Here is a 46,073-nt window from a genome sequence, read left to right as displayed (position 1 = left end):
AACCGATCCGGGCCGGAGCCGGCGACTGCGCGCCCGCCACCGACACGCCCACCCCCGTGATCATCACGAGGGCGGCGTCCGCCTCGTCGTGAAGTCGGAGTTCGAGCCCAAGGGCGACCAGCCGACCGCCATCGCCGACCTGGTCGAGGGCATCGGCCGCCACGACCGCACCCAGGTGCTGCTCGGCGTCACCGGCTCCGGCAAGACCTTCACGATGGCCAAGGTGATCGAGGCGACGCAGCGCCCGGCCATCATCCTGGCCCCCAACAAGACGCTGGCGGCGCAGCTCTACGGCGAGTTCAAGAGCTTCTTCCCGGACAACGCGGTCGAGTACTTCGTCAGCTACTACGACTACTACCAGCCCGAGGCCTACGTCCCGCGCACCGACACCTATATCGAGAAGGAATCCTCGATCAACGACCAGATCGACCGCATGCGCCACTCGGCGACGCGCGCCCTGCTGGAGCGCGACGACGTCGTGATCGTCGCCTCGGTGTCGTGCATCTACGGCATCGGCTCGGTCGAGACCTACTCGGCCATGACGTTCACGCTCAAGCGCGGCGACCGCATCGACCAGCGCCGGCTGATCGGCGACCTCGTCGCTTTGCATTACAAGCGCACGCCCGATTTTTCCCGCGGCACCTTCCGGGTGCGCGGCGACACCGTCGACGTCTTCCCGGCCCACTACGAGGACCGTGCCTGGCGCGTCAATCTGTTCGGCGACGAGGTGGAGAGCATCGAGGAGTTCGATCCCCTCACCGGCCACAAGACCGACGAGCTGGCCTTCGTGAAAATCTACGCCAACTCGCACTACGTGACGCCGCGCCCGACTCTTCTCCAGGCCATCGACGGCATCAAGAAGGAGCTGCGCTGGCGGCTCGGCCAGCTCACCGACGCCGGGCGCCTCCTGGAGGCGCAGCGGCTGGAGCAGCGCACCCTGTTCGATCTCGAGATGATGGAGGCGACCGGGAGCTGCGCCGGCATCGAGAACTACTCGCGCTACCTCACCGGCCGCCTGCCGGGCGAGCCGCCGCCGACGCTGTTCGAGTACGTGCCCGACAACGCGCTCGTCTTCGTCGACGAGAGTCACGTCACGGTGCCGCAGATCGGCGGCATGTATCGCGGCGACTTCCGGCGCAAGGCGACGCTCGCCGAGTACGGCTTCCGCCTGCCCTCCTGCATGGACAACCGGCCGCTGCGCTTCGAGGAGTGGGACGCCATGCGGCCGCAGACCGTCGCGGTGTCGGCGACGCCGGGCGGCTGGGAGATCGGCGAGGCCGGCGGCGTGTTCGCCGAGCAGGTGATCCGCCCGACCGGCCTGATCGATCCGCCCGTCGAGGTGCGCCCCGCCCGCACCCAGGTCGACGACCTGGTCGGCGAGGTGCGGGTCGTCGCGCAGGCCGGCTACCGCGCGCTCGTCACCGTGCTGACCAAGCGGATGGCCGAGGATCTCACCGAGTACCTGCACGAGCAGGGCATTCGCGTGCGCTACATGCACTCCGACATCGACACCATCGAGCGCATCGAGATCATTCGCGACCTTCGGCTCGGGGCCTTCGACGTGCTGGTCGGCATCAATCTGTTGCGCGAAGGCCTCGACATTCCGGAATGCGCCCTGGTCGCCATCCTGGACGCCGACAAGGAAGGCTTTCTGCGCAGCGAGACGTCGCTGATCCAGACCATCGGCCGCGCGGCGCGAAACGTCGACGGCAAGGTGCTGCTCTATGCCGACCACATCACCGGCTCGATGGAGCGGGCGATGGCGGAAACCAATCGGCGCCGCGAGAAGCAGCAGGCCTACAACGTCGAGAACGGCATCACGCCGGAGAGCGTCAAGAAGGGCATCGCCGACATTCTGGACAGCCCGTACGAACGTGATCACGTGCTGGTCGCGACCGGGCGCGGCGGTGGACTGTCGGCCGCCGGCGGCTTCGAGGACGCGGCGACCATCGGGCACAATTTCGAGACCGTCATCGCCGACCTCGAGGTGCGCATGCGCGAGGCCGCCGCCGACCTGAACTTCGAGGAGGCCGCGCGCCTGCGCGACGAGGTCAAGCGCCTACGCGCCACCGAGCTCGCCGTGACGGACGATCCGACCGCCAAGGTGGTGAGCCTGGCGAAGGCGCGGGCCGCCGCGGGACCGGCCCGCGCCCGTCCGCACAAGCCCGATCTCGACGAGATGGGCATCGCGCTGTGGCACGAGCGCGGCGTGCATCGTCCGGACAGCAAGCGCCCGCGAAAGCCGACGCTGGACGAGATGGGCCCCGGCGTCGAGTCGATCCCGTACGGCCGCGACGCGCCCGACGGCGAGCGCTCGGGCGACAAGCCCTCCGGCCCGCGCTCCACCATGGGCCGCCCCGGCCAGCGCGGCGGCTTCAAACCGAAGCGGCGGTGAGGCGCGCCCTTCGGCTCCTCACCGCACCGTCAGCACGGCGAGGGCCAGCAGCGAGACCATCGCGAGCTGGGTGAGCGTGTGGCGAAAGATCGTGGGATCGAGGTGCAGGCGCTCGAAGCGTTCGGACGGCGACAGCGCACGGTCGAAGCAGATGCGGCCGACGCCGACCGGGTAGAGCCATCGCCATCGCGATCCGGCCCAGGCCTCGAAGCCAGCCGACAAGATCACGAACAGGAGCGTGAAGACGATCGGTCCGACCGGGCCGTCCGAGTACGAGCCCGAGCCGGCCAGGCGGGTCAGCAGCACGATCGACACGGCCATGGGCAGACCGGACACCAGCGCGTGGAGCGCCAGCCCGGCGAGACGGTCGGTGAACGGACGGACGGCAACGTTCGTCGTCATGATGGGCTCCTGCGATACGACGTCGGCGACCCGGCGAGATGCCGGCATTCGCGACCGAGCCGCACTGTCCCGCGGCTCGCGGCGATCGCTCCGTGCGCGGCCTCACACAACCGCGCCACCGCCTGGGCCCGGCAACATCGGCCCGTTCATAATGACGCCGCGAATGGGCACGAGCATGGGGCCATGGTCGTTCAGTGTCTCCGGCCGCCCGGTATTCTCCAGAGAGATGCGGCCCGGCTCATCCAGTCTCCTGCCGCCGAAAATCGGCGGCATGTCGTGACGGCAGCACCGTACCACCCCATCGCGTGCCGCTCGTGCAAGGCTGCGTCGAAACGAGCCGCCCCACCGTCACGAGCCTCCTGGCCCGCGGTTCAACCGTGCTGCCCCACGATGGAAATCACAGAAAGTTTCGGTCGTTGACGTCGTCCGACGGAACCGAACGGGCCCCACGTCGTTCGCACAATCGGTATTCCTGCGCGGGCTTCCCGGCGGGCCGGTCTCGTGCGCGCGAGGTCCTCTGCCGTTCGATCCGAGTATCATCGAGGAGCAAGCCATGACGGTCAGGCGCGAAGGCCGGAGCAGCAAGGCGGAGGCCGACGCTCCGGTGGTGGCCGCTGCGCTGGCTCGTCAGGAGACCGAGGACGGTGCGCTGGGCCCCGGCGACGCCGGCCTGCGCGAGCTTCTCCATGCGCTCCAGGCCATGCGGGTCGGCGATTTCTCGGTGCGCATGAGCGGCGACCATGTCGGGCTCGCCGGCAAGATCGCCGATGCGTTCAACGACATCGCCGCCACCAACGAGCGCATGGCCAAGGAGCTGGAGCGCGTCGGCGAGGCGGTGGGGCGCGAGGGCAAGACCCGCCACCGGGTTCGCTTCGGCCCGGCGGTCGGCGCCTGGGCCGACATGGAGACCTCGGTCAACAACCTGATCGACGACCTGCTGTGGCCCACCAAGGAGGTGACGCGCGCCGTCGCCGCCGTGGCGCAGGGCGATCTGCTCAAGACCGTACGGCTCGAGGTCGACGGCCGGCCGCTGAAGGGCGAGTTCCTGGAATCGGCCACCATCGTCAACACGATGATCAAGCAGCTCGGCGTGTTCACGTCGGAGGTGACGCGGGTGGCCCGCGAGGTCGGCACCGAGGGCAAGCTCGGCGGCCAGGCGCAAGTGAGCGAGGTCACCGGCGTGTGGAAGGACCTCACCGAGAACGTCAATTCGATGGCGTCCAACCTCACGGCGCAGGTGCGCAACATCGCCGAGGTGACGATCGCGGTCGCCAACGGCGACCTCTCCAAGAAGATCACCGTGGACGTGCGCGGCGAGATCCTGCTGCTGAAGGAGGCCATCAACACGATGGTCGATCAGCTCCGGTCGTTCGCTTCGGAGGTGACGCGCGTCGCCCGCGAGGTCGGCACCGACGGCAAGCTCGGCGGTCAGGCGCTGGTGCCGGGCGTCGCCGGGACATGGAAGGATCTGACCGACTCGGTGAACGCCATGTGCGGCAACCTCACCGACCAGGTCCGCAACATCGCCGAGGTGACGACCGCGGTGGCCCGCGGCGATCTCTCGCGAAAAATCACCGTGGACGTGCGCGGCGAAATCCTGGAGCTGAAGGACACCATCAACACCATGGTGGACCAGCTCAACGGCTTCGCCTCGGAGGTGACGCGCGTCGCCCGCGAGGTCGGCACCGAGGGCAAGCTCGGCGGCCAGGCGCAAGTGCCGGGCGTCGCCGGCACCTGGAAGGACCTCACCGACAGCGTCAACTTCATGGCGTCGAACCTGACCGCGCAGGTGCGAAACATCGCCGAGGTGGCGACCGCCATCGCGGGCGGCGACCTCGGCAAGAAGATCACCGTCACGGTGTCGGGCGAGATCCTGCAGCTCAAGGAGACCATCAACACGATGGTCGACCGGCTCAACGCCTTCGCGGGCGAGGTGACGCGCGTGGCGCGCGAGGTCGGCACCGAGGGCGAGCTCGGCGGCCAGGCCGTGGTACCCGGCGTGGCGGGCACGTGGAAGGATCTGACCGACTCGGTGAACGCCATGTGCGGCAACCTCACCGACCAGGTCCGCAACATCGCCCAGGTCACCACAGCGGTCGCGCGCGGCGATCTTTCGCGAAAGATCACCGTGGACGTGCGCGGCGAAATCCTCGAGCTGAAAGACACCATCAACACCATGGTGGACCAGCTCAACGGCTTCGCCTCGGAGGTGACGCGCGTCGCCCGCGAGGTCGGCACCGAGGGCAAGCTCGGCGGCCAGGCGCAAGTTCCCGGTGTCGCCGGCACCTGGAAGGACCTCACCGACTCGGTCAACTCGATGGCGTCGAACCTGACGGCTCAGGTCCGCAACATCGCCGAGGTGGCGACCGCGGTCGCCAAGGGCGATCTCTCCAAGAAGATCACGGTGGACGTGCGTGGAGAAATTCTGGAGCTGAAGGACACGCTCAACACCATGGTCGACCAGCTCAACGGCTTCGCCTCGGAGGTGACGCGCGTCGCCCGCGAGGTCGGCACCGACGGCAAGCTGGGTGGCCAGGCCGAGGTCCGCGGAGTCGCCGGCACCTGGAAGGATCTCACCGATTCCGTGAACTCCATGGCCGGCAACCTGACGGCACAGGTGCGCAACATCGCCGAGGTGGCGACGGCCATCGCCTCGGGCGATCTGTCGCGAAAGATCACCGTGGACGTGCGCGGCGAGATCCTGGAGCTGAAGGAGACCCTCAACACGATGGTCGACCAGCTCAACCGCTTCGCCAACGAGGTCACGCGCGTGGCGCGCGAGGTCGGCACCGAAGGACGGCTCGGCGGCCAAGCCAACGTGCCGGGGGTCGCCGGCACCTGGAAGGATCTCACCGACAACGTGAACCTCTTGGCCGCGAATCTGACCACGCAGGTCCGCAACATCGCCGAGGTGACGACCGCCGTCGCGCGCGGCGACCTGTCGCGCAAGATCACGGTCGACGTGAAGGGCGAGATTCTGGAGCTGAAGAACACCATCAACACCATGGTGGACCAGCTCAACGCCTTCGCGGCCGAGGTGACGCGCGTCGCCCGCGAGGTCGGCACCGAGGGCAAGCTCGGCGGACAGGCGCAAGTTCCCGGTGTCGCGGGGACCTGGAAGGACCTCACCGACAACGTCAACTTCATGGCGTCGAACCTCACCGCACAGGTCCGCAACATCGCCGAAGTTGCGACCGCCATCGCGGGCGGCGATCTCTCCAAGAAGATCACCGTGGACGTGCGCGGCGAGATCCTGCTGCTGAAGGAGACGCTCAACACAATGGTGGAGCAGCTCCGCTCCTTCGCCTCCGAGGTGACGCGCGTCGCGCACGAGGTCGGCGTCGAGGGCCGCCTGGGTGGTCAGGCCCTGGTGCCGGGCGCCGCCGGCACCTGGAAGGACCTCACCGGAAACGTGAACCTGCTCGCCGCCAACCTGACCAACCAGGTCCGCGCCATCGCCGAGGTGGCGACCGCGGTGACCAAGGGCGACCTCACCCGCTCGATCCAGGTCGAGGCGCGCGGCGAGGTGGCGCAGCTCAAAGACAACATCAACACCATGATCGACAACCTGCGCCTGACCACCGAGCGCAACACCGAGCAGGACTGGCTGAAGACGAACCTCGCCCGCTTCACCAACATGCTGCAGGGCCAGCGCGACCTCGGCACGGTCGGCCGGCTGCTGCTCAACGAGCTGACGCCCCTCGTCAATGCACAACAGGGCGTGATCTATCAGATGGAGATCGAAGAGACGCCGCGACTGCGGCTGCTCTCGTCCTATGCCGACAGCCTGGAGGAGGGACACAAGGCGATCCTGGTCCCGGGCGAGGGCCTGGCCGGGCAGTGCGCCCTCGACAAGCGTCGCCAGCTCGTCGCCGACATCCCGCCGGACGCGCCGCCGATCGTCTCGTCGCTGTTCAAGGCGACGCCACGCAACATCGTCGTACTGCCGGTGCTGTTCGAGAACCAGGTCAAGGCCGTGATCGAGCTCGCTTCGATCGGCACCTTCAAGCCGCTGCAGATCGCCTTCCTGGAGCAGCTCACCGCCAGCATCGGCATCGTGCTGAACTCGATCGAGGCGACCATGCAGACGGAGGGCCTGCTGCAGCAGTCGCAGCAGCTCGCCGCCGAGCTGCAGGCCCAGCAGCGCGAGCTGCAGCAGACGAACGAGCAGCTCGAGCAGAAGGCCCAGCAGCTCGCCGAGCGGAACGTCGAGGTGGAACGCAAGAACCAGGAGATCGAGCACGCCCGCCGCGCGCTGGAAGAGCAGGCCGCCGAGCTGGCGCTGACCTCGAAGTACAAGTCCGAGTTCCTGGCCAACATGTCGCACGAGTTGCGCACGCCGCTGAACTCGATCCTGATCCTCGGCCAGCAGCTCGCCGACAACCCGGACGGCAATCTCTCGGACCGGCAAGTCGAGTTCGCCCGCACCATCCACGGCGCCGGCACCGACCTGCTCAACCTGATCAGCGATATTCTCGACCTCTCCAAGATCGAGTCCGGCACCGTGACGGTGGAGGCCGAGGAGCTTCTCTTCTCGGATCTGCTCGATGCGGTGGCGCGTCCGTTCCGGCACGAGGCGGAGACCCGCCAGCTCGCCTTCTCGGTCGACGCCGACGCCGATCTCGGCCGCAGCATCGTCACGGATCCGAAGCGCCTGCAGCAGGTGCTCAAGAACCTCCTCTCCAACGCCTTCAAGTTCACCGAGCGCGGCTCGGTGCGACTCGGCGTCACCCGGGCGCTCTCCGGCTGGACGCCGACCCATCCGGTGCTCAGCCGGGCCGCGAGCGTCGTCGCCTTCGAGGTGTCGGACACCGGCATCGGCATTCCGGCCGACAAGCAGAAGATCGTGTTCGAGGCGTTCCAGCAAGCCGATGCGTCGACCAGCCGCCGCTTCGGCGGCACCGGACTGGGCCTCGCCATCAGCCGCGAGCTCGCGGCCCTGCTCGGCGGCGAAATCCAGCTCCACAGCAGTCCCGGACTCGGCAGCACCTTCGTTCTGTATCTGCCGTCGCGCTACACCGGGCCGTCGACGGCGGCCTCGCCCGGCACGGCGCTGCCGCCACGCCGCCCGGCGCTGCCGGTCGGCGGCATCGCGCCCCTCGCACTGGAGGCCCCGGTCGTCGGCACCATGGAATCGGCGGCGGTGGTGGAGGCGATCCGTGACGACCGCCTCACCATCGCGCCCGGGGACTTCGTGCTCATGGTGGTGGAGGACGACGTGGCGTATGCGGGCGTGATCGCCGATCTCGCACGCCGCCGCGGCTTCAAGGTGGTGATCGCGACGCGTGGCGCCGAGGTGGTGGATCTCGCGCGCCGCCATCAGCCCTCCGCCATTTCGCTGGACGTGCATCTTCCCGACATGCTCGGCTGGAGCGTGCTCGGCCGTCTCAAGCTGGATCCGGTGACCCGGCACATCCCGGTTCAAGTCGTCACGGTCGACGACGACCGCCAGCACGGGCTGGCGCGAGGCGCCTTCGCGTTCATCCGCAAACCGACCACCAGCGAGGGCATCTCGGCGGCACTGGAGCGGATCGAGGCCTATGCGAAGCCGCGCCGCAAGCGGCTTCTGATCGTCGACGACGACCGGAGGGCGCGGGCCGCCGTATCGGAACTGCTCGGCGACGACGATATCGAGATCGCGACGGCGGAGAGCGGTCGCGACGCCCTGACGGCGATGCGCCACGCGCCGCACGACTGCGTGGTGCTCGACCTCCGTCTCCCGGACATGACGGGCTTCGAGGTTCTCGAAGCCATGCGCGACGACGCGATGCTGTGCGACGTTCCGGTGGTCGTCTATACGGGCCGCGAGCTCGGCGCCGAGGAGCACACCCGCCTGCGGGCCATCGCGCGCAGCATCGTGGTGAAGGGCGTCGAGTCGCCCGAACGCCTGCTCGACGAGACCGCCCTGGTGCTGCACCGCCAGGTCTCTCGCCTCGAGCCCGAGAAGCGGCGCATGCTGGAACGGCTGCACGAGTCGGACGACCATCTGGTCGGCCGCACCGTGCTGCTGGTCGACGACGATGCCCGCAACATCTTCGCGCTGTCGAGCGTGCTCGAGCGGCGCGGCATGCGGGTGCTCACCGCCACGACCGGCCGCGAGGCGATCGAGACCATCGAGACCACCGAGGACCTCGCCATCGTGCTGATGGACATCATGATGCCCGAGATGGACGGCTACGAGACCATGGAGACGATCCGCCGCGACGCGCGCTTCGGCCGCCTTCCGATCATCGCGCTCACCGCCAAGGCGATGAAGGGCGACCGGGAGAAGTGCCTGGAAGCCGGCGCGTCCGACTACCTGGCCAAGCCGGTGAACACCGAGCAGCTTCTCTCCGCGCTGCGCATGTGGCTCCATCGCTGAGACGATCCATGGACAGCATCGAGCCGGTCAACATCCTGCTGGTCGACGATCAGCCCGCGAAGCTCATGAGCTACGAGGTGATCCTACGCGAGCTGGGGGAGCGCCTGATCACCGCCACCTCGGCCCGCGACGCGCTGCGCCACCTGCTGCGCACCGACGTCGCCGTCGTGCTGGTCGACGTCTGCATGCCGGAGCTCGACGGCTTCGAGCTCGCCCGCATGATCCGCGACCATCCCCGGTTCGAGCAGACCGCCATCATCTTCATCTCGGCCGTGCACCTCTCCGACGAGGACCGGGTGCGCGGCTACGAGATGGGCGCGGTCGACTACGTGCCGGTGCCGGTCATTCCGGAAGTGCTGCGCGCCAAGGTCCGCGTCTTCGTCGATCTGTTCCGCAAGACGCGGCAGCTCGAGGCGCTGGCCCGCGGCCTGGAGCAGCGGGTGACGGAGCGCACGGCGGAGCTCGAGGCGTCGACGGAACGCCTGCGCGAGAGCGAGCGACGGCGCAGCGTCGCACTCGCCGCCGGACAGATGGGCTCCTGGGACTGGGACGTGCGGACCGGCGAGACGATCTGGGATCCCGGCCAGTTCCGCATCTTCGGCGTGGCGCCCGACACGTTCCGGCCGACCTTCGATGCGGTCCGGCCCATGATCGTGCCGGAGGATCTGGCGCGCCTCCGCGAGACTCTCCAGGCCGACGCCGATCGGCAGACGTTCCAGATGGAGGTCCGGATCGTCCGGCCGGACGGCGATCAGCGCTGGTGCATCTGCGCCGCCGCGGTGACACGCGACGAGACCGGCGCGGTGGCTCGCGTGAGCGGCGTCACCATCGACATCACCGACCGCAAGCAGGCCGAGGAGCGCCAGCTCCTGCTCGCCCGCGAGGTCGATCACCGGGCCCGCAATGCGCTCGCCATCGTGCAGGCGATCGTGCGCCTCACCGCGGCGAGCAATCCGCAGGCCTACGCGGCCGCCGTGGAAGGCCGCATCCGCGCGCTCGCCCAGGCCCACACGCTGCTCTCCGAATCACGCTGGGAGGGGGCCGACGTGCGCCGTCTCGTCGACGAGGAGCTCGAGGCCTATCGCAGCGGCGGCCCGCGTGTGGCGACCGAAGGACCCACCGTCTCGCTCCCGCCCGACCGGGCCCAGGTGCTGGCGCTGGCGCTACACGAGCTCGCCACCAACTCGGTGAAGTACGGCGCGCTGTCGGTCGAGACCGGGTCGCTGGACGTCGCCTGGCGGTTCGACGGCGAGCGCGTGACACTGCGCTGGATCGAGACGGGCGGCCCGCCGGTCCGCAAGCCGGAGTCGCGCGGCTTCGGCACCAAGATTCTCGAGGCCAGCATCAACCAGCAGATCGCCGGTCGCGTGACGCTCGACTGGCTCCCGAGCGGCCTCGATTGCACGTTGGAGATTCCGTGCGGTGAACGGCCGAAGTCCGCTCTCCGGGATTCCGACGACACGGACGAGGTCACAGACGCCGCGGATGCTCTGCCGGTGGCGCCGCGCGTTCCGCGCCTGGTCGCACGCAAGGCGGCCGCCGTCCACGGCGGCTGAGCGTCGCGCCGACCGCCGTCTGGCACGCCTGTTGCACCCACCTGCGCACCCGCCCTCGACCGCGCAGGCCCGACATGACCGACCGCCTTCTCGTCCGCGACGTGCTCGTGCTCGATGCCGCGTCCGCACCAGCCCGCAAGGACGTCCTGGTCGCCGGCACCCGCATCGCGGAGGTTCGTACGCCGGCCGCCACGGTCGAGCCGGACATGCGGGTGATCGACGGCCGTGACCGGCTGCTGATCCCGGGCCTCGTCAACGCGCACACGCATTCACCGCTCAACGTGCTGAAGGGCACGGGCGACGTGCTCAGCCACCCGGCCTTCATGTGGCTGAATCAGGCCGATACGGCAGGCCGCAGCGCCGACGAGATCCGTCTGTCTTGTCTGCTCGGCTGTATCGAGCATCTGCGCAACGGCACGACCGCCGTGGTCGACCATTTTCCCGAGCAGGGCTTTGCGGCCGCGGACGTGGATGCGGTCGTGGACGCCTACGACACGTCGGGGCTGCGAGCCCTGGTGGCGCTGCGGATCTTCGACGAGCCTTACTCCGACATCGATCCGCCGGGGGGCCTTCCGGACTCGGTCGCCGAGCACAACCCGCTGACGCCGCCGCCGCTCGCCGACAGCCTGGCCCTGATCGAGGACGCCATCGCGCGGCACGACGGCGCCGCTGGCGGACGCGTCCGCCTGTGTCCCGCGCCGTCCAATCCGAGCCGCTGCAGCGACGCGCTTCTCTCGGCGGTGCGCGACATCGCCGAGCGGCACGACACCGCCGTCCACATGCACCTGCTGGAGACGCGGGTGCAGGCCGAGATCGCGCAGGCGCGCTACGGCACCACCATGGTGGCCCATCTGGAGCGGCTCGGCCTCCTCACCGGACGGCTCTCCTGCGCACACACCATCTGGATCGGTGACGAGGACATCGCCCGCATGGCGGCGGGGGGCGCCATCGCGGTCCACAATCCGGAGAGCAACCTGAAGCTCGGCGCCGGAATTTCGCCGGTCGCTCGCATGCTGGCGGCCGGCATGCGGGTCGCGCTCGGAACCGACGGCGCGTCGACCAATGACAATCTGGACCTGCACGAGGTGATGCGGATCGCCGTGATGCTGCAGCGGCCGGGCGAGTCCGACCGCCGGCGCTGGCCGACCACGACAGATGCCCTGACCATGGCCACCCTGTGCGGAGCCGCCGTGATGCGCTGCGACGGCCTCGGCCGCATCATCCCCGGTGCACCGGCCGATTTCGTGCTGCACGATCTCACGGCCCCGTTCTGGACGCCGCTGAACGATCCGCTGACACAGCTCGTGTTCGGCGCGTCCGGCTCGACCGTGGACACGGTGGTGGTCGATGGTCGCGTCCTGGTCGAGGGCGGAAAAATCCTCGCCTTCGATCCCGAGCCGGTGTTGCGGGAGGCCCGCGACCTGGTGAAGCACCTGCGCGCCCGCAACGCCAGGCTGCACGGACTCGCGGCGACGATCGCGGCCGCCCTGCCCTGATCAGGCCGGCTCGGCCGCCGCGAAAGCGGCTTCGAGCGCCGCGCTGGTCGACACGAAGCCGAACACCTGCTCGATCAGGAGAAGCGCGGCGTCCGCACAGAAGACCGGGGCATGCGTGCCGGTGGCGTCGGCGAGCAGCACCGCGTCGTAGCCGGCGTGGCAGGCGTCCATCACGGTCGCGAGCACGCAGCGGTCGAGATTGATGCCGGCCACCAGCAGCGTGGTGACGTCGAGATTGCGCAGCACGCTGTCGAGCTCGTTGTCGAAGAAGCCCGTGTAACGATGCTTCTCGACATGGATGTCCGTGTCGACGACGGTCAGCTCGGGCACGATCGCCGCCCCCCAGCCGCCTCGCTCCAGCACCGGGCCGCGGCCGTTCTTCATGCGCGCGTCGTAGCCCGGATCGCCGATCGACGGGCGCGCCTTGCGGCGGTGCGAAGGGTGGATCTCCATCAGATCCGGACGTGTGCCCCAGTTCACCCAGATCACCGGAAGCCCTTCGCGACGCGCGAGAGCGGTCATCCGCTCGATCACTGGACACAACGGCTTCGCCCATGCGTCGTCGATGCCGCGCGCCGCGAACCAGCCGTCCGGGCTCAAGAAGTCGTTCTGCATGTCGACCACCACGAGCGCGGCGCGTGCCGCGTCGATGGCGATCGGCCGCCCGCGTGCTTCCAGCACCAGGCGCCGCAGCGGCTTGCGCGGACGGATCAGATCCATGGTCTCGGTCATGCGGGCCTCACGGAGTCGGGTGTGGCGCGAGGTCAGCAACCGCCGTGCCAGTCGCTCTCGTGGGAGATCGGCAGATAGAGCCGTGGGGACAGCGCTTCGTAAATTTCGAAATTCCGCCTGTTCGCATATAAAACGGCAGATTGCCTACGACGCTGCCCAATTTCCCGGCACTCGGCTCCGGGAGATGCGGACCTGTCATGCAAAGCCGCGTGGCCCGACGCTTGCTGAGAGGCCGGCGGAGGATCCGCCATGGACCAGCAGGATGCCGTTCGGACGATCGCCCAGGCCGTGCAGGGCCGGCTGAGCGCCGACATCCTGTTCGGCCGGCTCGCCCCCGACGACCGGCTGCGGCTGGAACCGCTGTGCGAAACATACGCAGTGGGCATGAGCCCCATCCGCGAGGCGCTCGCGCAGCTCGTCGGGCGCGGCCTCGTCATCCAGGACGGCCAGCGCGGGTTCAGGGTCGCGCCGATCTCGCGGCGCGAGCTCGAGGACATCGCGGCGACGCGAATCCGGCTCGAGACCATGGCGTTGCGCGACGCGATCGCCCATGGGGACGACGCGTGGGAGGCGCGGATTCTCGCGGCCCATCATCGCCTGGCGCGTCGCCCCCGAACGGCCGACAAGCTCCTCGACGAGGATTGGGAGACGCTGCATCGCGGCTTCCACCTCGCTCTCATCGACGCGTGCGGCTCGCCTTTGCTGCTCGCCTTCTGCCACGACCTGCACGACCGCTTCGACCGCTACCGCCGCATCGCCGTCCAGGCGGCGGGCCGCCACCCGAAGGTCACCAGCAGCGTGCACGGTGCGATCGTGGACGCTGCGCTGGTCCGCGACGCCGACCGCGCGGCCGCGCTTCTCGACCGCCACATCGCCGAAGCCGCAGCCGACATCGTCCGCATGGGCGCACCGCGCTTCCCCGATGCGGACGCGCCCCGCCCCAAGGGTGGCACGTCGCTTGCTGAGGCGACAGCTCGCGCTCCGGCGCACCGCCGGCCCACCCGGGACACTCGTCCACGCCTACCCAGCCAGAAAGGAAGACCGCGATGACCTCACGCGACCAGCGCTTCATCGACCGGCGCAGGTTCCTGGAGATCGGCGGGGCCTCCGCGCTCGGCGCCACCATGCTGTCGCTCGGCGATCGCGGCGGCTTCTCGCGAGCCTTCGCCGCGGAGACGCCGATCTCGTTCCAGCTCTCCTGGATCAAGAGCATCCAGTACGGCGGCTACTTCGCCGGCATCGACCAGGGCATCTACAAGAAGCACGGCATCGATCCGACCTTCGTGTCGGGCGGCCCGAACGTCGATCCGGTGGCGAACGTCGCCAGCGGCCGCTCGCCGCTCGGCGACCGTCCCATCGGTCCGCTCATCGTCGCGCGCGAGAAGGGCATCCCGATCAAGGTGATCGGCACGGTGTTCCAGAAGAGCCCGTACAGCATCATCAGCCTCGCCAAGAAGCCGATCCGCAACGTCAAGGAGCTCGCCGGCAAGACCATCGCCACCGCGACGTCGGGGCGGCCGATGATGCTCTACATGATCAAGGAAGCGGGTCTCGATCCGGCGTCCGTGAATCTGGTCCCGTCGGCACCCGATCCGTCGGCGCTGGTCAGCGGACAGATCGACGGCTACGCGGGCTACTCCACCAATCAGGGCGTGATGCTGCAGACCCGCGGGGTCGAGATCGTCACCCTCAATGCCCACGACCTCGGGCTGCCGGAGACCACCGGCACCATCTACGGACGCGAGGACTTCCTGAAGGACAACCGCGACCTGGTGGTGCGTTTCCTGCGCGCCTCCGCGGAGTCGTGGCGCTGGGGGCTCGACCATCCCGAGGCCACCGCCAAGATGATGGTGGAGAGGTACGGCAATCCCGGCCTCAACTACGAGGCCCAGCTCACCGAGATCAAGGAGAGCAAGCCGTACATCGAGGCCGGTCCGGCCGCGACCAAGGGCCTCCTCACGCTCGACCTGCCGCTCTACGGCAAGATCATCGAGCTCTACCGCAATGTCGGCCTGGTGAAGGGCGACATGAAGGTGGAGGAGCTCTGCGACGCGAGCTTCGCGGACGCGGCGGCGAAGAGCTGAGAAGAACGGGCGCGGACGTGTCACGGGACATCAAGGTCGAACAGGTCACGATGGTGTTCGAGGGTCGCGGCCAGCCGGTCGTCGCCCTCGACAAGGTCGACCTGCATGTTCCGACCGGCAGCTTCGGCTCGATCATCGGGCCGAGCGGCTGCGGAAAGTCGACGCTGCTGCGCCTCGTCGCCGACGTGATGCAGCCCTTCGCCGGCTCCGTCACGCTGTCCGGCGATACTCCGCGAACGGCGCGCCACGAGCACGCGATCGGCTTCGTGTTCCAGAGCCCGACGCTGCTGCCGTGGCGCACCGTACGGCAGAACGTCGAGCTGCCGCTCGACGTCGTCGGCCGCAAGAGCACGCGGCGCTCCAGCAAGACACCCGGCGAGCTGATCGAGCTCGTCGGCCTCAAGGGGTTCGAGAACGCGCTGCCCCACGAGCTGTCCGGCGGCATGCAGCAGCGCGTCGCCATCGCGCGCTCGCTGGTGCTACAGCCGGACGTGCTGCTGCTCGACGAGCCGTTCGGCGCGCTCGACGAGATCACGCGGCAGCGGATGAATCTCGAGCTGCTGCGCATCTGGGCCGAGTCCGGTACCACGGCGCTGCTCGTCACGCATTCGATCGCCGAGGCGGTGTTCATGTCGGACCAGGTGCACGTGATGAGCGCGCGGCCGGGCCGCATCGCTGGCGTCGTCGACGTGCCGCTGCCGCGGCCGCGCCGGCTCGACATGATGCGCACGCCGGAGTTCTACGACTGCGTCAACCGGGTGCGCGACGGCCTGTTCGGCCGCGACAGCGAGCCGACGCCGCACGGCGAGCCGGTCGAGGCCTATTGATGAGCGCCGCCGCCGTGCTGCACCGGACGCTGGCCGCCTCGTGGCGGCCGCTGGTCACGGCCACGGTGCTGCTGGTCGCGGCCGAGGCCGCGCAACGCGCCGGCCTGCTGCCGGTGTTCGTGCCGTCGCCGAGCCAGGTGATCGCCGAGGCCGTGCAGGATCCGCGGCTGATCTACGAGAATGTCGGCCAGACCGCGTGGCGCGCGGCGGTCGGCTATTCGATCGCCGCCGGCATCGCCATCGGCGCGGCCTCGCTCGCCGTGGTGGTGCGGCCCCTCTACGGGCCGGTCTACAATCTCGGGGTGATGCTGCACTCGATCCCGATCATCGCGCTCGCTCCCCTGCTCGCCACCTGGATCGGCACCGGCTCGCAGCTGCAGATCGCCATCGCGGCGCTGACCAGCCAGTTCGCCATGCTGGTCGGCACCATCCAGGGGCTGCGCGCCGCCGATGCGCGCCAGCGCGAGCTGCTGCATGTCCTCTCGGCGTCGCGGCTGCAGATGCTGCGCTATCTGCTGGTGCCGAGCGCGCTTCCCTATCTGTTCGCCGGCCTCAAGATCGCGGCGCCGTCGGCGGTGCTCGGCGCCATCACGGCCGAGTGGGCGGGCGCCGACCGCGGAGTCGGTGCCATGATGCTGTACGCCCTGTTCGCCTACGACACGCCGAAGGTGTGGCTCTCGGTGCTGCTCACCTGCCTGCTCGCGGCGAGCGGATATGCGATCTGGGCTGCGATCGAGCACGTCGCAATCTTCTGGGAGCCGGGCACCGACCTGGCCGAGGAGCCATGAGCGACACCACGCCTTCGGCCCGCCCGCGCACCGGTCTGCTCCTCGCCCGCCGGCTCGCCCTCATCGCGCTCACGGTCGGCGCCATGCTGCTGACCTGGCAGCTCCTGGTGACCGGCCTCAAGATCCCGCCCTATCTGGTGCCGGCGCCCGGCCCGGTCGCCCGGGCCTTCGTCGCCAATATCGGCGTGATCGGCACGCAGACCGCGTTCACGCTGACTGCCGCGGCGCTCGGCCTCACGGTCAGCACCGCGCTCGCGACCGGCATCGCGCTGGCCTTCTCGATGAGCCGCAATCTGGCACAGGCCTCGCTGCCCGTGGTGATCGCGTTCCGCTCCACGCCGGTCGCCGCGGTGGCGCCGCTCGCGATGCTGTTTCTCGGTCGCGGCATCAGCACCAGCATGGCGGTGGTCACCATCGTCTCGTTCTTCCCGCTGCTGGTGAACCTCATGCGCGGCCTCGCCGGCACCGACCGCAACGCCTCCGAGCTGATGCATGTCTACGGCGCCAGCCGCTGGCAGCAGATGCGCTACGTGCGGTTCCCCTACGCCCTTCCGTTCCTCTTCACGGGTATGCGAATCGCCGCGTCGAGTGCCATCCTGGGCGCCATGCTGTCCGAATGGATCACCGGCTCGAAGGGTCTCGGCAACCTCATCCTCGACTCCGGCGAGATGCGGGAGACCGAGCTCCTGTGGGCCGCCGTGGTCACGTCCATCACCATCGCGCTCTCGGTGTTCTGGCTGACATCGGCCGGCGAGAAGCGTTTCGTCCACTGGCGGGCCTGAGACCGCCGTCTCCCTTCCATCGTCGAGGCTGCCGCATGAGGCTTCTGTCCGAGCGGGACATCGAGCGTCTGATCGATCCTGCCGCCGCGATCGAGGCGGCCGCGGAGGCGTATCGGCGGCAATCCGCCGGGGACATCCCGACACCGGGCCGCCTCGACGTGCTCCGCACCAATCCGAAGGGCGGAGCGCTGGTGCTGGCCGGCCATTCCTTCGACCGCCGTTTCGTGGTGAAGACCAACATCCACGCCTATGCGGGCGACGCCGCGCTGTCGCGCAGCGCCGGCAGCGGGCTCGTCCTGTGGGACGGCGTCGCCTGCGTGCCGCTCGCCCACATGGCGACGACGTCGTTCAACGACCATCGCACGGCAGCCGGCTTCGCGGCGGCGGCCCGGCTGCTCGCGCCGGCCCAGGCGCGCACCTTGGCGGTATTCGGCGCCGGCAAGATCGCGCCCGCCACCGTGCTGTATCTCGCCGCAGTGCGGCGCTTCTCGCGCATCCTCCTGATCGGCCGCAACGAGGAGCGGCTGCGCGGCCTCGCGGCCCAGTTGCGGGCCCGGCGCGAGCTCGCCGGCGCCACCATCACGGCCGAGACCGATGCCGGCCGCGCCGCCTACGAGGCCGACGTGATCGTCACGATCAGCACGGCCGAGGAACCGGTGTTTCCGGGCGAGGCGGTGCGCCCCGGCACCTTCGTGGTGCTGGGCGGCGCCAACCGGCCCACCCATCGCGAGGCCGACGACACCTTCATCCGCCGCGCCCGCGTCTTCGCCGACCACCTCGAGGGCGCCACCACCCGGGCCGGCGATCTCGCCGTGCCGCTCGCCTCCGGCGTGCTGCGCGGGACGCAGATCTTCGGCGAGATCGGCACGTTTCTGACGGCCGGATCGGTCCCGCCCGCCACCGGGGAGCTGGACGTCACGGTGTTCAAGTCGATCGGCATCGCGGCCCAGGACGTGATCACGGCCGGCATGATCTACGACCTCGCGGTGAAGACCGGCGTCGGCCTCGAGTTCGACATGCGCGACGGTAGCTTCACCAGCGCGCCGCCGGCACCGACGGCCGAGCCATGACGACGCTGATCCGCGACGCGACCATCCTGACGCTGGACGCGGACGACCGGGTCATTTTGCGCGGGCACGTGCTGATCCGCGGCGGCGTGATCGCGGCGGTCGGGGACGGCGATTATGCCGGGGCGGAATCGCCGACCCGGACCATCGACGGCGCGGGTCGCCTCGTCGCGCCGGGCCTGATCAACGCCCACATGCATTCGCAGTCGAGCACGATGGCGGGCTTCGGCGACCGCCTCAGCCATCCGGCCTTCATGTGGCTGACCCAGGCGCACACGTCGCGCCGCACGGCGGAGGAGATTCGCCTCGCCGTGCTGCTCGCCGCCTGGGGCATGATGGTGAGCGGCACCACGGCGGCGATCGATCATTTTCCGGGCCAGCGCTTCACGGCCGCCGACATGGATGCCGTGCTGTCCGCCTGGGAGGAGACCGGCCTTCGCGTCGCCCTCGGCATGCGGTTCTTCGACGGCGCGTTCAGCGACATCTTTCCGGATGCGCCGCTGCCCGCGGATCTGCGGGCGCGCATGACGCAGGTCGAGATCCTCAAACCCCAAGGTGTCGACGAGCTGCGCGAGCTGATGGACGACACGCTTCGCCGCTGGCACGGCCATGCCGGACGGCTCTCGGTTTTCCCCGCCCCTTCCAATCCGGACCGCTGCACCGACGCGGCGCTGGCGCTCTGTGCCGAGCTCGCCGAAAAGCACGATACCGGCATCCACACGCATCTTCTCGAGACCCAGAAGCAGGCCCGCCTCGCAGCCGAAAAGTACCGCGAGACGGCGGTGCGGCACCTCGAGACGCTCGGTGTCCTCTCCTCGCGCTGGTCCTGCGCGCATTCGATCTGGCTCGACGACGCCGACATCGACCTGATGGCGGCGCGCGGCGTCGTCGCCGTGCTCAACCCGGAGAGCAACGCCCGCCTTGGCACCGGCCTCGCGCGGGCGCCCGAGATGCAGCGGCGCGGCGTCACGCTCGCACTCGGCACCGACGGCGCGAGCGCCAACGACAACATGGTGCTGCAGGAGGCGATGCGGGCCGTAGCGACCAGCCACCGGGCCGGCGAGAAAGACCGCTCCCGCTGGATCACGGCGCGCGACGCCCTCGGCATGGCGACCGCCGGCGGCGCCGCGGCGCTGCGACACCCGGGTCTCGGCACCCTCGCGCCCGGCGCGCCGGCCGACCTCGTGCTCTACCGACTCGACGCGCCCTGGTGGGTGCCGCTCAACGATCCGGTCGCGCAGCTCGTGTTCGCGGAGACCGGGGCCTCCGTCGACACCGTGATGGTGGACGGACACATCGTGGTCGAGCGCGGCAAGGTCACGACCTTCGACACCGGCGGCCTGGTGCGCGAGGTGCGGGAGATGACGGCGTCGCTGCGCCGCCGGAACGCCGACCTGTTCACCGTCGCCACCGACATCGCCGAGATCGTGCCGTGACGCCGGGTCCCGACCGCACCGTCGACCTGCTGATCACGGGCGGCCTCGTGGTCTCACCCGAAGGGACGATCGCGGCCGACATCGCGGTCGATCGGGGACGCATCGTCGCGCTCGGTGCCTCCGACCTGCTCCCGCCGGCGCGCGAGACGATCTATGCTGCGGGGCTGCACGTCATTCCGGGCGCCATCGACGTGCATGTCCACTTCCGCGAACCCGGCTTCTCGCACAAGGAGACCTGGACCAGCGCAACCCGGGCGGCGGCCGTCGGCGGCGTCACCACGGTGTTCGACATGCCCAACACCGATCCGCCGACCGCGAGCGTCGCCGCGATCGAGCAGAAGCACGACATCGCGCAGCGTCAGGCGATCGTCGACTTCGGCCTCTACGGCCTGATCGGTGAAGGCAATCTCGATCAACTCGAGAGCATGGCAGCGGCCGGGGCCGTGAGCTTCAAGCTCTACATGGGCAGCGAGAACCCGCTGGTGCCCTGCCCGTCCGACGGCGCCATCGTCGAGGCGTTCGAGATCCTCGCACGGCTCGGCATCCGCTGCACCGTGCACGCCGAGAACACGCCGCTACTCACCTGGCGCGGCGACAGGCTACGCGCCGCCGGACGAACCGATGCGGCCGCGCATCTCGAGCAGCACATCGATCTCGCCGCCGTGGAGGCGGTGAGCCGCGCCGGCATCTTCGCCGAATGGACCGGCGCCAAGATCCACATCGCGCACGAGAGCACGCGCCGCTCGCTGCCGCATATTCGCTTCGCCAGGCAGCGCGGCGTCGACATGACGGTGGAGACCTGCCCGCACTATCTGCTGCTGTCGACCGACGACGGCGCTCGACTCGGCGACAATTTCATGCGGGTGAAGCCGCCGGTGCGCGAGGCCGGCCACGCCGCGCCGCTGTGGGCCGCGCTGCTGGACGGCACCATCGACATTCTCTCGACCGATCATGCGCCGCATCTGCGCGCCGAGAAGACCCGCCCGGTGATCTGGGATTGCGCCCCGGGCTTTCCCGGCGTCGAAACCTCGATGTTGCTGATGCTCGCCGAGATTTCGCGCGGGCGGCTGACCCTCGAGCACTATGTGCGCATGGCGTGCGAGGCGCCTGCCAAGGCATTCGGCCTCTACCCGCGAAAAGGCGCTCTCCGGGTCGGGGCCGACGCCGACATCGTGCTGGTCGACATGACGAGAACCGGCCGCATCACGGCGGCCGATCTGCACTCCATCGGCAATGCCACGCCGTTCGAGGGATTCGCGTTGTGCGGCATGCCGGTGCGGACCCTGGTGCGAGGCGCGACCGTCGCCCTGGACGGCCAGCCGGTCGGCACGCTCGGCTGGGGCCGCGCCGTGACACCCCGACGCGGCTGAACGGATCACACCCGCTCGGGCCGAGTGTCGTACGGCTGCTCCACGCCGGATGCGACGCGGGCGTCGCGCCGGCGCCAATAGCGAGCCTGCAGTCGCGGCGCCAGCCACCAGGCGATCGGAACCGCGACCAGAAAGCTGAGAACGACGTGCCACGGCATCAACGTCCGCGCGTCGTTCGCGAGCGGCGTCGAGGCGATGATGACGGTGCCGACCCCGAACAGGACGGCCTGCACCATCATGTAGACGAGACCTGCGATGATGGTTCGCGTGTACATCGGTAACTCCCTGCCATTTCTCCGACAACCGGCGCGGCCGCCGACTTGTTCCGCCGGCGCGGGGACGGCAGCCGACGCGAAACGCCGCGAACGAAGTCCGCGGCGCCGCGACCCTGGGAGCAAGGGCGAAGGATTCAGCCCGCCTTGCGCAAGAGCTTGTCGGACCGTTGCGCACCGCCCCGGTCGGCGCGCCGCTCGGGGCCCTTGTAGTTCGGATCGTCCTCCTTGCGGCGATCGAGCGGGCCGGTCCGAACGCTCATCAGGAAGTTCTTCACCTCGTCCTTCAGCTTCGTGCTCTCGTGTGCCAGCATGGCGGCGGAGGAGCGGACCTGCTCGGAGGCCGCTTCCGTCGCATTGGCGCCGCGGCTGACCTCGACGATCGTGCGCGCGACCTCGCCGGTTCCCATCGACGCCTGCTGGATGTTGCGCGCCACCTCGTGGGTGGCGGCGCCCTGCTCCTCGACGGCGGCCGCGATGGCCGAGGCGATCTCGGCGATGCGGGCGATGGTGGTGACGATCTCCTTGATGGCGCCCACCGAGTCGTGGGTCGCCGACTGCATGTCGGCGATCTGGCTGGAGATGTCGCCGGTCGCCTTGGCGGTCTGGGCGGCGAGGGCCTTCACCTCCTGGGCGACCACGGCGAAGCCCTTGCCGGCCTCGCCGGCGCGTGCCGCCTCGATGGTGGCGTTCAGGGCGAGCAGGTTGGTCTGCTCGGCGATCGCCGTGATCAGCTTGACGACGTCGCCGATCCGTCCGGCGGCCTGCGAGAGCTGGCCGATGCGCGCGTCGGTCTTCTCGGCCTGCCGCACCGCCTCGCCGGCGATGCGGGTGGATTCGGTGACCTGACGGCTGATCTCGTTCACCGAGGCCGCCATCTCCTGGCCGCCGGCCGAGACCGACTGGACGTTGGCGGAGGCCTGCTCGGACGCGGCCGCCACCGTGGTCGAGAGGTCGCGCGTCGTCTGCGCCGTGCGGGTGAGCGAGGTCGCGGCGGCCTCGAGCTCGCCGGAGGCCGCCGAGACCGTGCCGATGATCTCGCCCACGGCCGCCTCGAAATCAGTGGCGATCGTGTGCACGGCGGCCTGCCGATCCGCGGCCGCGCGCTTCTCGGCCTCGACCTGCTCGTCGCGCATCCGCACCATCTCCAGCCCGTTGCTCCTGAACACGCCGACGCTCCGCGCCATCAGGCCGACCTCGTCCTTGCGGTCGAGTCCTTCGACCTCGGCCGCGTAGTCACCGTGGGCGAGGCGGTCCATCGTCGCGGCCAGGCGCCGCAGCGGGCGGACCACGCCGAGCTGGATCCAGACGATCGAAAGACCGAGTGTCAGCACGAGTGCGACACTGGACACCACCACCGTGGTCGTGATGGTCCGGCTGGTGTGTGCGGACTCTTCGGCCGAGGCCTCCTGCATGGCCTTGTCGGCGTCCACCGTGATGCGCCGTAGCGTCTCGCGCATGGGATCGAGCTGCTGGGCGATTTGCGACGTATGGCGAAGCGCGTCCTCGCGCTTGCCGGTCAGCATGGCACGCTCGAGATCCGCATAGGCACGCATGGCGCCGTCGGCATACCGCCCCGCTTCGTCGAGCCGTCCGCTCACCTCGGGAAGCCGCCGCCGCGTTTCCTCGATCCGCGACAGGAGCTCCGTGTTGTTGGCGGCGATCTCCTGCGCCATGGTCCGGACGTCGGCCGGATCGGTCTGTGCCAGAAGCCGCCAGGTGAGACGGCCGAAATTGTAGGCCGAGATGTTGGTGCGCAGGCTGGAGCGGATCCCGGCCGCCTTCTGCTCCACCAGCTCGGTATAGCGCACATCGATTTTCAGCATCTGGCTCGACGCGTACCAGACCGTGCCGGCGACCACCGCCGCCAGGAGGCAGACACAGGCGAGAACTTTGTAGAGGAGCCGCACGTCGGACAGTTTCATGACGACCTCGAAAAGGCGGGAAATGGCAGCCAGCAGACGGGTGAGCGGGAGCGTCCGCGGCCCGGGACTAATCCCTGACCCCGCCGAAGCCATTCCTGTCTGCTCAGCAGCACGCTCATTGGTTGCGCTTGCGGGCTAACGGACTCTTAAAAATCGCCCGACACCACAAGGGCTAGTGTGAGTACGTATGCAACCGCAGAACATGTAGAGGGTTATAGTACCTCCACTCCAAAACCGAACGACTGCGGCGGGCATCATCATGTCCGCACCCCGCGGGCCAACCTACCCATATTGGCTATAATCCGCTCCGGCGCGCCGCGAGGAACCCCGGCGCGTCGACTTCCGTTTGTCCCACGACCGCCGGCGGCGCTTCGTCACCGGCCGAGGAGGACACGATGAGCGACGAGAACACGGACAAGGTCTGGGAGCTGATGAAGAGCGTCGGCATCTGCATGCTGGCGACCCGGGACGGCGAGGAAATCCGCGCGCGGCCGATGGGCGCTTATGTACGGCGCGAGGAGAACGCGATCTACTTCTTCACCGACATCCGCCGGCACAAGGACGACGAGATCGCGCGCGACCCGCATGTCTGCCTCGCCTTCGCGGATTCGCGCGGGCAAACCTACGTATCGCTCACCGGACGCGCGACCGTGTCGTACGACCTGCAGAAGATCAAGGAGCTGTGGTCGACGGCCGCGAAGGCGTGGTGGGACAGCGCCGAGGATCCCAACATCCGCCTCCTCACCGTGACGCCGCACGACGCCGAGTACTGGGATTCGCCCGGCACCGTGGTGAGCTACGTGAAGATGGCAGCCGCCGCCGTGACCAACACGCGCCCCGATCTCGGCGAGAACCGCAAGGTCGCGATGTGACACCGAGGCGCGGGCGTCGCACGCCGGCTCACAGCACCAGCACGCCGGCGTGCTTCGCCTTGTCCTCGGGCTCCACGTGGATCGTCACGACGGCGTGCTCGTCCTCGGCCTTGATGGCCGCCTCGAGCCGATCGCAGATGTCGTGCGCTTCGGCGACCGTCATCTGCCCCGGCACGACGAGATGAAACTCGATGAACGTGACCCGGCCGGCGTGCCGGGTCCGCACATCGTGGGCTTCCAGCGCGCCTTCGGCGTGCCGCGAGATGATCTCGCGAATGCGCAGCCGCATGCTCTCTGGCACGGCCGCATCCATCAGTCCGCCCGTGGACTGCTTCAGCACGCCCCATCCCGACCAGACGATGTTGACGGCGACGATCCCGGCGAGGATCGGATCCAGGATCGCCCACCCGGTCAGCACCGCGAGCAGCACGCCGAGCGCGACGCCCACCGAGGAGACGACGTCGGACAGGAGATGCCAGCCGTCCGCGGCCAGGGCGGGTGAGCGATGGCGGCGCCCCTGCGAGATCAGCACCCAGCACCAGACCGCGTTGATCGCCGTCGCTAGGCCGTTGATGAGAAGGCCCTTCAGCGGCGCGTCGAGCGTCTTCGGCTGCAGGAAGCCGTGATAGGCCTCGCGCATGATCAGGATGGCGGCGACGATGATCATCGCGCCTTCGAGCATCGCGCTGAAATACTCGGCCTTGTGGTGGCCGTAGGGGTGATTGGTGTCGGCCGGCAGCGCCGCGATCCGCACGGTGAGGAGAGCGGCGAGGGCAGTCGCCACGTTGACGATGCTCTCCAGCGCATCGGAATAGAGCGCGACCGAGCCCGTCACCCAATAGGCGGCGTATTTGAGCCCGAGAACCGTGACGCCGACCAGGAGGCTGCCGGTCGCGATCTGGAGGAGCTTGCTCATTGGCCTCGTCTTCGAAGGTACGCGGCCCTTTCCTAGACAAGATCCGGCAGGCCGGCAAACAGCCGCCGTGCGAATGACTTTCAACTGCGGCTACGCCGTCTTCACGTCACCGACTCGGCTGACGTTTGCGCAAGCGCAGCGCCTTGAGTGTGTGCAGAAATATGTTGATGCCAATCGCCGCGACGTATGGCGTCTCCGCTGGAGCTATCGCACCTTCGCGGAATGACATGCCGGATCTCTTTAGGCGTCTACAAAGTGCGCTCTCTTTAGGCGTCTACAAAGTGCGCTTATCGCTGGACTGCTCACAGCCGGAAAGACCGAAGACCAATCCGAGTGATCGGCTCCTACTTAACGTCCGTTTGTCCAGTCCTCTCCTCGATGCCCAACCTCAAGGTCGATGCGCTCGCTGATTCGGGCCGGCTCGAGCGGTCGGATCGACAACGTCGCCCTTGGCGAACTTCAAAACGTCTCTGAGGTGAATGAGCGCCAAGCAGCTGTTCGACCTGCGAAGGCATCTCTGCAGTAGATCATCTCGATAGTCGGCACGGATCGGGCACGTATTGGCACGCATTTTCGTGCTTTGTTCTTTCGATTCGCCGGCAAGAAGCAGGCCGCGCGACGCCCCAAGTGGCTGATTTCAGAAGATCGATGGTGCTGCCAGACAGGATTGAACTGTCGACCTCTCCCTTACCAAGGGAGTGCTCTACCACTGAGCTACGGCAGCATCGCGTTCGCTCGGCCGTGACCATGCACGACGCCGGAACGGCGGTTTCTTGCCACAAGGGCGGGGGCGGCGCAAGCGCGATAGTCGGGGCGGATTGCACCCCCGGAACCGCCATGCTCTAAGGCCCGCCATGGGCGAATCGGGAAAGGCGCAGGAACGGACCGCGCGCGACAGGCGCCTGTCCGCGGCGCTGCGGGAAAACCTCAAGCGGCGCAAGGCGCAGACGCGCGCCCGCCTGGACCCCGGCGAGGACCGGCAGGTCGCGGCCGGGCGGCCCGGGGGGGCGGCCGAGTCCCACGATTCCGCCGGAATCGTCGCCGAGAAGGACGCCGGCTAGAGTGGGACCGGAACGCCGTCGGCAGGATGCCGGCGGAAGACCCGGCATCGGGCGGCCCGGAGATCGGGCTCAGGGGGGCAGCATGGATCGGATTCGCATCGTGGGCGGCAGGCCGCTGAATGGGCGGATCGCCATCTCGGGCGCCAAGAACGCCACCCTGCCGCTGATGATCGCGAGCCTGCTCACCGACGAGCCGCTGGTCCTGGAGAACGTGCCGCGGCTCGCCGATGTCGCCCTCCTGCAGCGCATCCTCGGCAATCACGGCGTCGACGTCATGGTCGGCGGCAAGCGGCCCGGCGACGGCGAGTACGACGGGCAGACGCTGCACATCTCGGCCAAGCGGATCGTCGACACCACGGCGCCCTACGATCTCGTCTCGCGCATGCGGGCGAGCTTCTGGGTGATCGCGCCGCTGGTCGCCCGCATGGGCGTCGCCAAGGTGTCGCTGCCCGGCGGCTGCGCGATCGGCACGCGACCGGTCGACCTGCTGCTGATGGCGCTGCGCAATCTCGGCGCCGACATCGAGATCGACGGCGGCTATGTCCTGGCCAAGGCCCCGAACGGCCTGACGGGCGGCGAGATCGTGTTTCCCAAGGTGACGGTCGGCGGCACCCACACGGCCCTGATGGCGGCCGTGCTGGCGCACGGCCCCAGCCTCATCGAGAACGCCGCGCGAGAGCCCGAGATCGTCGACGTCGCCGACTGCCTGATCAAGATGGGCGCCCGGATCAAGGGCGCCGGCACGTCCCGCATCGAGGTCGAGGGCGTAGCGCGGCTCGACGGCACCCGCCACCGCGTGCTGTCCGACCGCATCGAGACCGGCACCTACGCCATGGCGGTGGCCATGGCGGGCGGCGACGTGATGCTGGAGGGCGCCCGGCCCGAGCTCCTGCAATCCGCGCTCGACGTGCTGGTCGAGGCCGGGGCCGAGATCGCCGTCACCAACGAAGGCATCCGCGTCAGGCGCAACGGCGCCGGCATCGCGCCCGTGGACGTGACCACGGCGCCGTTCCCGGGTTTCCCGACCGATCTCCAGGCGCAGCTCATGGCGCTGATGACGCGCGCCAAGGGAACGTCGCGCATCACCGAGACGATCTTCGAGAACCGCTTCATGCACGTGCAGGAGCTCGCCCGCTTCGGCGCCGACATCAAGCTCGACGGCGAGACCGCGACCATCGCCGGGGTGCCGCGCCTGAAGGGCGCGCCCGTGATGGCGACCGACCTGCGCGCCTCGGTCTCGCTCGTCATCGCGGCGCTGGCCGCCGAGGGCGAGACGCTGGTCAACCGCGTCTATCACCTCGATCGCGGCTTCGAGCGGCTGGAGAACAAGTTGATCAATTGCGGCGCCGAGATCGAGCGCATCAGCGCCTAGATCGTCCCGGCGGTAGCATCGCCCGCTCCCCCGCAGAGAGCGCAGGAACGAATGCCGCGCCGCCGCATTTCCTCACGAACCCCACCGCGCAACTCGTGAGGATGCTCATGCTTTTCCGGATGCCTCGACTGACCATGCTGGCGGTCGCCGGCACCCTGGCCGCCGCGCCCGCCTGGGCGCAGGAGCGCCCGCCGCTGCCGGCCATGCCGTCGACCGGCGGCGTCGGCACCGTGCCGAGCCAGCCGGCCCCGCTCACCGAGGAGCAGAAGGTCGCGATCACCCAGGCGGTGAAGCAGACCAACCGCAAGGTGACGGTGCCGCCGGGCGTGCAGGCTCATGTCGGCGCCGAGCTGCCGGCCTCGATGGAGCTCTACATGCTGCCCGACCTGGCGCTCGCGGACATCCCCGAAGCGAAACCTTATCGCTACACCGTCGTGGAAAATCGCGTCGTGCTGGTCGATCCGACCAACATGCGGGTCGTCGAGGTGATGGCGAAATAGCGGGGCGTCGGTCGCGCCGGCGACCTGATCACTTCTCGCCGGCACCCGACCCGAGCATGCGGCTCGCCGCGGTCGGCAACACGTCCAGATACGGCCCCATGAAAAAAGCCTCGCCGCTGCCTTCGCCGTAGGAGGCGTCGTAGGCGTCGATCATCTCGCGGACCGTGCCGGCACAGGCCGGCATGGACCGGACGATCAGGTCGCCGAGGGCGTCGGCGCTCGCCTGCTGGAAGCGCGGATCGGCGGCGATCGCCCGGACGATGCAGTTGGTGGTCGCCGTGACCATGCCCTGCAGCGAGGCCTGTGGACCCGACATGGACTTGGGCCGCGCGTCGAGCGGACCGGTGGCGACCGTGACGGCGAGCGACGCGGCGAGCAGCGGTGCCATGATCATGGTGATCCTCCCCCGTTCGTGGCCGTGGACACACGGCGCACGTCCCCCTCCGAGCGATCCGAGAAGCAAGTCGCACGCCACTCCTCGGCGATCCGCCGGACTCAGTCTATTGGGAATATCCTTAATGGCGCGTCAGCACCTGCGGCAGCGATGTGGCGAGACGCGTCCCGGGCACGGCCAGGAACTGCCCCGCCGAGCGGGCGTTGACCGAGGTTCGTACCGTCCAGGGAGCCCTGCCATGCGCCGACGCCTGCCGGTCCTGATGCTTGTGGCTGCCCTGAGCCTGGGCGCTGCGTCGGGAGCCGCCTTCGCCCAGACCACGCAACAGGACGCCCAGGATCCGGGGTCGGCGCCACGCGTGACGCTCAGCGAGGCGCAGCGCCACACCATCTATCAAAGCGTCAGCAGGACCCAGAAGAACAACGCGGCGCCCACTGGCTTCCGCGTCTCGATCGGCGCCACGTTGCCGCCGGGCGTCGAGCTCGCGCCGATGCCCGACACCCTGGTGACGCTGATGCCGGAGGCGAAGCCGTTCGCGGTCGCGATGATCGAGAAACAGGTGGTGCTCGTCGACCCGTCGTCACGACGGGTCGCCGTGGTCATCACGGCGGAGGAGTAGAATGGCGAAGACCCCGTCCGACGACACGGCGACCGAGGATCCCAAGCGCGACCCCAATCCGCCCGGCAACACCGAGAAGGACCCGAGCGACTGGGTGTCCGGCGACGAGCCGATGACGGGCGCGAGGCGTCCTATCTGAAGACCCTGTCGGAACAGGCGCACGATCCCGACGCCTTCGCGTCGGACCTGACCAAGGCCGAAGCGTCGAAGCGCATCGATGCGCTCAAGTCCAAGCTGGATCTGAATAAATCGGGACGTGGCTGACCCGGCTTCGGCTCGCTCGGACAATGTCCGGCGCCACCGACGCATCGCCGCGACGGGCCGCCGCCGGCGATCGCGACGCTCATGAGACACGGCGATGCCCGGAACGATACCGGGCATCGCAATCGTCGGCCGGCGCGGCCGATCCGTCACGCCGTCTTGGTCACGCCGTCTTGGTCTCGTCGACGGTCGTCTTCCACTTCGACATGCTCTCCGCGATGATGCGGGTCGAGGTCATGGCCGCCTGGTTGAGCTGGGCATAGCCGGCGAGCTCGCGCTGAACCCGCTCGCCCTCGCTGGCGATGTAGTCGCGCAGCGTCTGCAGCTCGCCGATCAGGTTCTCGATCTCGGCGAGCGACGTGCCGGCGACCCGCTGCACCAGCGTCGAGATGTTGCTCGCGGCGAACTCGCCCGAGCCGGTGTCGTTGGAGCGCCGCACCGGCGTGAAGTCGCGCCGGACGAACTCACGGATCTCGCCCTCGAACGAGGTCGCGGCGGCATCGACGTCGTCCTGCGGCTGCAGCGGCGCCTGGGTGGTGATGGTCATTCTCCCCGTACTCCTGGTTTGAAACTCGTCCCCGTTGCGGCCTGCCGCCCCGACCGCCTCGCGGCGTCCCCATCGGGATCGGCATGCGGCACGCAATCGACACGATTTGCTCAGCCCAATTTGACGTCGTCGCGGCCGTTATGGGGCGTTTGCTGCCCCGTTCGCGTCGAACGATCGTCGCAATTCGGGGATCCGTCCGACCGCTCACGCAGCCGTGTGGCGGTATGCCGGAACGGGGCGGAGAAGACCGCGTTGGGTTGTACTGTTTCCAGCACCGGAGAGACTGCATAACCGCAACCCGCATGCTCGCCGTCGGCCTCGCCCTCTTGACCGGCACCGCTGCCGCGAGCGCCCAGACCATCATCTCGCGCGAGGTGTCGAACGAGCCGGTCGAGACGCTGATCACGCGTGGGCCGGACGGCATCACGGTGACGCGCCGGCCGCTGCAGACCATGGCGCCGCCGGTCGTCTCGACCACTCCGGTGTTCCCGACCTACGGCCCGTCCGGCGAGACCTATGTCCAGAGCTGGACGCCGGCACCCGCCTGGACGCCCGCCTATGCCGCCTCGCCCGGCTACGTGACCGTCGCCCCGTCCGCGCCGATCGGCGGCACGGTCGACGTTCGGCCCTATGCGCCGGCTCCCGTGGCGACGGAGACGACCAGCACGGTGGTGGTCGAGGAATCGGTCGACGACCCGGTCCCGCCGCCGGTTCGCACCGTCCGGCGCGGCACGCCGCCGATCATGGCCCGTGCCGTCGAGCCGGAGCCCACCCGCACCACGCGCAGCAGCCGCACCGTGGCGCGGCGGGTGACGACGGAGCCGCTGGCCCTCGCTCCGGCGCAGCGGGCCGTCGTCTATCGGACGCTGGGGCAGCAGCAGTCCTACGATCCGGCGCTGCTCGAACGGGTGACGCCGACCTACGCCCAGCCCTACGGCGCGAGCGCCTGGGCTCCCGGCTATTCCGGTTACGCGGCCGCGCCGGAGCCCCGGCCGGTCACCTGGACGGTCGGCTCGGTGGTGCCCGAGGCCGTGACGCTGGCGCCGGTGCCGAGCCGCGTGGTGGCGCAGGTGCCGCAGGCCCGCGGCTACGGCTACGCCGTCGTCAACGGCCGCGTGCTGCTGGTCGAGCCGACGACCGGCACCGTTGTGGCCGACGTGACGCGCTGACGGCGCGCCGCGACCAGCGTCGATCCACCAGTGCGGCGGGGCCGAGAACCCGCCGCATCGCCCTGTCGATCACAGAAGAAGCCGGACACCCCCGATGACGATTCGTCCCAACACCGCGACGCTCCCGGGTACGCCGCAGCGCGTGCGCCGCATGACCGACGCCGAGATCAACGCCGCGATCGACCGCCAGATCGAGCGCAACATCCTCTTCTACGCGGAGCATCCCGACGAGATTCCGATGCGGCTGCGCAGCCTCGACGCCGAATGGGACATCGAGCGCGCCCTGCAGGCGAACGCCGCGGCGGTAGGCCTGACCGGCTCGCTGCTCGCCCTCACGCGCGGCGGTGGCTGGTTCGTCCTGCCGGCGCTGGTCGGCGGCTTCCTGCTGCAGCACGCGACCCAGGGGTGGTGCCCGCCGCTCCCGGTGATGCGCCGGATGGGATTCCGCACGGCCCGCGAGATCGACGTCGAGCGCAACGCCCTGAAGGCGCTGCGGGGGGACTACGCCACCGTGGCGAAGGACGGCGATTCGGCGGCCCGGGCGCGCGCGGCCCTGCAGGCGGCGCGGTCAGGCCCGTTCGCCGGCACCGGATCTCCGGTCCCGGCTCCGGGCGCCGTGAAGGCGACGGCGTCGCCGCCGACCGTGCCGAAGCCGGCCTGAGCCGCCCTGCCGCTCAAGGCGACTGCGGATAGCCGAAGAGGATTTCCGCCACCACGGGCTTCACGCCCTTGAGGGCGGCGTCCGTGGAGACGAACTCCTTGCCGGCCGCCTGGGCCTTGGCGGCCTCGGTCGCCTTGGGATCGGGGGCGAAGCGCAGGCCGACGCTGCAGCCGCCCGGAAGCGACGCCAGGGCACCGCCCTGCCAGTCGACGACGCTGCCACCGTCGTCCTGGTCGAAGCCTTTCAGCTTGAACGGCTTCCCGTTGATCTTCTCGAGCGCCGCGAGGCCGAGCCCGAGCTTCAGGCCCTTCGGCCCGGTCCAGGTCGACCCGCCCGTGACGACGATCAGGGCCGTGTCGCTGCGCGCCGCCTCGTTCTGCCACAAGACCTCGAGCCGCCGTTTCGGATCGTCCGGGAACAGGACGGTCGCGTTGAGCTTGCTGCCCTCCGGTCCGTCGACCTCCGTGAAGGTGACGTTCTTGTCGTTGAACGTCGAGGCCAGGGCGAGGTGATTCGAGGACTTGGCGAACACCCCCGAGCAGGCGATCGCTTTGGGCGCACCCGCAGGCGCGGCGGCCGGCTTGGCTGCCGCGGCGCGCGGCGCCGGAGCGACCGCCGGGTCGGCGCCTTCGGCCGCGGGTGTCGGGGCCGGCTTCGGCTTACGGGCCGCGCGCGGCTTGGCGGCCGGCTGCCCCTCGGCGGGCGCCTCGGTCGCCGCCGGGGCACGCTGCTCCATCTGCTGGGTCGGCGCCGGCCAGCGATCCTCGAGCTGGACCTGTGCGACCGCGACGGACGAGATGCCGATCAGGCTGGCGGCCACAAGGCTCGCGGTCGGCGAGAGGCGGAACGGGCGGACGATCATGACGGGCCTCGATACTCGGGAACAGATTCGTTGCGATGATAGCGGCTTTTTGCCGGCGAGTGGGGCCCGATCGAGGCAGCCCGGAAGCGGCCCCGCGAACCCGGCAGGCATCGTCAGGGAATCGGGCTGCGCAGCAGGGTGAACACGGGCGGCGACAACGCCACGAACACCACCAAGGGTGCGAACAGATCGCCCTCCGCGACCGCACTGCCCGAAAACGCCTCCGCCACCGCGCGGACCGGCTTTCCGCTCGCCACCACCAGCACGGCCTCCGCGGCGAGCGTCAGGACGAGCCACATCGCCCCGATGCCGAACGCCGCCCCGAAGCCGGGACGCACCGCCCGGACGAAAGACGCGATGGCCACTCCCATCAGGAGGATGCCGGTGACACCCGACACCGGCAGCGCATCGGATCCCAGGAACGGCACCAGCGCGATCTCGCGAAACGCGCCGTTGGCGAACGCGATGGCGAACAGCAGAAGCCAGAACAGGGCGGCGTTTCGGAACAAGGTCAGCAGCGGCTCCGGCGACATCGGCGCCTCCCTCGCGGAGGATGGGCGATCGCCCACTATCCTACTCCGAGACGACCCGGAGAGCCATGGCGGTGGTCGCTCGGACCATGCCGCCCTGGCGCGGCCGAGGCGAGCCGGGGTATGAGAACACGACCGGCAGCCGACATCCACTGCGCCGGCCCGTCGTTCGCCGCCGCCGCGCAGCCGAGCCGAGGTTCGCCGGATGACTCTCCCGCAGATCCCTCCGAGTGCCGCCGCGGCCGATCTCGCGGCCTTCGCGGCCGGCGGCCGGTTCGCCACCATCCTGGCCGACCCGCCGTGGCAGTTCGTCAACCGCACCGGCAAGATGGCGCCGGAGCATCGGCGGCTGTCGCGCTACGGCACGCTGACCCTGCCGGAGATCCAGGCGCTGCCCGTGGAGGCGCTCGCCGCGCCGACGGCCCATCTCTATCTCTGGGTCCCCAACGCGCTGCTGCCCGAAGGACTCGCCGTGATGCGAGCCTGGGGCTTCACCTACAAGTCGAACCTCGTCTGGCACAAGGTCCGCAAGGACGGCGGCTCGGACGGCCGCGGCGTCGGATTCTACTTTCGCAACGTCACCGAGCTGATTCTTTTCGGCGTCCGCGGCCGCAACGCCCGGACGCTGGCGGCCGGCCGCCGCCAGGTGAACCTGCTCGCCACCCGCAAGCGGGAGCACTCGCGAAAGCCCGACGAGCAGTACACCCTGATCGAGGCGTGCTCGCCGGGGCCCTATCTCGAGCTGTTCGCCCGCGGCACCCGGCCCGGCTGGACCACCTGGGGCAACCAGGCCGACGCGGGCTACGCGCCGACCTGGGCGACCTACGCCAATCACTCCCGCGCCGGGCTGCCGGCCGAGTAGCGGCGCGCTACGCCGCCGCGGCGGCGTCGCCGCCCGAGCCGGCCGGCGAAAGGCCGCGGCCGTGCCAGAGGACGCTGTCTCCTGGGTGGCGGACGCTGTCCGATGGAGTCGCGGGTGCGGGAATCAGGACGCACGCTTCGCATCGGCCTCGAGGGCCGGAGCCTCGCCGCGGGTCTTCCAGACCGACACGATCACGCCGCCGGCGAGCAGCGCCGCCGTGACGCCGAGCGAGACGAGCGGATCGACCTTGCCGACGATCTGGTTCCAGAAAATCTTCGCACCGATGAACACGAGCACCAGCGAGAGCGCGTATTTGAGGTAGCGGAAACGGTGCACGCTGGCGGCCAGCGCGAAGTAGAGCGCGCGCAGACCGAGGACGGCGAAGATGTTGGAGGTGTAGACGATGTAGGGGTCGGTCGTGATGGCGAGGATCGCCGGCACGCTGTCGACCGCGAAGACGAGATCGGCGAACTCGATCAGCACCAGGGCAACGAACAGCGGCGTCGCGAAGAGAACCGGGCTGCCGCCGGCCGTCGCCGCGCGCCGCACGAAGAAGCGGTCGTCGGCGAGCTCGCGCGTGACCCGCAGATGCCTGTGCATCCACCGCATCACCGCATTGTCGACCCAGGCGGAGGGATTATCGGCCACCACCAGCATCTTGATGCCAGTGGCGATCAGGATTGCGCCGAACAGGAACAGCACCCAGGAGAACTGCGACACGATCGCGGTGCCGAGCCCGATCATCACGGCGCGCAGCACGATGACGCCGAGGATGCCGTAGAACAGCACGCGGTGCTGCAGACGCGGCGGGACCGCCAGCGTCGCGAAGATCAGCGAGATGACGAAGACATTGTCGAGCGCCAGCGTCTTCTCGACGACGAAGCCGGTCATCCAGGCGATCCCGGCTTCGGACCCCATGCCGGACCACACCCAGGTGCCGAACGCGAGCGCGATCAGGATATAGGCGGCCGACAGCAGGAGGCTTTCCCGCGCCCGGATCTCACGCGCCTTCCGGTGGAGAACGCCGAGATCGACGGCCAGCAGCACCACGACGATGCCGAGAAACCCCAGCCAGGCCCAGGCGGGCTTGCCGAGCAGGTCGGCGCTCCAGGCCTCTGCGGCGAGGGTGTGAAGGGTCGAGCTTCCGAGCGGTGCATCCATCGCAATCCTCCAGATGTCGCCGTCTCGCGAGAAGGGGCGACAGGTGAAAGATCCGACATCACGGCAACGGCGCCGTCAGAGGGGCCCGGATCGACGAGAGAAGATTTGAGGAAGGCATCGCCCCATGTCCAGGCGAACCGGACCGGAACGGTCGCGCTAAAGCGCCGCAGCCCGTCCCCGACGCAGGAAGACGAGCAGCCTCAAGGTCTTGCCCAGTCAGCCTCGGAATTGCTGCATCGCGTCGGCGCCGCCCCACCCGGGCGGCCGCCCACGCGCTCGTCGCCGAATGGCGGCCGAACAGTCCTTGGTGCGTCTTTGGTCGGATTGCGTCGTCTGGTCGCCCTCACTATCGTGCCACCCAAGACGAGAGCCGTAAAAAAAAGACGGCCGAAGTCGGAGCGGGAGGCTCGACACCAAGGGGGACGCCGTGAGTGCGCCGTCGTACGACTCGATCAAGAACGACCCACAATTCCAGGAGCTCGTCTCGAAGCGCTCGCGCTTCGCCTGGACGCTCTGCCTGGCGATGCTGGTGATCTATTTCGGCTTCATCGCCGTGATCGCCTTCGCGCCGAGCCTTCTCGCCATCCGTCTTGGAACAGGCGTGACCACCGTGGGCATCCCGGTGGGCCTCGCCGTCATCGTCTCGGCCTTCCTGCTGACCGGCATCTATGTGCGCCGGGCCAACTCCGAGTTCGACGACATCACCCAGAACATCGTCGGGAGGCAGAAGTGATGCGTACGGCTCGCACGTTCAAGGCGGCCGGTCCGCTCCTCCTCGCCGGGCTCGCGGCTCTCACCGGCTTCGCCGATGCGGCGCAGGCCGCCGGCGCCATCGAAGGCGGCGGCAAGCAGAACCTGAATCTTCCCGCCATCATCATGTTCTTCGCCTTCGTGGCGATGACGCTGGTGATCACCTATTGGGCAGCGCGACGCACGCGCTCGGCAGCGGACTTCTACGCCGCGGGCGGCGGCATCACGGCCGGGCAGAACGGCCTCGCCATCGCGGGCGACTACATGTCGGCCGCCTCGTTCCTCGGGATCTCCGGCCTCGTCTTCGCGTCCGGCTTCGACGGCCTGATCTACTCGGTCGGTTGGCTGGTCGGCTGGCCCGTGATCCTGTTCCTGATCGCCGAGCGGCTGCGCAACCTCGGCAAGTACACGTTCGCCGACGTGGTCTCGTTTCGCCTGGAGCAGACCCAGATCCGCAGCCTGTCGGCGATCGGCACGCTCACCGTGGTGGCGTTCTACCTGATCGCCCAGATGGTCGGCGCCGGCAAGCTGATCGAGCTGCTGTTCGGTCTTCCCTATCTCTACGCCGTGATCGTGGTCGGCGCCCTGATGATCGTCTATGTCGCCTTCGGCGGCATGGTGGCGACCACCTGGGTGCAGATCATCAAGGCCTGCCTGCTCCTCGGCGGGGCCAGCTTCATGGCCCTGATGGTGCTGATCACGTTCGGATTCTCGCCCGAGGCGCTGTTCAAGAAGGCGGTCGAGACCCACCCGAAGGGTGCCTCCATCATGGCGCCCGGCAATCTCGTGTCCGATCCGGTCTCGGCGGTGTCGCTCGGCTTGGCCTTGATGTTCGGCACGGCCGGCCTGCCGCACATCCTGATGCGGTTCTTCACCGTGTCGGACGCCAAGGCGGCGCGCAAGTCGGTGTTCTACGCCACCGGCTTCATCGGCTACTTCTACATCCTGACCTTCATCATCGGCTTCGGCGCCATCACGTTCCTGATGAACGATCCGAGCTTCTACAAGGTCGGGGCCGACGGCGCCTACAACAAGGTCACGGCCCTGCTGGGCGGGACCAACATGGCGGCGATCCATCTCTCCAACGCGGTCGGCGGCTCGCTCTTCCTCGGCTTCATCTCGGCCGTGGCGTTCGCCACCATCCTGGCCGTGGTGGCCGGGCTGACGCTCGCCGGCGCCTCGGCGGTCAGCCACGACCTCTACGCCTCGGTGATCGCGCGCGGCCGCGTCTCGGAGGACCGCGAGGTCCGCGTCTCCAAGGTGTCGGCCGTGCTGATCGGCATCGTCGCGATCGTTCTCGGCTACATCTTCGAGAACCAGAACGTCGCCTTCATGGTCGGGCTCGCCTTCGCAGTGGCGGCGAGCTGCAACTTCCCGGTCCTCTTGATGTCGATCCTGTGGGGTGGGACCACCACGCGCGGCGTGCTGATCGGCGGCCTGCTCGGCCTGATCAGCTCCGTGGCCCTGGTGGTCCTGAGCCCGGCCGTGTGGGTGAAGACCTTCGGGTTCGCGACGGCGCCGTTCCCCTACGACAATCCGGCGCTGTTCTCGATGTCGATAGCGTTCGCCGGCATCTGGCTGTTCTCCAAGCTCGACAACAGCAAACGGGCGCAGATCGACCGGGCCGGCTTCGAGCACCAGAACGTGCGCTCGGAGACGGGAATCGGCTCCCACAAGGCCGTCGCCCACTAGACGGTCGCTCGGCCGGTCAGCCTCGGCGGACCGGCCGACACGCGTGCATCCGGGCGGCCGGTCCGACGGGATCCGGCCGCCCGCGTCTCTCCGGTCCAGCCGCGACCGCCCCCGCGCGACCAAGGGCCTCAGATCCGGGACCGTCACCGGTGGTCGTGTGATCCATGCCGCAGGCCTTCGACGCCCAGAATCCGCCCTTCGACCGGCTCAGCCACGACGAGATCGGCACGCTCCGGGCGGCCATCGACATCGGCTATTTTCCGCCGGGCGAGACCGTCATCGCGGCCGGGCAGCGCTCCGAGCACCTCCACGTCGTGATCAAGGGACGCGTCGCGGAGCGCGACGGCGACACCCTCGAATCCGGCCTCGGCCCGAAGGACACGTTCGACGCACGCTCGCTGGTGCACGGGCCGGCCGGGACCACCTTCGTGGCGGCCGAGGAGACGCTCTGCTATCTGCTGCCCAAGGCCGTGGTGCTCGACCTGATCGGACGCAACCCGGGCTTCGCCGCGTTCTTCTATTCGGAGATCTCGCGAAAGCTGCGGTCCTACGAGCGGCGCGATCACGAGGGCGTCGACTCGACCCTGCGGGCCCATGTGCGCGAGGTGCGCTTCCGGCCCGCCGTCTTCGTCGACGGCAGCACCACCCTGCACGACGCCGGCCAGATCATGCAGGACCGCAACAACAACACCCTGTTCGTGCGCGACGGCGACCGGGTCGGAATCGTCACCGGGGCGAACCTCGCCAAGGCCTTCGTGGTCGACCGCAAGCCGCTGGAGGCGCCGGTGCGCGAGGTCTGCCATTTCGAGGTGGTGTCGATCGGCCTGGACGACTTCGTCTTCGCCGCCGTCATCGCGATGACCCGCCACAACAAGCGGCGGCTGGCGATCCGCGGCGAGGGCGGCTATGTCGGCGTGCTCGAGGACATCGACATCCTGGGGCTGGTCGCCGGCAACCCCCAGCTCATCCCGGGCCAGATCGAGCAGGCCCGGGCACCGGCGGACCTCAAGTCCTGCGCGCTCGACATCCAGAGCCAGGTCGAGCGGCTGCATCGCCAGGGCGCCCGGGTCGAGGTGATCGCCGAGATCACGTCGGACCTCAACCGGCGCCTGTTCGCCAAGCTGTTCGACATGATCGCGCCTCCCTCGATCCGGGAGAACGGCTGCCTGATGGTGATGGGATCGGAGGGGCGCGGCGAGCAGACGGTCCGTACCGACCAGGACAACGGCCTGTTGCTGGCCCGACCGGTGCCCGAGGAGGACCTCGCCGCCTTCCGCACCGCCTTTTCGGGCGCGCTGGAGAGCTTCGGCTTTCCCCCCTGCCCCGGCGACGTGATGGTGAAGAACCCGCGCTGGTCGCAGCCCGCCGACGACTTCCTGGTCCAGGTCGAGGGCTGGATTCGGTCGCCCGCCGAGGACGGGCCGATGAATCTCGGCATCTTCTTCGATGCCGTGTCGGTGACGGGCCATCCGGAGCTGCTCGATCGCGCCAAGACCGCGATGATCGACATGATGCGGGGGGAGACGGCGTATCTGGCCCGCTTCGCCCGCGCCATCGACCTGTTCGCCGGGGCAAGCGCCGGCATGCTCACCTCCTTCATGGCGTCGGTCGGTGTCGGCTCCGACGAGATCGACGTGAAGAAGTCCGGCACCTTCCCGATCGTGCACGGCGTCCGCACGCTGGCGATCGACCAGGGGATTCGCGAGGTCTCGACGGCACGCCGCATCGATGCCCTGGCGGAGGCCGGGCTGTTCGGCGCCGATCTCGGCCGTGAGCTCTCCAGCGCGCTGTCCTATTTCATGGAGATCCGCCTGCGGGCGCAGCTCGCCGCCATCGCCACCGGCCGGCGCGAGCGCGAGTCGATCGTCCGTCTGGGCGAGCTGACGACCCGCGACCGCGACCTGCTGCGCGACGCGCTTCGGGTGGTGAAGCGCTTCCGCGAGATCGTCCGCAACCGCTATCACCTGAGCGTATTCTGATGCGGTCCGAGATCCTCCGCCGCTCGCGCGCACTGTTCGACCGGATGCTTCTGGCCGACAACGCGTATGCGTTCCTGTTCGAGCCGGACGAGACCGGCGAGGTGGTGTCGCTCGACTGCGAGACATCCGGATTCAACATCCTGGCCGACGACGTGATCAGCATCGCGGCGATCAAGATCCGGGGCAACCGGATCCTCACGAGCGAGACGTTCCGGGCCCTGATCCGGCCCGGTGCCGCCATGGACGTCAGCGCCATCAAGGTGCACCAGCTCCGCGAGGCCGACGTCAAGCTGGGCCGCACCATTCGCGAGGTGATGCCCGAGTTCCTGCGCTTCATCGGCAGCCGGCCGCTGGTCGGCTACTGGGTGTCGTTCGACGTGCGGATGATCAACAAGTACCTGTTCGGCATGCTCAACATCAACCTGCCGAACCGCCAGTACGACGTCTCCGAGCTCTATTACGAGCGCAAGTACGGCAAGGCGCCGCCCGGCACCGAGATCGACCTGCGATACGCGGCGATCGCCGAGGATCTCTCGGTGCCGATGCTGCCCCAGCACGACGCCTTCAACGACGCCCTGGTGGCAGCGCAGATGTACGTGATCCTGCGGGACATGCAGAAGCGCAACGTCCGCATCCCGCGCCAGCGGACCGCGCCGCGGGCCGGCGACTTCTCCGTCTGATCGACCGCCCCGCCCCGGTTCACCCGTCCGACGGCGCGCCGTTGCCAGCGCGGATCGGAGTCGCACGGAATGACTGAAACGGCGTCCTGTGAGATAAGGGCCGGAGTCCCCGTGAGGAGCGCCATGTCCAGTCCGACTGTCGTCCGCGATCAAGTCCCCCCTCTGGTCAGCCCCGACTGGGTCGCGCGGCGGCTCGCAGACCCGGCGGTCCGCCTCGTCGACATTCGTTCCGTGGTCGACGGCGGCGGGCGCGCGGCGTATCTGACCGCCCACATCCCGGGGGCGGTCCACTCCGACTACGTCGAGGACGGGTGGCGCGCCACCAAGGGCATGGCGAGCGGACTGCTGCCGGAGGCGGACGTGCTCGCGGCGCTGCTCGGCGGCATCGGCCTGGGCCCGGAGCAGATCGCCGTGGTGATCTCGGCCGGCACCTCGGCCGGGGATTTCGCCGCCGCGGCGCGCGTCTACTGGACGCTGCGTGTGGCCGGCCACCGCCTGGTCACCATCCTGGACGGCGGCATGGCCGCCTGGAGCGCCGATCCGTCACGCCCGGTGGTGGGCGGCCCGAGCCGCAAGCCCGAAGCGCCGCCCTATCCGGTCGCGCTCGCAGGCGCGGCACGGGCTCTGCTGCCGCGGGTCGTCCGAGCCGTCGCCACCGACGACGCGGTGCTGCTCGATACCAGGGCGCTCGCCTTCTTCGAAGGCCGCGCCAAGAGCCCCCAGGCGCTGCGGCCCGGCCGGCTGCCCGGCGCCGTGATGATCGACCACACCACCGCATGGGATCCCGAGACCAGTCGCCTGAAGGATGCGACGGCGCTGTCGACGCTGTTCGCACACCTGCCGGCCGGACCCGTGATCGCCTACTGCAACACCGGCCATCAGGCGGCGACGCCGTGGTTCGTGCTGTCCGAGGTTCTGGGCCGGCCCGACGTCTCGCTCTACGACGGCTCGATGTCGGAATGGACCGAAGAGCCGGCGCGCCCCGTCGGCGCCGGACCGGACGAGCGCAAGCGGGGGTGATACGCCCCCACACGGCGCATCGTGGCTCCGCTCGACGGATGAACGAGGCGCCCTACTCTCCCGCGTGCTTCAGGATCGCCTTCAACAGCCCCGGAAACCGCGCATTGATGTCGGCTTCGCGCACCGTGTTGCGGTGCGCGACGCCCTTCTTGGAGGTGCGGATCAGGCCGGCCTCGCGCAGCACGCGGAAATGATTCGACAGCGTCGACTTCGGAATCTCCGGGCAGGGCGCCGCCGCCGTGCAGGAAAGGCAGTCCCCGTCCTCCAGCAGCGCCTTGACGATGCGCAGCCGCATCGGGTCGGCGAGCGCGGCGAGGATTCCGGCCAGCGTGATGTCGGCGAGCGCGGGGTGAACGAACTGCACCATCGAAAAAGATATAGAGGCCCCCTTGACCTCATTCAATACTTCCATATTTCCGAACTTCTGTCGTACGGATCTGCTGTATGAAATTGGAAGAGGAACGACGATCGTGACCAAGACTCTGCAAGGCAAGGTGGCGCTGGTGACCGGCGCATCGAAGGGCATCGGGGCCGCGATCGCGCTCGAGCTGGCATCCCAGGGCGCCGCGGTCGCCGTCAACTACGCGTCCAGCCGGGCGGGCGCCGACGCCGTGGTCGGCAAGATCACGGCCGCCGGCGGCAAGGCGGTCGCGATCGGCGGCGATCTCGCCGATCCGCAGGCGGCCAAGGCGGTCGTCGACCAGACGGTCGAGGCGCTCGGCCGGATCGACGTGCTGGTCAACAACGCGGGCGTCTACGAGATGCTGCCGCTCGAGGCGATCACGCCGGAGCATTTCCACCGTCAGTTCGACCTCAACGTGCTCGGCCTGCTCATGGTGACGCAGGCGGCGGCGCGGCATTTCAACGACGGCGGCAGCGTCGTCAACATCTCGTCGGGCGCGTCGACCTTGGCCTTTCCGAATTCCGCCGTGTACGGCGCCACCAAGGCGGCAGTCGACCTCATCACCGACGTGCTGGCCAAGGAGCTGGCGCCGCGCAAGATCCGCGTCAACGCCGTCAATCCGGGCATGGTCGTCACCGAAGGGGTCAAGGCCGCCGGCTTCGACGCCGGTGAGCTGCGCAAGCAGGTCGAGGCAATCACCCCGCTCGGCCGTGTCGGCGAGGCCTCCGAGATCGCCGCCGCGGTCGCCTTCCTCGCGTCGGACGGCGCCTCCTACATCACCGGCGAGACGCTGCACGTCACCGGCGGGCTGCATTAGGCGAAGACCTCAACGCGTTGTCGCCGCCGCTGCCCCCTGAGACGTTTCGTGATCGTCACGATCCGCGGGGCGGGCGGCGGCGAGGCCGCGGCACGACAGGCTGTGCCCGAGCCGCGTTTTTCAGCAGGATCGCGAAACCCTCACGCCGCCGCCGGCCCGTGGCGATGGGCCAGCGCCGCGGCGAGCTCGCGCTGCAGGGCATCGATGTCGAACGGCTTGCGCAGCACCGGGAAGCCGTCGCGGGCGACGTCGCCGGCCCGATCGCTGAACCCGGTCATCAGCACGATCGGCAAGGCCGGCTGCAGGGTGCGCAGCTCACGCGCGAGATCGACGCCGCTCATGCCGCCCGGCATCAGAATGTCGGACAGCACCAGGTCGATCCGGTGCTGGCCGCTCAATGCAGTCAGGGCGTCGCGCGGCGACGCCGCGAAGGTCACGTCGTAGCCGAGCTGGTCGAGATAGGACCGGCAGACATCGGCCACCGCCAGATTGTCCTCGACGACCATCACGGTGTTGCGGCCGGCCGCGACGGCGGTACGTTCGACCGGCGGCTCGGCGGCGACCGGCTCGAGCGCCACGCGCGGCAGCAGCAACGTGACGGTGGTCCCGACGCCGACCCGGCTGTCGATGCGCACATCACCGCCGGCCTGACGCGCGAACCCGTACACCTGGCTCAGGCCGAGCCCCGTCCCCTTGGCCGTGTCCTTGGTGGTGAAGAACGGCTCGAACACGCGCGGCAGCACGTCGGGCGGAATGCCGGTCCCGGTGTCGGTGAAATCCAGCACCACGAAGGCCCCGGTGAGGCCGTCACCCGGCTCGTCCATGACGGCGTCGTGCACCGTCACGGTGAGGCGCCCCCCGTTCGGCATGGCGTCCCGCGCATTGACGCAGATGTTGAGGACCGCGACCTCGAACTCGCTCGGATCCACCTTCACGGGGCAGGATCGATCCGGCACGTCGATCGCGACCTCGACCTCGTCGGCGAGCGAGCGACGGATCAGCTCGGACAGCTCCGGCATGCGCCGGGTGAGGTCGATGCTCTGCGGACTCACGGCCTGCTGGCGCGAGAACGAGAGAAGCTGGCGCGTCAGCGTCTCGCCCCGCTTGGCCGCGGTCGTGATCATCTCGACCAGCCGGGTCTCCTTCTCGCCCTGGACGGTGCGCTTGAGCCGCTCGGCGCTGCCGGAGATCACCATCAGAAGGTTGTTGAAGTCGTGCGCGACGCCACCGGTCAGCCGTCCGACCGCCTCGAGCCGCTGCGAATGGCGCAGCGCCTTCTCGGCCGCCTCGCGCCGGAGCGCTTCGGCGTAGAGACCGGCGGTGCGTTGGTGCGCCACCCACAGGACCCACAGGAGCAGCAGCGTCGCCGGCAGGCCGAACACCAGATGTCCGCCGAGCGCCGAGAGCCACTCGGCGCGGACCAGGGCGAGGTCGACCGACGCGATGACATAGATCGGGAAGCCTTCGACACGGCGATATCCCACCCGCCGCTCGACCCCGTCGATCTGCGACACGCCCGAATAGAGGCCCCGGTAGGTCGCCGCCTTGATCTCGCGGAAGAACAGGCTCGCCGGCGGCAGCTTGGCTGACGCGAAGGGCCCCCCCGGATAGCGTGCCAGGAACGAGCCGTCATCGCGCATCAGAGCGTAAACCTCGCCGTGGCCGCGGGCGATTTCCTGGTAGAACTTCTCGAAGTCGTTCGGCAGCATCGAGACGCTGGCGATCCCCTCGAAGGCGCCGCTCGGTCCATTGAAGCGCCGGCTGAGGCTGAAGAAAGCCGGTCCTTCGATGAGCCGCGGGATGAATACGCTGCTCACATAGGTGCCGATGTCGGCCGGAACCTGCGCGGCGAAGAAGTCCCGGTCGGCGAGCGACGCGCTGCGCGGAGCCGGCACGAAATAGCTGTTCGCCAGCGGCAGGCCGTCACGCCCGATCACCCAGATCGACTGCACCTGCGGCAGCAGGTCGGCCATCCGTTTCATGCGGCGGTGAAGCTCCGGCTCCCGGGCGCCGACCTGCTCGGAGGTCGAGCCCGCGACCGAATCGACGAGCTCGTTCAGGATGAGCTTGCCGGTGGTGAGCACCTTCAGAGCGTGTTCGTGCAGCACGTCGAGGGACCGGACCAGCCGGTCGTCGGTGATCTCCTGGATCGCACCCCAGGAGACCCACGCCACGTACAGGAACAAGGTCGCGGGAACGACGACCGCTCCGACCATGAGGGCACGGAGCAGACGAAGCGTCCCGCGCCGTGCGCTCACCATCAGGCTCGGCTCCAGATCGATGCGGCGCGTCTGCGGGGGAAGGGGGAGCGGACGCGACAAAAGGGTTTTGCTTCAACGCAATGAAGTGGCAATGGTTCCCGCGCCGGTGACAGCGAAACGCCCCCGGCGATGCCGAGGGCGCGAGGTGGCGATCGTCTGTCGCAGGTGGCCTGCCGGCGTCACTCCGCCGTGGCGGCGCGCGGCGTCGCTCCGGCCGGGACGGTGTCGCCCCGATCGGCGGTGCGGAGCAGCCCGCCGGCCAGATCCTGCAGTGTCGGGCGCTTGAGCGCCGAGAACGGCAGCGGCCGGGTCACGTCCATGGCGGCGAGGCCGAGCCGGGCCGTCAGCAGGCCGTTCAGCACGCCTTCGCCGAGCTTGGCTGAAACCTTGGCGGCGAGCCCCTGGCCGATCATCTGCTGGACGACGCCGTCGCCGACCGACAGTCCGCCCGTGACGGCGAGATGCGCGATGACGTGCCGCATCAGCCGGACGAGGCCGAGCGCGCCGGGACGGCCGCCATAGAGCAGCGCCAGCTTGCGCACCAGGCCGAGCGCCGTGACCAGCACGAACAGCATGTCGATCGCGGCCCGCGGGCTGACCGCAGTGACGACCGAGACCCGCTTGGCCGCATTGGTGATCAACCGCGAGGCCTCCTCGTCCAGCGAGGTCATCAGCTCGCGCTCGGACAGATGGACGAGGTCGCGCCCGTCGATGATCTCGCTGAGGTGGAACTGCACCCGCACTCGGGCCCGGGCCAGCGACGGCATCTGACGGGTGACGGCGAGAAGCTCGGTCACGGCGGCGCGGCCGGTCGCCCGGTCGTCGGTTTCGATCGCAGCGATGGCCTGGTCGCGGACCTGGTCGATGGCCTTGAGACGCAACAGGCCGGCCGCCTCGCGCCCGGCGATCACGGTGAGCGCGACGGACGCCACCGCGGCGAGCACGAAGCCGAGCGTGCCGAGCCAGCCGGAGTGGCCGTAGAGGTCGGACACGAGATCGATGACCGAGAGGCCGAGGCCGAGAAGCACGAGCCCGCCGGCCGCCCCCCAGAACAGCATGCCCCAGGGCACCTGCCGGCCGGCCACGACGACGTCGCGCGGCGTGTCCTGCTCGGCCGCGACCGTCGCGGGCGCCGCCGCCACGGGCGGCACCACGCTGGCGAACGGGCGGCGCGTCTCGCGCACGGGCTCG

At 69.3% G+C, this 46,073-nt stretch carries 39 protein-coding genes, 1 tRNA gene and 1 pseudogene; 27 read left to right on the top strand and 14 right to left on the bottom strand.

The features are described 5' to 3' along the window. Positions 1-2,395: excinuclease ABC subunit UvrB (uvrB, locus tag CH341_RS04180; RefSeq protein ID WP_210208178.1), on the top strand; the 2,395-nt coding region annotated here is incomplete at its 5' end. A gap of 18 nt (positions 2,396-2,413) precedes the next feature. Here the strand turns inward: uvrB and CH341_RS04175 are convergent. Next, positions 2,414-2,797: a hypothetical protein gene (locus CH341_RS04175; RefSeq protein WP_111417771.1), complete on the bottom strand. Its 384-nt coding sequence runs from the start codon at positions 2,795-2,797 to the stop codon at positions 2,414-2,416. 700 nt (positions 2,798-3,497) lie between these two features. Here CH341_RS04175 and CH341_RS04170 point away from each other — a divergent pair. The 3 genes from CH341_RS04170 (at position 3,498) to CH341_RS04160 (ending at position 12,210) form a co-directional block, all read left to right on the top strand. After that, positions 3,498-9,158 (top strand): HAMP domain-containing protein, encoded by a 5,661-nt coding sequence (locus CH341_RS04170; RefSeq protein WP_111417774.1) that lies wholly within the window; start codon positions 3,498-3,500, stop codon positions 9,156-9,158. Positions 9,159-9,166: 8 nt separating this feature from the next. Further along, positions 9,167-10,714 (top strand): HWE histidine kinase domain-containing protein, encoded by a 1,548-nt coding sequence (locus tag CH341_RS04165; protein ID WP_111417770.1) that lies wholly within the window; start codon positions 9,167-9,169, stop codon positions 10,712-10,714. A 74-nt stretch (positions 10,715-10,788) separates the two neighbouring features. Next, positions 10,789-12,210 carry an amidohydrolase family protein gene (locus CH341_RS04160; RefSeq protein WP_111417769.1) on the top strand — a complete coding sequence of 474 codons (1,422 nt, stop codon included), beginning with the start codon at positions 10,789-10,791 and terminating at the stop codon, positions 12,208-12,210. Here the strand turns inward: CH341_RS04160 and CH341_RS04155 are convergent, their stop codons facing one another. Beyond that, on the bottom strand, positions 12,211-12,942 hold the full coding sequence (locus CH341_RS04155) for a cysteine hydrolase family protein (protein ID WP_146604364.1): 732 nt from the start codon (positions 12,940-12,942) through the stop codon (positions 12,211-12,213). It lies immediately after the preceding gene. A gap of 249 nt (positions 12,943-13,191) precedes the next feature. On the opposite strand from CH341_RS04155, the gene CH341_RS04150 reads away from it, so the two are divergent. Genes CH341_RS04150 through CH341_RS04115 form a run of 8 tightly spaced genes read left to right on the top strand, consistent with a single transcriptional unit; the run spans position 13,192 to position 21,296 of the window. Beyond that, positions 13,192-13,992, top strand: a complete 801-nt coding sequence (locus tag CH341_RS04150) for a GntR family transcriptional regulator (RefSeq protein WP_111417767.1) — start codon at positions 13,192-13,194, stop codon at positions 13,990-13,992. Then, positions 13,989-15,026, top strand: coding sequence for an ABC transporter substrate-binding protein (locus tag CH341_RS04145; RefSeq protein ID WP_111417766.1), 1,038 nt, complete (start codon positions 13,989-13,991; stop codon positions 15,024-15,026). The genes CH341_RS04150 and CH341_RS04145 overlap by 4 nt, the downstream gene beginning before the upstream one ends. A gap of 17 nt (positions 15,027-15,043) precedes the next feature. After that, complete coding sequence (locus CH341_RS04140; RefSeq protein ID WP_245430871.1) at positions 15,044-15,853, top strand: ABC transporter ATP-binding protein; 810 nt, start codon at positions 15,044-15,046, stop codon at positions 15,851-15,853. Next, on the top strand, positions 15,853-16,641 hold the full coding sequence (locus tag CH341_RS04135) for an ABC transporter permease (protein ID WP_111417764.1): 789 nt from the start codon (positions 15,853-15,855) through the stop codon (positions 16,639-16,641). Before CH341_RS04140 ends, CH341_RS04135 begins: the two co-directional genes overlap by 1 nt. After that, on the top strand, positions 16,638-17,423 hold the full coding sequence (locus tag CH341_RS04130; RefSeq protein ID WP_111417763.1) for an ABC transporter permease: 786 nt from the start codon (positions 16,638-16,640) through the stop codon (positions 17,421-17,423). The genes CH341_RS04135 and CH341_RS04130 overlap by 4 nt, the downstream gene beginning before the upstream one ends. 35 nt (positions 17,424-17,458) lie before the next feature. Then, positions 17,459-18,493, top strand: coding sequence for an ornithine cyclodeaminase family protein (locus CH341_RS04125; RefSeq protein ID WP_111417762.1), 1,035 nt, complete (start codon positions 17,459-17,461; stop codon positions 18,491-18,493). Further along, positions 18,490-19,926, top strand: a complete 1,437-nt coding sequence (locus tag CH341_RS04120) for an amidohydrolase family protein (protein ID WP_111417761.1) — start codon at positions 18,490-18,492, stop codon at positions 19,924-19,926. The genes CH341_RS04125 and CH341_RS04120 overlap by 4 nt, the downstream gene beginning before the upstream one ends. Further along, on the top strand, positions 19,923-21,296 hold the full coding sequence (locus CH341_RS04115; RefSeq protein WP_111417760.1) for a dihydroorotase: 1,374 nt from the start codon (positions 19,923-19,925) through the stop codon (positions 21,294-21,296). The genes CH341_RS04120 and CH341_RS04115 overlap by 4 nt, the downstream gene beginning before the upstream one ends. A gap of 5 nt (positions 21,297-21,301) precedes the next feature. Here the strand turns inward: CH341_RS04115 and CH341_RS04110 are convergent, their stop codons facing one another. Further along, on the bottom strand, positions 21,302-21,571 hold the full coding sequence (locus CH341_RS04110; protein WP_111417759.1) for a hypothetical protein: 270 nt from the start codon (positions 21,569-21,571) through the stop codon (positions 21,302-21,304). A gap of 134 nt (positions 21,572-21,705) precedes the next feature. After that, the gene (locus CH341_RS04105; RefSeq protein ID WP_111417758.1) at positions 21,706-23,493 is read right to left on the bottom strand and encodes a methyl-accepting chemotaxis protein; all 1,788 of its coding nucleotides are present in this window, start codon (positions 23,491-23,493) and stop codon (positions 21,706-21,708) included. A 395-nt stretch (positions 23,494-23,888) separates the two neighbouring features. Here CH341_RS04105 and CH341_RS04100 point away from each other — a divergent pair, with 395 nt between their 5' ends. Then, positions 23,889-24,365, top strand: a complete 477-nt coding sequence (locus tag CH341_RS04100) for a pyridoxamine 5'-phosphate oxidase family protein (RefSeq protein WP_111417757.1) — start codon at positions 23,889-23,891, stop codon at positions 24,363-24,365. A gap of 28 nt (positions 24,366-24,393) precedes the next feature. Here the strand turns inward: CH341_RS04100 and CH341_RS04095 are convergent, their stop codons facing one another. Together CH341_RS04095 and CH341_RS04090 are read right to left on the bottom strand one after the other, a co-directional pair. After that, complete coding sequence (locus CH341_RS04095) at positions 24,394-25,281, bottom strand: cation diffusion facilitator family transporter (protein ID WP_111417756.1); 888 nt, start codon at positions 25,279-25,281, stop codon at positions 24,394-24,396. A gap of 649 nt (positions 25,282-25,930) precedes the next feature. Further along, positions 25,931-26,005 (bottom strand) — tRNA-Thr (locus tag CH341_RS04090). 130 nt (positions 26,006-26,135) lie between these two features. On the opposite strand from CH341_RS04090, the gene CH341_RS04085 reads away from it, so the two are divergent. From CH341_RS04085 to CH341_RS04075, 3 genes are all read left to right on the top strand, one after another. Next, positions 26,136-26,342, top strand: coding sequence for a hypothetical protein (locus CH341_RS04085; RefSeq protein WP_111417755.1), 207 nt, complete (start codon positions 26,136-26,138; stop codon positions 26,340-26,342). 82 nt (positions 26,343-26,424) lie between these two features. Continuing rightward, a complete protein-coding gene (murA, locus tag CH341_RS04080; protein ID WP_111417754.1) occupies positions 26,425-27,714 on the top strand; it encodes a UDP-N-acetylglucosamine 1-carboxyvinyltransferase in 1,290 nt (429 codons plus the stop codon). Between the two features lie 107 nt (positions 27,715-27,821). Beyond that, complete coding sequence (locus CH341_RS04075; protein ID WP_146604363.1) at positions 27,822-28,214, top strand: DUF1236 domain-containing protein; 393 nt, start codon at positions 27,822-27,824, stop codon at positions 28,212-28,214. A gap of 28 nt (positions 28,215-28,242) precedes the next feature. Here the strand turns inward: CH341_RS04075 and CH341_RS34050 are convergent, their stop codons facing one another. After that, positions 28,243-28,608 (bottom strand): hypothetical protein, encoded by a 366-nt coding sequence (locus CH341_RS34050; protein WP_170149463.1) that lies wholly within the window; start codon positions 28,606-28,608, stop codon positions 28,243-28,245. 238 nt (positions 28,609-28,846) lie between these two features. On the opposite strand from CH341_RS34050, the gene CH341_RS34045 reads away from it, so the two are divergent. Together CH341_RS34045 and CH341_RS04065 are read left to right on the top strand one after the other, a co-directional pair. Beyond that, positions 28,847-29,227 (top strand): DUF1236 domain-containing protein, encoded by a 381-nt coding sequence (locus CH341_RS34045; protein ID WP_170149462.1) that lies wholly within the window; start codon positions 28,847-28,849, stop codon positions 29,225-29,227. Between the two features lies 1 nt (position 29,228). Beyond that, positions 29,229-29,491, top strand: a pseudogene (locus CH341_RS04065) (DUF3072 domain-containing protein). A 160-nt stretch (positions 29,492-29,651) separates the two neighbouring features. Here the strand turns inward: CH341_RS04065 and CH341_RS04060 are convergent. Continuing rightward, on the bottom strand, positions 29,652-30,035 hold the full coding sequence (locus CH341_RS04060) for a hypothetical protein (protein ID WP_111417751.1): 384 nt from the start codon (positions 30,033-30,035) through the stop codon (positions 29,652-29,654). Between the two features lie 302 nt (positions 30,036-30,337). Here CH341_RS04060 and CH341_RS04055 point away from each other — a divergent pair, with 302 nt between their 5' ends. Together CH341_RS04055 and CH341_RS04050 are read left to right on the top strand one after the other, a co-directional pair. Continuing rightward, complete coding sequence (locus tag CH341_RS04055; RefSeq protein ID WP_170149461.1) at positions 30,338-31,204, top strand: DUF1236 domain-containing protein; 867 nt, start codon at positions 30,338-30,340, stop codon at positions 31,202-31,204. 94 nt (positions 31,205-31,298) lie between these two features. Then, the gene (locus tag CH341_RS04050; protein WP_425376146.1) at positions 31,299-31,865 is read left to right on the top strand and encodes a YgaP family membrane protein; all 567 of its coding nucleotides are present in this window, start codon (positions 31,299-31,301) and stop codon (positions 31,863-31,865) included. A 13-nt stretch (positions 31,866-31,878) separates the two neighbouring features. Here CH341_RS04050 and CH341_RS04045 read toward each other — a convergent pair whose 3' ends face one another. Beyond that, entirely contained in the window at positions 31,879-32,727 is an 849-nt protein-coding gene (locus CH341_RS04045) for a hypothetical protein (RefSeq protein ID WP_111417749.1), read from the bottom strand. Positions 32,728-32,840: 113 nt separating this feature from the next. Then, positions 32,841-33,260, bottom strand: a complete 420-nt coding sequence (locus tag CH341_RS04040) for a hypothetical protein (protein ID WP_111417748.1) — start codon at positions 33,258-33,260, stop codon at positions 32,841-32,843. A 202-nt stretch (positions 33,261-33,462) separates the two neighbouring features. On the opposite strand from CH341_RS04040, the gene CH341_RS04035 reads away from it, so the two are divergent. Beyond that, complete coding sequence (locus CH341_RS04035) at positions 33,463-34,119, top strand: MT-A70 family methyltransferase (protein WP_111417747.1); 657 nt, start codon at positions 33,463-33,465, stop codon at positions 34,117-34,119. Between the two features lie 123 nt (positions 34,120-34,242). Here the strand turns inward: CH341_RS04035 and CH341_RS04030 are convergent, their stop codons facing one another. Next, complete coding sequence (locus CH341_RS04030) at positions 34,243-35,280, bottom strand: TerC family protein (RefSeq protein WP_111417746.1); 1,038 nt, start codon at positions 35,278-35,280, stop codon at positions 34,243-34,245. Positions 35,281-35,707: 427 nt separating this feature from the next. On the opposite strand from CH341_RS04030, the gene CH341_RS04025 reads away from it, so the two are divergent. The 5 genes from CH341_RS04025 to CH341_RS04005 all read left to right on the top strand — a co-directional run bounded on the left by CH341_RS04025 (position 35,708) and on the right by CH341_RS04005 (position 41,401). Continuing rightward, positions 35,708-36,013, top strand: a complete 306-nt coding sequence (locus CH341_RS04025; RefSeq protein WP_111417745.1) for a DUF485 domain-containing protein — start codon at positions 35,708-35,710, stop codon at positions 36,011-36,013. Continuing rightward, the gene (locus tag CH341_RS04020) at positions 36,013-37,722 is read left to right on the top strand and encodes a cation acetate symporter (protein ID WP_111417744.1); all 1,710 of its coding nucleotides are present in this window, start codon (positions 36,013-36,015) and stop codon (positions 37,720-37,722) included. Before CH341_RS04025 ends, CH341_RS04020 begins: the two co-directional genes overlap by 1 nt. 164 nt (positions 37,723-37,886) lie before the next feature. Continuing rightward, a complete protein-coding gene (locus CH341_RS04015; protein ID WP_111417743.1) occupies positions 37,887-39,701 on the top strand; it encodes a DUF294 nucleotidyltransferase-like domain-containing protein in 1,815 nt (604 codons plus the stop codon). Beyond that, positions 39,701-40,381 carry a 3'-5' exonuclease gene (locus tag CH341_RS04010; protein WP_111417742.1) on the top strand — a complete coding sequence of 227 codons (681 nt, stop codon included), beginning with the start codon at positions 39,701-39,703 and terminating at the stop codon, positions 40,379-40,381. Before CH341_RS04015 ends, CH341_RS04010 begins: the two co-directional genes overlap by 1 nt. Before the next feature lie 123 nt (positions 40,382-40,504). Continuing rightward, complete coding sequence (locus CH341_RS04005; RefSeq protein ID WP_170149460.1) at positions 40,505-41,401, top strand: sulfurtransferase; 897 nt, start codon at positions 40,505-40,507, stop codon at positions 41,399-41,401. Positions 41,402-41,453: 52 nt separating this feature from the next. Here the strand turns inward: CH341_RS04005 and CH341_RS04000 are convergent, their stop codons facing one another. After that, a complete protein-coding gene (locus CH341_RS04000) occupies positions 41,454-41,768 on the bottom strand; it encodes an ArsR/SmtB family transcription factor (protein ID WP_111417740.1) in 315 nt (104 codons plus the stop codon). Between the two features lie 103 nt (positions 41,769-41,871). Between CH341_RS04000 and CH341_RS03995 the strand changes: the two genes are divergently transcribed. Then, a complete protein-coding gene (locus tag CH341_RS03995; RefSeq protein WP_111417739.1) occupies positions 41,872-42,621 on the top strand; it encodes an SDR family NAD(P)-dependent oxidoreductase in 750 nt (249 codons plus the stop codon). A 140-nt stretch (positions 42,622-42,761) separates the two neighbouring features. Here CH341_RS03995 and CH341_RS03990 read toward each other — a convergent pair whose 3' ends face one another. After that, complete coding sequence (locus CH341_RS03990; protein ID WP_170149459.1) at positions 42,762-44,837, bottom strand: hybrid sensor histidine kinase/response regulator; 2,076 nt, start codon at positions 44,835-44,837, stop codon at positions 42,762-42,764. Positions 44,838-45,061: 224 nt separating this feature from the next. After that, a partial coding sequence (locus CH341_RS03985) for a YcjF family protein (protein ID WP_210208177.1) occupies positions 45,062-46,073 on the bottom strand: 1,012 nt, incomplete at its 5' end.

The sequence above is a fragment of the Rhodoplanes roseus genome (genome assembly GCF_003258865.1).
In the GTDB taxonomy this organism is placed as follows: domain Bacteria; phylum Pseudomonadota; class Alphaproteobacteria; order Rhizobiales; family Xanthobacteraceae; genus Rhodoplanes; species Rhodoplanes roseus.
Note: the sequence above shows the minus strand (reverse complement) of the source record. Positions and strands in the feature narration are given on the sequence as shown.

What these genes read in the sequence shown, in the direction of transcription:
- CH341_RS04175 (WP_111417771.1), bottom strand. Translation starts at nt 2,797, where the DNA reads ATGACGACGAACGTTGCCGTCCGTCCGTTCACCGACCGTCTCGCCGGG.
- CH341_RS04170 (WP_111417774.1), top strand. Translation starts at nt 3,498, where the DNA reads ATGCGGGTCGGCGATTTCTCGGTGCGCATGAGCGGCGACCATGTCGGG.
- CH341_RS04165 (WP_111417770.1), top strand. Translation starts at nt 9,167, where the DNA reads ATGGACAGCATCGAGCCGGTCAACATCCTGCTGGTCGACGATCAGCCC.
- CH341_RS04160 (WP_111417769.1), top strand. Translation starts at nt 10,789, where the DNA reads ATGACCGACCGCCTTCTCGTCCGCGACGTGCTCGTGCTCGATGCCGCG.
- CH341_RS04155 (WP_146604364.1), bottom strand. Translation starts at nt 12,942, where the DNA reads ATGACCGAGACCATGGATCTGATCCGTCCGCGCAAGCCGCTGCGGCGC.
- CH341_RS04150 (WP_111417767.1), top strand. Translation starts at nt 13,192, where the DNA reads ATGGACCAGCAGGATGCCGTTCGGACGATCGCCCAGGCCGTGCAGGGC.
- CH341_RS04145 (WP_111417766.1), top strand. Translation starts at nt 13,989, where the DNA reads ATGACCTCACGCGACCAGCGCTTCATCGACCGGCGCAGGTTCCTGGAG.
- CH341_RS04135 (WP_111417764.1), top strand. Translation starts at nt 15,853, where the DNA reads ATGAGCGCCGCCGCCGTGCTGCACCGGACGCTGGCCGCCTCGTGGCGG.
- CH341_RS04130 (WP_111417763.1), top strand. Translation starts at nt 16,638, where the DNA reads ATGAGCGACACCACGCCTTCGGCCCGCCCGCGCACCGGTCTGCTCCTC.
- CH341_RS04125 (WP_111417762.1), top strand. Translation starts at nt 17,459, where the DNA reads ATGAGGCTTCTGTCCGAGCGGGACATCGAGCGTCTGATCGATCCTGCC.
- CH341_RS04120 (WP_111417761.1), top strand. Translation starts at nt 18,490, where the DNA reads ATGACGACGCTGATCCGCGACGCGACCATCCTGACGCTGGACGCGGAC.
- CH341_RS04110 (WP_111417759.1), bottom strand. Translation starts at nt 21,571, where the DNA reads ATGTACACGCGAACCATCATCGCAGGTCTCGTCTACATGATGGTGCAG.
- CH341_RS04105 (WP_111417758.1), bottom strand. Translation starts at nt 23,493, where the DNA reads ATGAAACTGTCCGACGTGCGGCTCCTCTACAAAGTTCTCGCCTGTGTC.
- CH341_RS04100 (WP_111417757.1), top strand. Translation starts at nt 23,889, where the DNA reads ATGAGCGACGAGAACACGGACAAGGTCTGGGAGCTGATGAAGAGCGTC.
- CH341_RS04095 (WP_111417756.1), bottom strand. Translation starts at nt 25,281, where the DNA reads ATGAGCAAGCTCCTCCAGATCGCGACCGGCAGCCTCCTGGTCGGCGTC.
- CH341_RS04085 (WP_111417755.1), top strand. Translation starts at nt 26,136, where the DNA reads ATGGGCGAATCGGGAAAGGCGCAGGAACGGACCGCGCGCGACAGGCGC.
- murA (WP_111417754.1), top strand. Translation starts at nt 26,425, where the DNA reads ATGGATCGGATTCGCATCGTGGGCGGCAGGCCGCTGAATGGGCGGATC.
- CH341_RS04075 (WP_146604363.1), top strand. Translation starts at nt 27,822, where the DNA reads ATGCTTTTCCGGATGCCTCGACTGACCATGCTGGCGGTCGCCGGCACC.
- CH341_RS34050 (WP_170149463.1), bottom strand. Translation starts at nt 28,608, where the DNA reads ATGATCATGGCACCGCTGCTCGCCGCGTCGCTCGCCGTCACGGTCGCC.
- CH341_RS34045 (WP_170149462.1), top strand. Translation starts at nt 28,847, where the DNA reads ATGCGCCGACGCCTGCCGGTCCTGATGCTTGTGGCTGCCCTGAGCCTG.
- CH341_RS04060 (WP_111417751.1), bottom strand. Translation starts at nt 30,035, where the DNA reads ATGACCATCACCACCCAGGCGCCGCTGCAGCCGCAGGACGACGTCGAT.
- CH341_RS04055 (WP_170149461.1), top strand. Translation starts at nt 30,338, where the DNA reads ATGCTCGCCGTCGGCCTCGCCCTCTTGACCGGCACCGCTGCCGCGAGC.
- CH341_RS04050 (WP_425376146.1), top strand. Translation starts at nt 31,299, where the DNA reads ATGACGATTCGTCCCAACACCGCGACGCTCCCGGGTACGCCGCAGCGC.
- CH341_RS04045 (WP_111417749.1), bottom strand. Translation starts at nt 32,727, where the DNA reads ATGATCGTCCGCCCGTTCCGCCTCTCGCCGACCGCGAGCCTTGTGGCC.
- CH341_RS04040 (WP_111417748.1), bottom strand. Translation starts at nt 33,260, where the DNA reads ATGTCGCCGGAGCCGCTGCTGACCTTGTTCCGAAACGCCGCCCTGTTC.
- CH341_RS04035 (WP_111417747.1), top strand. Translation starts at nt 33,463, where the DNA reads ATGACTCTCCCGCAGATCCCTCCGAGTGCCGCCGCGGCCGATCTCGCG.
- CH341_RS04030 (WP_111417746.1), bottom strand. Translation starts at nt 35,280, where the DNA reads ATGGATGCACCGCTCGGAAGCTCGACCCTTCACACCCTCGCCGCAGAG.
- CH341_RS04020 (WP_111417744.1), top strand. Translation starts at nt 36,013, where the DNA reads ATGCGTACGGCTCGCACGTTCAAGGCGGCCGGTCCGCTCCTCCTCGCC.
- CH341_RS04015 (WP_111417743.1), top strand. Translation starts at nt 37,887, where the DNA reads ATGCCGCAGGCCTTCGACGCCCAGAATCCGCCCTTCGACCGGCTCAGC.
- CH341_RS04010 (WP_111417742.1), top strand. Translation starts at nt 39,701, where the DNA reads ATGCGGTCCGAGATCCTCCGCCGCTCGCGCGCACTGTTCGACCGGATG.
- CH341_RS04005 (WP_170149460.1), top strand. Translation starts at nt 40,505, where the DNA reads ATGTCCAGTCCGACTGTCGTCCGCGATCAAGTCCCCCCTCTGGTCAGC.
- CH341_RS04000 (WP_111417740.1), bottom strand. Translation starts at nt 41,768, where the DNA reads ATGGTGCAGTTCGTTCACCCCGCGCTCGCCGACATCACGCTGGCCGGA.
- CH341_RS03990 (WP_170149459.1), bottom strand. Translation starts at nt 44,837, where the DNA reads ATGGTCGGAGCGGTCGTCGTTCCCGCGACCTTGTTCCTGTACGTGGCG.